We start from the raw sequence: 56,213 nt of genomic DNA on the forward strand, positions 1-56,213 counted from the left end.
CAGCCCACCGTGCACCGCGCCTATGACGAAGCCACCGCGATCCTCGCCGGTGATGCGCTGCAGACGCTCGCCTTCGAGGTGCTGGCACGTGCCTCGCACCCGCGCCTGCCGGCCCTGATGCTGACCCTGGCCCAGGCGGCCGGGCGCGAGGGCATGGTGGGGGGCCAGGCGCTGGACCTGGCCGCCGTCGGCGGCCATCCGGACGTCGAGGCCCTGGCCAACATGCATGCCCACAAGACCGGCGCGCTGATTCGCGCGGCCGTGCGCTTGGGGGCGTTGACGGCCGTGGAGGAGCACGACCCCCGCGTCGCGGCGCTGGACACCTATGCCCGGGCGCTGGGCCTGGCCTTCCAGATCCATGACGACGTGCTCGACGTGATCGGCGACACCCATACCCTTGGCAAGGCCTCCGGCGCCGACGCCGCCCGCGACAAGCCTACCTACCCCGCGCTGCTGGGACTGGATGGTGCGATGGCGCGGGCCCACGAGCTGACCGACGAAGCGCTGGCGGCGCTGGCGCCGCTGGGAGAGGCGGGGTCGCCGCTGGCCGCGCTGGCCCGCTACATGATCGAGCGTGACCACTAGCCACATGGCACACAGCCTGGACGACCGAATCGCACATGAAGCTTTATGACGAAATCCCCGGCCAACGCCCGGTGACGCCGCTGCTCGATACGCTCGATACCCCGGCAGCGCTGCGCGCCATGACCACCGCCCAGCTGCGGCAGGTGGCCGATGAACTGCGCGCCTACCTGCTCTACAGCGTGGGGCGCAGCGGCGGTCATTTCGGCGCCGGCCTGGGCGTGGTGGAACTCACCGTGGCGCTGCACCATGCGCTGGAAACCCCGCATGACCGGCTGGTGTGGGACGTGGGCCACCAGGCCTACCCGCACAAGATCCTCACCGGGCGGCGCGAGACCATGCCCACCATTCGCCAGTATGGCGGCCTGGCCGCCTTCCCGCGCCGCGCCGAATCGGCCTACGACACCTTCGGCGTGGGGCACTCCAGCACCTCGATCTCCGCCGCGCTGGGCATGGCCCTGGCCGCCGCCGCCCGCGGCGAGAAACGCCGTGTGTGCGCGGTGATCGGCGACGGCGCGCTGACCGCCGGCATGGCCTTCGAAGCGCTGGCCCATGCCGGTCACCTGGATGCCAACCTGCTGGTGGTGCTCAACGACAACGAGATGTCGATCTCCGAGAACGTCGGCGGCATTGCCAGCTACCTGGCCAGCATCCTTGCCAGCAAGCCGTACCTCGCCTTCCGCGAGGAGGGCAAGCGGGTGCTGTCGCACCTGCCGGGGGCGCTGGAGCTGGCGCGGCGTACCGAAGAGCACATGAAGGGCATGGTCAGCCCGGCCACGCTGTTCGAGGAGATGGGCTTCAACTACATCGGGCCCCTTGACGGTCACGACCTGCCGGGCCTGATCCAGACCCTGCGCAACATCCGCGACCTGGACGGCCCGCAGTTCCTGCACGTGAAGACCCGCAAGGGGCGCGGCTTTCTGCCCGCCGAGGCCGATCCCATCGGCTACCATGCCATCACCAAGCTGGAAAAGAATGGCGATGCGCCCAGCCGCGCACCGGCGGTGGCGGCAAGCAAGAAACCCAAGTACTGCAACGTCTTCGGCGAGTGGCTGTGCGACATGGCGGCGGTGGACCAGCGCCTGCTCGGCATCACCCCGGCGATGCGCGAGGGCTCCGACCTGATCCGTTTCTCCAAGGCGTATCCCGAGCGCTACTACGACGTCGCCATCGCCGAGCAGCATGCGGTGACGCTGGCCGCCGGGATGGCCTGCGAAGGCATGAAGCCGGTGGTGGCGATCTACTCCACCTTCCTGCAGCGCGGCTACGACCAGCTGATCCACGACGTGGCGGTGCAGGACCTCGATGTCACCTTCGCCATCGACCGCGCCGGCCTGGTGGGCGAGGACGGCCCCACTCACCACGGCAGCATGGACCTCTCCTTCCTGCGCTGCGTCCCCGGCATGGTGATCCTGGCGCCGGCCGACGAGGCCGAATGCCGCGCCATGCTCAGCGCCGCCTACCACCACCCCGGCCCCGCCGCGGTGCGCTATCCGCGCGGCAGTGGCCCCGGTGTGGCGATACCCGCGCACCTCGAGCCGCTGGCAATCGGCCAGGCCGAGCGGCGCCGCAAGAGCGGCGCCGAGCCCGGCAAGCGGGTGGCGCTGCTCGCGTTCGGCAGCCTCAACGGCCCGGCTGGTGCCGTTGCCGAAGCGCTCGACGCCACCCATCTCAACATGCGCTCGGTGAAACCGCTGGATCGCGAGGCGATCCTGGCCGCGGCGGCTGAGCACGACCTGCTGGTCACCCTGGAGGAGAACGTGGTGGCTGGAGGCGCCGGCAGCGGCGTAGGCGAGCTGCTGACCAGCGAGGGCGTGCAGGCGGCACTGCTTCACCTGGGCCTGCCCGACACCTTCGTCGAGCACGGCAAGCCGGCCGAACTGCTGACCGAGTGTGGTCTCGATGCTGCCGGTATCGAAGCGGCGATTCGCGCCAGGCTGGCGTTGGCATAGTGCCCCATCGTTGGGCAAGGCTGTCTGCCAGCAAGGGTGAGGGTGCCCACCGGAAATCACTGCTGAGCAAAGAAAAGCCCCGGCATGTGCCGGGGCAGGTGCGATGAGACGCGATATTCTGGCGAACCTAGAGCCGAACTCACACTAGCCCTACCCACAGTGAACGCAACACACAAGCATCTCTCGCAAGAGAATAGCTCACCCGGGCGGCGGCAAAGCAGCGAACTGCCGTCATTCGGGAGGATAATCCGCGCCTTTGCGTCCTCACCGCAACCGTCGTCCTCGGCGCAAGGCCTCTTGGCTGCCTGGGCCTATGCAGTGAAGTACAAGCCTGGACAAACGCCGTGACGCAAAAAAGCCCGGCCGCTGGGGCCGGGCTTTTCATCGACGCTTCCGTATCTCACCAACCTTGAGCATCCTGCTCAAGCTTCCTTGGGTTGCAGCGTTCCTTCGCTCGGTCTTCCTTGCTGGGCTCTCCGTTGCCCGATGAATGTATGGTGCCACGTCGGGCCGGCGCGTGAATTAACCTAGGTTAGAAAGTCGTGTAAGAGATCTACCACACAAGAGGTATGCCATTGCCCGCCCGGCGTGAGTGCAGGGCGACCGGGGCCGCCCTGGCGGGGTCTGGCTCAGGGCTTGCGTTCAATGTCCACGTCGCCGGCCTGGGTGAAATCGCCCAGGGCCATCATGTGGCCAAGCTTGCCGGCCTTGGTCGAGAGGTAATGCTCGTTGTGCGGATTGAGGCCGGTGGTGAGCGGCACCCGCTCGGCCACGGTGACGCCGGCGCGGGTCAGGGCGTCGACCTTGCGCGGGTTGTTGGTCATCAGGCGCAGGCTGCGCACTCCCAGGTGGTCGAGCATCGGCACGCACAGATCGTAGCGGCGCAGGTCGGCGCCGAAGCCGAGCTGCTCGTTGGCTTCCACCGTGTCGGCGCCCTGATCCTGCAGGTGATAGGCGCGGATCTTGTTGAGCAGGCCGATGCCGCGCCCTTCCTGGCGCAGGTAGAGCAGCACGCCGCGCCCTTCGTCGGCGATGCGCTTGAGCGCTTCCTGCAGCTGATAGCCGCAGTCGCAGCGCATGGAGAACAGTGCATCGCCGGTCAGGCACTCCGAATGCACCCGGCCGAGCACCGGCTCAGCGCTGGCTACGTCGCCGAGCGTGAGGGCGATGTGATCCTTCCCGGTGGCTTCGTCCTCGAAGCCATGCATGGTGAAGGTGGCCCAGGGGGTGGGCAGACGAGAGGCGGCGATAAATCGAATGGTCACGGGGTACCTCGGTAAAGACCACGGCGATGCCGAAGGGAATCCGACATTCTAGCAGGATCCCCGGCCTGGCTCACGGTCGAAGGGTGGCGTGACCTTGGCCTCGGTCAAGCCTCGCGGAAAATGATGCGCTACAATGTGGCGACATTTCCTGGGGATGACCGCCTGCATGGATCTCAAGAACGATCGTTTTCTGCGTGCCCTGATGCGTCAACCGGTGGATCGCACCCCGGTGTGGATGATGCGCCAGGCTGGCCGCTATCTGCCGGAGTATCGCGCCACGCGCGCCGAGGCCGGCGACTTCATGGACCTATGCCGCAACCACGACCTCGCCTGCGAGGTCACGCTGCAGCCGCTCGAGCGCTATCCGCTGGATGCCGCCATCCTGTTCTCCGATATCCTCACCATCCCCGATGCCATGGGGCTGGGGCTCTACTTCGAGACCGGCGAGGGGCCCAAGTTCAAGAAGCCGGTGCGTACCGCTGCCGACGTGGCGGCGCTCTCGGTGCCTGACGCCGAGCGCGACCTGGACTACGTGATGCGGGCGGTGTCGACCATTCGCCGCGAGCTCAACGGTCGGGTGCCGCTGATCGGTTTCTCCGGCAGCCCCTGGACGCTGGCTACCTACATGGTCGAGGGCAGTTCGAGCAAGGACTTCCGCCATGTGAAGACCATGCTCTACGACACGCCCAGCGTGATGCACGACCTGCTCGACACCCTGGCCAGCGCGGTCACCGACTACCTGAACGCCCAGATCCGTGCCGGCGCCCAGGCGGTGCAGATCTTCGACACCTGGGGCGGCACGCTCTCCACCCCGGCCTACCTGGAGTTCTCGCTGCGCTACATGGAGCAGATCGTTGCCGGCCTGATCCGCGAGCACGACGGCAGGCGCGTGCCGGTGATCCTGTTCACCAAGAACGGTGGCCAGTGGCTCGAGGACATCGCTCTGGCCGGGCCGGATGCGCTGGGCATCGACTGGACCACCGAGCTCTCCGACGCGCGCGCGCGGGTGGGCCACAAGGTGGCGCTGCAGGGCAACCTCGACCCCAACGTGCTGTTTGCCCGTCCGGCGGCCATTCGTGCCGAAGTGGGCCGGATCCTCGACAGCTACGGCAATGGCCCGGGCCATGTGTTCAACCTGGGCCACGGCATCAGCCAGTTCACCGATCCCGACAACGTCACCGCCTTCATGGAGGCGCTTCACGAGCTGAGCCCGCGCTATCACCGTGCCATCCAGCACCACAATGCCTGACATTGGCTGGCTCCAGCGCTGGCACGACCGGCACCGCCTGTGGGCGGTGCTGGCCGTTCTGGCTGCCGTATTCATTGCGGTGGGAAGCCTGACCCCGGGCAGCGAGATGCCCAACAACCTGCCCTGGGACAAGTTCAACCACTTCGTCGGCTATGCCGGCCTGGCGGGCCTGGTCGGCCTGGCTGGGTTGCCTTTGCGGCGCACCTTCATCGCCGTGGTGCTGTTCAGCATCTTCATCGAATACCTGCAGATCCCGGTGCCGGACCGCCACGGCGGCGACTGGGCCGATATCCTGGCCAATAGCCTGGGGGCGGCAACCGCCGTGCTGGTGCTGTACCTGGTGCGCCGCTTCCTGCTGCCGCGAACGCGACGAGGCTGATGCCCCGCGCCGAGACGACGAGGCCCCGCCATGACTGGCGGGGCCTCGCTGCGTGTGGGCGTGTCACTTCAGCTCGGCGCGCTCGATGACCACGGGCTCGCGGGGCACGTCCTGGAACGGGCCGCGGTTGCCGGTAGGCACTCGCTTGATGGCGTCGACGACATCCATGCCGTCCACCACGCGGCCGAACACTGCGTAGCCCCAGGCCTGGCCCGAATGGGTGCCCTGATGGTCGAGGAACGCGTTGTCGGACACGTTGATGAAGAACTGGGCGGTGGCCGAGTGGGGATCGCCGGTGCGTGCCATGGCCAGGGTGCCACGCTCGTTCTTCAGCCGGTTGTCGGCCTCGTTGGTGATCGGCGCGCGGGTCGGCTTCTGGCGGAAGTCCTCGTCGAAGCCGCCGCCCTGAATCATGAAGTTGTCGATCACGCGGTGGAAGATCGTGCCGTCGTAGTGGCCTTCCTGCACGTAGGTCAGGAAGTTGTTGACGCTCTCGGGGGCCTGCTCCTGGAACAGCTCGATGGCGATGACGCCGTGGCTGGTGTGCAGCAGCACGTCGGCCTGGTCGGTGTCGGCCGTGGCGGTGAGCGGCAGGCTGCCGGCGACGAGCAGCGTCAGTAGGGTTCGCTTCAGCACGGAGAGCTCCTGTTGTGCACGGGACGAGGCTTCTAGCTTACGTCCAGACGCTGCCGCTGTCAGTCGTAAACGCCCTTCACCGGGGCGTGGCGGGGCTTGGCGCTTTTTTGTTTGACATGGGTCACAACCCCCCGGTGAAAAGAAGTACTGAGTATGGCTTTTATAGCGCATTCGCCGGACCATGCAGACATGTCGGCTGAGGCAGCTTCTCCCTACCCTCCAACGTAGCCAAGCACCTCGGTCATGAACGACTCGCGACCGGCGCCTGGTACTTGATCCGCGCCGGGGAAGGCAGGAGGTGGCAGCCCATGGTGGCGGAACTCGGTAACTTTGCGCTGATCCTGGCGCTATGCCTGGCGCTGGCACAGAGCGTCTTGCCCCTGGTGGGGGCGCAGCAGGGCAACCTTCGCCTGATGCGAACGGCACGTTTCCTGGCCACCGGGCAGTGCGTCTTTCTGGCGCTCTCGCTGGCGGCCCTGACCTGGGCCTTCGTGGTCAGCGACTTCACCGTTCGCTACGTGGCCAGTCACTCCAGCCTCGGTCAGCCGATGATCTACAAGGTCACCGCGGTGTGGGGCGGGCACGAGGGCTCGCTGCTGCTGTGGGTCTTCACCCTGGGAGCGTGGGGCGCCGCTGTGGCCTATTTCAGCCAGTCGCTGCCGCGCGAGATGCTGGCCCGGGTGCTGGCCGTGCTGGGCATGGTCGGCGTGGGATTCATTGCCTTCACCGTGTTCACCTCCAACCCCTTCGAGCGCATCGTGCCGGGCCCCGTGGATGGCCGCGGCATGAACCCGCTGCTGCAGGACCCGGGCATGATCCTGCATCCGCCGCTGCTCTACATGGGCTACGTGGGCACCGCGGTGGTCTTCGCCTTCGCCATGGCGGCATTGCTCGGCGGGCGGCTCGACGCCGCCTGGGCGCGCTGGTCGCGCCCCTGGACCACGGTGGCCTGGGTGTTCCTCACGCTGGGCATCGCGGTGGGCTCCTGGTGGGCCTACTACGAGCTGGGCTGGGGTGGCTGGTGGTTCTGGGACCCGGTCGAAAACGCCTCCTTCCTTCCCTGGCTCACTGCCACCGCGCTGATGCACTCCCTGGCGGTGAGCGAGAAGCGCGGCGGCTTCAAGGTATGGACCCTGATGCTGGCGATCATCACCTTCGCCCTGACCGTGCTTGGCGCCTTCATCGTGCGCTCGGGGGTCATCACCTCGGTGCACGCCTTCGCCACCGACCCGGAGCGCGGCGTATTCATTCTCGGCATGCTCACCCTCACCCTTCTCGGCTCGCTGACCGTCTACGCCTGGCGCGCGCCGCGGGTTGGGCTCGGCGGCGCCTTTGCCTGGTATTCGCGCGAGTCGCTGCTGCTGGCCAATAACGTGCTGCTGGCGGTGGCCTGCACCGCGGTGTTCATCGGCACCCTCTATCCGCTGGCGCTGGATGCCTTCGGCCTGGGCAAGATCTCGGTGGGCCCGCCCTACTTCGACGCGGTGTTCGCCCCGCTGATGCTGCCGCTGCTGCTGCTGATCGGCCTCGGGCCGTCGGTGATGTGGAAGCAGGCCAACCCCGCGCAGACCTTCCGCCAGCTGCGCTGGGTGCTGGCGGTTAGCGTCGTGGCCGGCGGGCTGTGGCCGCTGACCCTGGGCGCCTGGCGACCCATGACCGCGCTGTCGCTGATGCTGGCGGCCTGGATCATCCTCACCGCGCTGCTGGACATGCACAAGCGCATGGGCTCGGCGCGCCAACCTCTGGCCGCGCGGCTGCGTAAGGTCATGCGGCCGAGCTTCCTCGGCATGCACCTGGCCCATGTGGGGCTGGCGCTGATCGTGGTGGCCATCGCCATGGTCAACACCTACGAGGTCGAGCGCGACGTGCGCATGGAGCCGGGCCAGACCGCCTCCGCGGCCGGCTTCGACTTCACCCTGCTGCGCATGGAAACCGTCCAGGGCCCCAACTGGGAGGCCGACCAGGCGGTGGTCGAGGTCACCCGCGACGGCCGGCCGGTGGCCCTGCTGACGCCGCAGCGCCGCTATTACGAGACCCATGCTCATATGCCCATGAACCAGGCCTCGCTGCACCGCGCCGCGACCCGCGACGTCTATGTCTCGCTGGGCGAACGGCTGGTGGGCGATGCCTGGAGCTTCCGCCTCTACTACAAGCCCTACATGTTCTGGATGTGGACGGGTGCCATCCTGCTGGCCCTGGGCGGGCTGCTGGCGGCCGCCGACAAGCGCTATCGCCTGGCCGACCGGCGCGCCACCCGCACCCAGCCTGAGCCCGGCCGCATGGCCGGCCCCGCGCCGGAGGCCGTGTGATGAAACTGCGCCTGCTGCTTCCCCTCGCCGCCACGGTGGCGCTGCTCGGGCTGCTGTTCATTGGGCTTGGCATGAACTCCCGCGACCTGCCGTCGCCGCTGGTGGGCAAACCGGCGCCGGCCTTCGCTCTCGAAGCGCTGGAAGACGCCGAGCGCCTGATCACCGAACAGGACTTCATCGGCGAGGTATCGCTGGTCAACGTCTGGGCCACCTGGTGCAGCACCTGCCGCTCCGAGAAGCCGCTGCTGATGGAGCTGGCTGCCGGCGGCATTCCCATTCACGCCTTCAACTACCGCGACGAGCGCGACGCGGCGCTGCGCTATCTCGGCGTCAGCGGCAACCCCTACCGCACCATTGCCTATGACCCGCGCGGCGATGCTGGCATCGACTGGGGCGTCTATGCCACCCCGGAAACCTACGTGCTGGATGCCGACGGGGTGATTCGCTACAAGCGCATCGGTCCGCTCAGCCGTCAGCTATTGCTCGATGAAGTGCTGCCGCTGGTGGAAAAGCTGCGTGCCGAGCAGCGGCAGCGCGAGGAGAAGAGGATGGCCCAGTCATGACACCTATCCCAGTGAGACGCGCTGGCCTGCTGTTCGCGCTACTGCTGATGCTGCTGCCGGCGGGGCTGGCCATGGCGGTGGCCATCGGCCAGCCGCTCGAATTCGCCAGCGACGCCCAGAAGCGCCAGTACGACACCCTGGTGAGAGAGCTGCGCTGCACGGTGTGCCAGAGCGAGACCATCCACGAGTCCAACGCCGAGCTGGCCGCCGACATGCGCCGCCGCGTCTACGACATGACCCTCGCTGGCCACAGCGCCGACGCCATCGTCGACTTCATGGTCCAGCGCTATGGCGACTACGTGCGCTACCGGCCGCCGCTGCAGGCCAATACCTACCTGCTGTGGGCCAGCCCCTTCCTGCTGCTGCTGGTAGGCGGCCTGGCCTGGTGGCGCATCGTCATCGGCCGGCGCGGCATGGCCCAGCGCCCCGAATTCACCGCCCAGGAGCGCGCCATGCTGGAGCGGCTCCGCCAAGACGGCTGACCTGGAGGTCGTGATGAACGGACTGTTTCTCCTTGCCGCGCTGCTGCTGTGCCTGGCCGCGCTTGGCTTCGTGCTCTACCCGCTGCTGCGCGAGCCGCAGCGCGACGAGGGTGAATCGCGCCGCGAGGTCAACCTGCGGGTGCACCGTGACCGCGTGCGCGAGCTGTCTCAGGATCTGGCCACGGGCACCTTGACCCAGGCCCAGTACGAGATCGCCCTGGCCGACCTCGAACGCGAGCTGCTCGACAGCGGCGCCATCGCCCCCGATCAGCCGCGCCTCGAGAGCACCGGCGCCAGGCGTGTCGCCGGCGCCGCCGCCTTCGTCAGCCTGGCCGTGCTGCCGTTCATGGCGCTGGGGATCTACCTCTCGGTGGGGCATGCCAAGGAGGTCTTCGCCACCCAGCTGCCGCCGGGCGACATGGCGGCGGCCGCCCAGCCGCCGGCAGCCACCGAGGCCCAGCTCCAGCGGGAGTTCGAGCGCCTCTCGCAGCAGCTGCAGGGGCGCCTGGCGCAGCAGCCCGACGATCTCGACAGCTGGGTGCTGCTGGGTCGCACGCTGGTCTTCCTCGATGACCTGGAAGCTGCCGAGCGGGCTTACCAGGAGGCCATGCTGCATGGCGGTGACCGCGACCCCGACCTGCTGACCCGCTACGCCGATGTCATGGCCGAGCGCCTCGGCACCCTGGTCGGCGAGCCCCAGATGCTGATCGAGCAGGCGCTGGCCATCGATCCCGAGCATGTCCAGGGGCTGTGGCTGGCCGGGTCACTGGCCTATGCCCAGGCCGACTTCGCCGGCGCCCGAGCGCACTGGGAGCGCCTGCTGCTCCAGCTGCCGCAAGATTCTCCCGAAGCCGATGTGATCCGCAACAACCTGCTGCAGGTGGGCGTGGATCGTGACGGATGACCCTATATATGACCTGAAGGTGAGGAGGCGGATATGAAATCGCCGTTGAGTCGTGAAGCCCTGCAGGCCGTTCGACAGGTCCCCCTGTTTGCCGGGCTGGAAGACGACACCCTGGCGCTACTGACCAGCGGGGCGCTGGAGCGCAGCTATCGACGCGGCACCCTGCTGTTCTCCGAGGGCGAGCCGGCGGATCGCTTCTACGTGGTGCTGGGCGGTTGGATCAAGCTGTTCCGCGAGAGCCCCGACGGCAACGAATGCATGGTGGGGCTGTTCACCCGCGGCGAATCCTTCGCCGAGGCCGCCATGTTCGACCGGCTGGGGTTTCCGGTGAACGCGGCGGTGGCAGAAGACGCCCGGCTGCTGATCTTCACCGCCGACCACTTCCTCACCACGCTGGAACAGAATCACGGCCTGGCGCTCAACCTGCTGGCCAACCTCTCCGGCATGCTGCGCTACCTGGTCTGCCAGCTCGATCAGCTGATCAATCAGCCCACCTATCAGCGTCTGGCCGCTTTTATCGTCTCGCTGTGCCCCTGCGACGCCGACCAGGCCCTGGTCTGCCTGCCCTGCGACAAGCTGCTGATCGCCGGACGCCTGGGCATGAAGCCGGAGAGCTTTTCGCGGGCCATGGCACGCCTCAAGGAGGTGGGTGTCAGCTGCGAGCGCAACTGCGTTCAGGTCGACGACGTTTCGGCGCTGCGGCGCTTCGCCAATGCCGGCGGCGACCCCGGGCCGCTGCCTACCCCGCTCAACGGCATGGCCAGCCCCGCCGGGGTCGGGATGTTCAGCCCCTGCCGGTAAGGCCGTCGCTGCCTCTCCGCGCCTCCATATCCGCCCGGCCCCAGGCCGGGCCGAGCGCTTCTAAATGCTATCTACGCTCCGCCAACTTTTCTCGAACCCTCTTGTGACATAAGTCAACTCCAGAATACTTCTATTGACAGTGGTCAAGTGAGAGCCGCGGCAAAGGTGCTCTACTAGCCCCAGGTGGGGGGTGGCTGGCCATGGTCCCTTGGCAGCGCAGAAAAAAGATCATGCAGAGGCACCCGCCAGCCATTACCCGAAGGGGAAACCAAGCGAGGCACGTTATGTATAAGAGAGCATTGACCAAGGGGATCTTCGCCCTCAGCTTCCCGCTGGCCGCCATGATGGGTACCGCCCACGCCGCGGCACCCGAAATGTCCGCGGAGGAGCTGGAGCGCGCCGGACAGATCTACTTCTCCCGCTGTGCGGGCTGCCACGGTACCCTGCGCAAGGGCGCCACCGGCCCCAACCTGCTGCCCCAGACCACCCAGGAGCTGGGCCAGCGTCGCCTGGAGAGCATCATCTCGCTGGGTACCGAAGGCGGCATGAACAACTTCGACGGTATCCTCGATCCCGAGGAGATCGAGCTGATCGCCCGTTACATCCAGCAGACCCCGCAAGAGCCGCCCGAGATGTCGCTGTCCGACATCCGCGAGACCTGGCGCATCGTGGTGCCGCAGGAAGAGTGGCCGACCGAGCCCCAGCACGATCGCAACTGGGAAAACTTCATGGTCACCATCCTGCGTGACCGTGGCGCCATGGGCATCATCGACGGCGACACCAAGGAGCTCGTCACCGAGGCCGAGACCGGCTATGCCGTGCACGTGGCCAAGGAGAGCTCCGACGGCCGCTTCTGGTACGTCCAGGGCCGTGACGGCCGTCTGTCCAAGATCGACCTGTGGATGGATCCGCCGCAGGTCACCGCCGAAGTGTTCATCGGCATCGACGCCCGCGACGTGGCGGTGTCCCACTACGGCGAGTGGAAGGACAAGTACGTCATCGGTGGCGCCTACTGGCCGCCGCACTTCGTGATCGCCGATGCCGAGACCATGGAGCCGCTGAAAGTCGTCTCCACCCGCGGCTACGACACCGAAGGCAACTACGTCCACGAGGCTCGCGTGGCGGCGCTGTACAACACGCCCAACGCGCCGAGCTTCCTGGTCAACGTCAAGGAGACCGGTCAGGTCTGGCAGGTCGACTACAGCGACATCGACAACCTGCGCATCGAGCAGATGGAGACCGCCGAGTTCCTGCACGACGGCTTCTTCGATCCGACCGGCCGCTACTTCCAGATTGCTGCCAACTTCAGCAACCTGATGGTGTTCGTCGATACCGAAACCCGCAAGCGCGTCGGCATGCTCAACACCGGGCAGATCCCGCACCCGGGCCCGGGCGCCAACTGGATCGACCCCGAGTGTGGCCCCGTCGCCGGTACCACTCACCTGGGCGAAGGCCGCATGACATTCTGGGGCAACGACCCCGAAGGTCATCCGGACCAGGCGTGGGAGATCTGCGGCAGCGTCGAGACCGACGGTCCTGGCCTGTTCGTGCGCAGCCATCCGGATTCCCCGCACGTCTGGATCGACCAGGCCATGCACCCGGAGGCCGACGTCAACCAGTGGGTCATGGTCATGAACAAGGAGACCCGCGAGCTGACTCCGATTCATGTTGCCGACCGTCCCGTCGAGCATGATGCAGTGGCCGTGCACATGGAATACGACCAGACCGGTACCGAGGTGTGGGTTTCCATCTGGGCTCGTGGCCGCGGCCACCAGGACGATGGCGCCATCGTGGTCTACGACGACAAGACCCTCGAAGTGAAGGCCGTCATCGAGAACCTGAACACGCCGACCGGCAAGTTCAACGTGTTCAACCGCAAGAAGCACATCGGCTGATTTTCGGTCGCACCGCCGAGGCCCTGTTCGCAGGGCCTCGGCCCCTTCTCCAGCCGCTCCACGCCTGGTCAGACGGGGCCTGGAGCGGCTGGGCAAGGGGCCACAGCACAACCATAGCCAAGGCGACATCTCGGATTAGCACAAGGCTCGTGTCATGACATTTTGGGGAGATTGACATCATGGGGGAGCGTCTACGTAACTGGCGCAAGTTAACGATCATGGGGGCCTCGCTAGGTGCCGCCGTGGTCTTTTTCGTTGCCGGCATTCTGTTCTGGGGCGGTTTCAACACCGTGATGGAGGCCACCAACAGCTTCAAGTTCTGCAGCACGGCCTGTCACGAGATGAGCTGGGTGCACGAGGAGTACCTGGACCGGCCCCACTACAAGAATTCCACCGGCGTTGGCGCGACCTGCTCCGACTGCCACGTGCCCGATGCCTGGGGGCCGAAGATGATCCGCAAGATCGAGGCCAGCCGCGAGGTATGGCACTGGATGCTGGGGACCATCAACACCGAGGAGAAGTTCGAGGGCAAGCGTCTCCAACTGGCCGAGAACGTGTGGCGTTCGATGCTGCGTACCGATTCGCGTGAGTGCCGCAACTGCCACGACTGGTCGGCCATGGACCTCGAGCAGCAGGCGCCGCGCGCATCGCGCGAACATGCCCGCGCCTTCGAGCAGGGCCGCACCTGTATCGAGTGTCACCAGGGCATCGCCCACAAGCTGCCCGAGGATTGGGACGAGTCGCCGGTATGGGCCTCGCGCTTCGCGGAAGACGAGACCGAGGAAGTGGCCGGACGCAGCGAGCCCGAGATGCCCCTCGAAGCAGAGGAGCTGGGCGAGGCCGTTACCGCCGAGGGCGATATCGCCTCGTCGCTCGACTGGTCCGACGTGCCGGTCCTCGACATCACCCTGTTCCTGCCCGGCCAGGCCTCCATCGAGTGGATCCAGGACGGCAGCGCCCACGGCGGCGGCCGCGCCTTCAGCGCCGGCGATCGCTGTGTCTGGTGTCACCAGGGCGAGGAAGCGCAGATCGGCGCGCTGGCCACCAGCGCCGAAAAGATCGAGACCTATGACCTGGGCAACAAGCGTGGCCATGTGCCAATGACCGTGCAGGCCTCGTTCGACGACGACTACCTGTTCATGCGCTTCCAGTGGGAGGCCGGCGAGCACGCACCGCTGCCCTTCATCGAAGGCGGGGTGATGGACCCCAACAACCCCATGAAGCTCACCGTCAGCTTCGCCGACGAGCGCGTCGACATGGCCGACCGTGGCGGCTGCTGGGCCAGCTGTCACCACGACTCCGCCTACATGCCGGATGCGCCCGACGCGGAAGCGCTGGCTGCCAGTGAACTGGCCGCGCGACTCGACTTCATGAGCAGCAACGGGGTGACCAAGTACCTGAGCGAAAGCCGCAGCGAGATCGAGATTCGCGGACGCCGCGGCGCCGCCCGCGGCGGCTGGGACAAGCTGAAGGACGAGGCGGAGATCGCCGAGCTGCTGGGCGCCGGCGTCTACCTGGACGTGGCTCGCTTCAACAGTGGCGATGGCTCCACCGAGTCCGGCTATATTCTCGACGAGCGTCACTTCGCCGACAGCCAGGCGATCGTGTTCAGCGCCGAGGAAGTCGACGGGGTGTGGACCGCCTACCTGACCCGTGCACTGCGCACCGGCCAGGAAGGTGACAAGCCGCTCTCCACCGACAGCAAGTACAGCTTCAACGTGGCGCTGCACGACGACCACGCCGACTCTCGCTTCCATCATGTCTCCTGGCAGTTCGGCCTCGCCTTCGATGCGACCCTGCCCGGCGACTTCGATGAGGATCGAGTGGAAATCAATGCCACGCGCGTCACTCGGTGACGCGCCAGGCACCAGAGGAGTAAGAAGAGATGCAAACGCATAGACGGCTTCTGACTACCCTTGGTACCAGCCTGCTGGCCACCCTGCTGCTGAGCGGGGTGGCCCAGGCCGGCAGCGAGAACGACCAGGACAAGGCGGCGACAGAGGGCAAGGTGGTCGAGATCGAGATGGTCAACAACCGCTTCCAGCCCGACGAGCTGGAGGTGCCCGTCGGCACCACGGTGCGCTGGGTCAACGCCGAGCGTCGCTCCAACCACGACATCTATTTCCCCGACGAGGAGATCGCATCCGGGCGACTCTTCCCCGAGGAGAGCTGGGAGCGTACCTTCGATGAGGAGGGCACTTTCGACTACTACTGTCAGCCCCATCAGAACCGCGGGATGGTGGGCGTGATCCGTGTCGTGGGTGCTGAGGAAGACAACTGAAAGCCTGGGCCCGAGTGGCCCAAGAGGAGTACGCATGGCGATGACCTTTCAACCCGCAGCGCTGTTTGGCGGGCTGCTGACGGCGCTGGCGCTGGCTGTGGCCGGTCCCGCGGCGGCGGCGGAAACCATGACCGGCTATCGCAGCGCCGATTTCGGCATGACCTCCGAGGCGGTCATGGCCCGCCTCGAGGAGGACGGTGTGGTCAACGTCTCGGTGGTGGAAACCGATGAAGGCGACCTTATCATCGACGGCGAGCTGCAGGCCGCCGACGAACCGGAGACCGACCTGCGCTACGTGTTCCCGTCAGGGCGGGATCGCCTGGCGCTGGTCGTGGCCTTCTACCCCGAGGTCGAGGATTTCGACCGAGTGAAGGCGCAGCTCGAGGCCCGCTACGGCCAGCCGTGGGAGACGGAGATGGCCGACTGGTGGTTCGAGCAGCTCAAGGAGGACATGCCGCAGCCCCCGCTCAGCCTCACCATGTGGGGCGGTGAAGGCAGTGAACTGCAGCAGCGCGGTCGTTTCGTGCGGCTGTGGGCGTTCGAGGACTACCTCTCGGTGGAGTATCTCGATACTCAGCTGCTGCGCTGAGCATCGCAATGACGTTGTCCGGCCGCCCTTTCACGAGGGCGGCCTTTCTTGTGAGGAGACACTATGAAGATCAAGGCAGTCACGGTGCTGCTGGCGGCCTCGCTGCTGAGCCTGGCCGCGCATGGCGAGCCGTCGCACTCGGCCCACGGCCACGGCCATGGACACGATCAGGCGCATGGTCATGCCGCCATGGCGAACGAGGGCACAGGCCCGCACCCGGTGCGCGGTATCTTCCTCGGCTACGAGCCGGACCACGAGCGTGTCACCATCGCCCACGAGGCGATTCCCGAGGTGATGATGGCCATGCGCATGCACCTGCGCCTGCCCGAGGGTGAGCCCGCTCCCACCTTCGCGCCGGGCGACAAGGTTGCCTTCCAGATGTTCAGCCGCATCGAGGCCGGGCGCGTGTGGTACGCCCGCGAGCTGGCGCCGCTCGACGCCGACGTCGAGCTCGACCTCCCGCCCCAGCTGCGCGAGGCCATTGGCCACTGAGCCAACCCCTGCTGACGGTCCCGCCGCCCGATGCGGCGGGCCGAGCGCACCCGTCATAGCCAACGTCACCCACCCTCGCTTGGGCCCGCCGAAAGACGCCGGCTACCGCCTGGCGGCGGTGTTTCCTGACAGGTGTCAGCGAGTGACAGGTCAACGCATGACAGGTCAACGCATGGCAGGACTAGTGAATGGCATGCTTCTTCATGCGATAGAGCAGGGTATCGCGGGTTAGGCCGAGCAGCCGCGCCGCTCGGCTGCGGTTGCCCTCGGTCTGGGCCAGCGCCTGGCGAATCAGCTGTCCCTCCAGCGTCTCTAGGCACACCCCTTCTGCGGGCAGCTGCCAGGCGGCCCGCGCACGCAGCTGCGCAGGCGAGGCCTGGCCGAGCCAGCCGGCGGGCAGGTCGCCCGGCGCCAGCCGCTGCCCGTGCAGCAGCACCACGCAGCGCTCGACAAGGTTGCGCAGTTCGCGGACATTGCCCGGCCAGGCGTATTCGCCGAGCTGGCGCAGCAGCGGCGCGGTGAAATCGGGAGCCGGCACGCCGTGGCGGGCGGCGAGCTCGTGGCGGAAGCGCTCGACCAGCGCGGCCACGTCCTCGCGTCGCTCGCGCAGCGGCGGCAGCTCCAGCGGAATCACGTGCAGGCGGTAGAACAGATCGGCGCGAAAGGCGCCGGCCTCGACCTGGGCGTGCAGGTCGCGGTGGGTGGCCGCCAGCACGCGCACGTCGACCTGCTCTACCCGGTCGGCGCCCAGCGCCTGGCACTCGCCATTCTCCAGAAAGCGCAGCAGCTTGGCCTGTGCCGCCAGCGGCAGCTCGGCGACCTCGTCGAGGAACAGGGTGCCGCCGTCGGCCTGCTGGATGCGGCCGCGCTTGTCGGCATGGGCGCCGGTGAAGGCGCCGCGGCGGTGCCCGAACAGTTCGGACTCCACCAGGTCGAGCGGGATGGCAGCGCAGTTGAGCGTGACCCAAGGGCGCGCCGCCCGGCGGCTGTGGCGGTGCACCAGGCGAGCCAGCAGCTCCTTGCCGGTACCGCTCTCGCCCAGTATCAGCACGGTGGCGTCGGTCGCGGCCACCAGCCGTGCCGCGCGCAGCGTCGCCTGGAAGGCTGCGGCCTCGCCGACCATGGCGTCGGCGTCGGCGGTCGCGTCGGCTTGCCTCATGCCACACCTCCCTGAGTGATCCAAACCGGCACCGGGGCCAGGGCAACGATCATCAGCCCGGCCGCCCGCCGCACATAGGGGCGGCGCAGCGCGGCGGCTACGCGGCTGGCCATCACCCCGACGGTGAACAGCATGGGCAGGGTGCCGAGGCCGAAGAACAGCATGAACAGCCCGCCGCGCCAGGCCGACTCGGTGGTCAGCGAGTAGAGCAGCGCGGAGTAGACCAGCCCGCAGGGCAGCCAGCCCCAGATCAGGCCGAACAGCCAGGCCTGGGGCAGGCGCTGCACCGGCAGCAGCCGCCGTCCGTGCGGCTCCAGCCGCCGCCACAGCGGGCGGCCGAGCGACTCGATGCGTGAGAAGCGTGGGAACCAGCCGGCGATATGCAGCCCCACCGCGACCAGGAACAGCGCCCCCAGCGTGCTCATCACCAGCCGGTTGGGCGTGCCCACCCAGCCCCCCAGCCAGCCGGTGCCGGCTGCCACCAGCGCGCCGGCCACGGCGTAGCTGGTGATGCGACCGCTGTTGTAGGCCAGGTTGTAGGCCATCAGGCGTGGCGCGCGCTGGCGGATCTTCGTGCTCAGGCCGAAGGTCAGCGCACCGGCGATCCCGCCGCACATACCCAGGCAGTGGGTGCTGCTCAAGAGCCCAAGCAGGAAGGCAACGGTCCATTCCGCCGGCATCGGCCCGATCTCTCCCTCGCAAGCGTATCGGCACGGGGCCGGCCGGCCCCGTGCGCTGAGTGTGGAAGTGTAACGTGAACCGCCGCGCACGGAGCCGCCCGGGGGGCGGCATAGCGACGCAGCCATGAGCTGGATCAAGGGCTTGGCTCAGGATTCCCGGGCCTTGCCCGGCTGGCACGCAAGCTGCAAGCAAAGGTAACCGTTGCGTTCCTTCGAGGCCCTGCCGGGCCTCTTCTTTTTGGTCGCGCCTTCGCTGCGCCTGCCGAGCCGCGTTCCGCCGCGCCCGGGCCGCGCCTGGCACTGTGGCAAATGCCGCACCGGCTGTGTGGGATCCCCCAGGCGGCGGTGGTCGGCTAGGGTCGGCGACGGTCTGCTGCGGCGGGTGAAGGGCGGGCAGCCCGCCCCCGCCGTGGCTTGCCGGACGCAAGGCGGCCCCAGGTGCGCTGCTGGCCTCGTTCTTGCTTTGTCGGTGCGGGGAACCTCCCCGGATCATGACAACTGGGAACCAAGCACAATGACTCATCGCGTTTCGTTTTGCCGCACCGGCCTGGCCGTTGCCGCCTCGCTGGCCGCCGCGCCGGTGGCGCTGGCGGAAACCTCGGCGCCGCTCGCCTCGCCGGCCCTGTCGACCATGGTAATCACCGCGCCGGCCATGAGCGACCCCTATACCGTCACTACCGATTCCCGCACGCCGCGGCTGCCGCTGCCGGCCCAGGACGGCGGCGCCTTCCTCAAGTCGATTCCCGGTTTTACCGTAAGCCGCAAGGGCGGCACCAGCGGCGACCCCGAGCTGCGCGGCCTGGGCGGCTCGCGGCTGGGCATCCAGGCGGATGGCAGCCAGGTGCTGGGCGGCTGCGGCGGGCGCATGGACCCGCCCACGGCCTATATCTTCCCCCAGGCCTACGACCGTGTGGAGATCGTCAAGGGCCCGCAGAGCGTGCGCTACGGTGCGGCTCCGGCCGGGGTGGTGCGCTTCGAGCGCGACAAGCCGAGCCTCACCGAGCCCGGCGTGGCGGGGTTCGCCAGCACCACGCTGGGCAGCCACGACCGCTTCGACCTGGTCACCGACCTGACCGCCGGCAGCCAGGCGGGCTATGTACGCCTGATCGGCACCCTCTCCGACCAGGACGACTACCGCGACGGCGACGGCAGCACGGTGCGCTCCGAGTACCACCGCTGGAGCGGCACCGCCATCGCCGGCTGGACTCCTGATGCGGACACCCGCATCGAGCTGGCCTACGACCGCAGCGACGCCGAGGCGGCCTACGACGACGGGCGTCCGCTCGACGGTACCCGGTTCGACCGCACCGGCTACACCCTGAGCGCCAGCCGCCGCCACCTCACCCCGTGGCTGAGCGAGGTGGAGGCGCAGCTCTTCTATAGCTATATCGATCACGTGATGGACAACTTCACTCTCAAGGCGCCGCCGACCAATCCCCAGGGGCAGCCGCTGCTGCGGCTGGGCAACCCGGACCGCCGAACCTTGGGCGGGCGCCTGGCCGCCGAGCTTGAGCTGGCGCCGACCACCCAGGTGGCGGTGGGCATGGACTACGCCGAGAACCGCCACAGCAACCGCGGCGGCGTCGACTACCGCGAGCGGGAGCGCAGCCGCAACGCCGAATTCACCGATCTGGGAGTCTTCACCGAGGTGGAACAGGAGCTGACCGAGCGCAGCTGGGTTACCGTTGGCCTGCGCGTCGACCGGGCCGAGGTCGAGTCGCTGACGGGAACCGACGCCGCCCCTGGGTTCTACGCCGATGCCGGCCTTGGAGAGCGGTCGCGCGCCACCCTGTGGAGCGGCTTCGCCCGCTACGAGCATGCGCTGGAACCGCAGCCGCTCAGCCTGTTCGCCGGGGTCGGGCGCGCTGAGCGGGCGGGCGATCACTGGGAGCGGCGCTGGGTCTTCGACATCGACCCCGAGACCCTGACCCAGCTCGACAGCGGGGCCAGCTGGAACGGCGAGCGGCTGAGCGCCAACCTCTCGCTGTTCTACGGCTGGTACGACGATTACATCCTGATCGACGAAAGGCCGGGGCAGGGCAGGGTGCGCAACGTGGACGCCACCACCTATGGCATGGAAGCCGACATGCGCCTGCGCCTGAACGATAGCTGGCACCTCACTTCCAGCCTGGCCTGGGTGCGCAGCGACAACGACACCGACGCCCGGCCGCTGGCACAGACGCCGCCGCTGGAGGCGACCCTGGGGCTCGACTATGCGCAGAACGCCTATTTCAGCGGGGTGCTGCTGCGCGGTGTGATGCGTCAGGACCGCATCGCCGAGGGGCAGGGCACCATCTACAGCCTGGATATCGGGGAAACGCCCGGGTTCGCCACCGCCTCGGCCTACGCGGGGCGCCAGCTGTTCGGCACCACCACCCTGACCCTGGGCGTCGACAACCTGTTCGATCGCACCTATGCCGAGCATATCCAGCGCGGCACCACGGAGATGCTGGCCACCGAGCGCGTCAACGAGCCAGGCCGCATGGTCTGGGCCAACCTCACCACCCGCTTCTGAGCCGCCTCGCCGGGGCAGGCGTGGCCCGCCCCGGCGAAGGTGAGGCTATCAGGACGGGCCGCTAAAGCCCTCGATCAGCCCAAGGAAGGGCAGCAGGGTCAGCGCCAGGACGGCGAGCACCGCCAGCGCCACCAGCAGCAGTTGGATCGGGTGGTGGCGCAGCCGCCGCCACAGCGTGGGTGCCTCGCCGCGCTCGACCCGGCCGGCGTGCTCGCGCTGGATGCGTTCGCGCCGCTCGGCCTGGTAGCGGTCGAGCACCGCGCGGGCCGCCTCCTGCTGCGAGGCGTCGCGCAGCCAGATGGCATCCACCCCCAGGCGCCAGAAGCCGGCGTGGGTCTCGTAGGTGTCGAAGCCGTGCTCGTCGAGCAGCCGGCGCACCTCCCAGGCCTCCTCCTCCGAGACCTGGGTCAGCCGGAACAGCAGCACCGCCATCAGCGCGCCGCCTCGCACAGCCGCTCGGCGCGGGCGATGGCCGCACCGGCGCCCGCCAGGTCGAAGCTCATGAACCAGTAGTCCTCATCGCCGCGATCGAAGCGCAGTCGCAGGGTCTCGCCGTTGCGCATCTCGTCAATCAGCAGGGGCTGGGTGTCGAGGTAGAAGTTGACGTAGAAGCCGTTGTCGCCGCGCTGGGTGATGAACTCGGCCGCGCCGCTGTGGATGGTGGCGTAGTCGACGCGCAGGTCCCCCGGCACCAGGTTGGCCACGCGGCTCTCGGGCTGGTGCTCGGCCAGCTCGACGCGCACCTCAAGCCACGGCAGGTCGCACACGCCCGCGGTGTAGTTGAGGCTGAGGATGGAGTCGCTGTAGCTGTGCTGCTCAAGGGCGCGGAAGTGGCGTTCGTCGCCGAGCGACAGGACCAGCGAATGCCAGCGCCCATGGGCTTCGACTTCGCTGATGTTGTAGTTGGTGGCCTGCGCGGGGCTGGCCGCCAGCAGGGCTGTCAGCAGCCCTGCGGCGACGCTGCGGCGGACGGCGCCGCACAGCGGGCGGGAAGGCGGAAGGGGGTGGGTCATGGCCGGTTTCCTGGTCGACAGGCTACGGATGGTAGCACCCGTATCGCCCGGCGCCGACCCCGCCGCGACGGTCAGTCGTTTGCCGCGGGGGCGGGGTTCGTCGACGGCCAGCCGCGTGGCGACAGGCCGGCATAGTAAGCGGCAAGATGAGCGATATCCTGATCGCTCAGCCCGCGGGTCATGCTCGCCATCAGGTGGCCACTCTCGCCGGCCTGGAAGGCCTTGAGACGCTCTACGATATGCGCTTCATCGAGCCCGGCGATGGAGGGGTAGCGCGAGGTCACGCTGCGCCCCTGGTGGCCGTGGCAGCTGGTGCACAGCTTGGCCATGGCCTCGCCTTGCTGGGGGTCGCCGCGCAGCGCCGCGGGCGACGCTGCGGTGTTGGACCCGGTTGCCTCGGCGTGGGCCGCATGGCCCGTCAGGCTCAGCAGCAGGACGAAGGTCAGGATGAAGGGCGTGGGCATGGCAGCCTCCTGTGTCGCTGGGTCAGTGGCCGTGCATGCCGCCGCCGTGCATGCCGTTGCCGGTGCCGGGCTGCATGCTGGCGTCGGCGCGGGCCAGGTCGGTCAGCAGGGCCAGGTCGATGTCGCCAAAGGCCAGCACCTCGCCGCCATGGGTGTCGCGGAAGGCGTCCGCATGGTGGCGCTCGCGGAACGAGGCCAGGGTGTGGCCCATGGCGCCGCGCTGGTCGTGGCCCACCACGTACCAGGCCTCGCTGGCCAGGATATAGGCGTCGTCGGCCGGGCGGCTCCAGGGCGTGACGGCGACGTCATGCACCCAGGCGTGGCTCAGGCGATTCTCGTTCTCCGGCTGCAGCAGGAAGGCAAACATGTCGGTGGTGGAGCAGAACTTGCGCACCGCCTCGTCGCGGGTCAGGTAGACCTGGCCCTTGGGGCCGGGCAGGTCCGCGATCAGCATGCCGCATACGTGGCAGCTGTCGCCGTCGGTGATCGGCTGGGCCGGCGCCAGCGGGCGGTCCGCGTCGCCGTCGCCGCAGCCGGCCAGCAGCAGGGCCAGGGCGAAGGCAAGCGGGCGGGCAGGAGGCGTGCGAATCATCGTGAATCTCCGGTTGGCGAGCCCGATCAGGCCGAATGATGGCGGAAGCGCAGCACGGCCAGCCCCAGCGGGGCGACGATCCAGCCGACCAGCACCAGCATCAGCCAGCCGGCGTGGAAAGAGGCGTTGCTGGCGATGGCGGTCACGCCGGTGTAGGCCTGGGCGGACTCGAAGCCGACCATGTTGATCAGGCGGAAACCGTCGGCGGGGTTGAGCAGCAGCAGCCACGGCAGCCAGTCGCCGCCGCTCTGCACGCTGACCAGTAGCGCCAGCAGGCCGAGGTCGAAGACGATCACGAACAGGAACCATACGCCCAGCGCCAGCCCGGCGGCGCGCGCCTTTTCGCTGACCCACACGCTGATCAGGTAGGCGAAGGCGATGAACACCCAGCCCAGCAGCACGCTGCTGAGGATCAGCAAGCCGAGGCTGGCGACCAGGTCGCCGATTACCACGCCATCGGCGGCGAAGGCGATCACCACCCCGGCGATGCCGAAGCCGAGCGCCGTGGCGGCGCCGAGGATCAGGCCGTGGCCGAGGAACTTGCCCAGCAGCAGCGCGGTGCGGCTGAGCGGGTAGGTGAGCAGCAGCAGCAGGGTGCCTGCCTCCTGTTCGCCGACCACCGCGTCGTAGGCCAGCAGCAGGGCGATCAGCGGAATCAGGAACACCGCCAGGGTCGACAGGCTGACCACCGTGGTGGCCAGCGAGGTGAAGCCCATGCCGCCGCTGGCGGCGGCGCCGAACCAGGCGATGCCCACCGCGAGGGCGGCCAGCACCAGCGCGATGGCCAGCACCCAGCGGTTGCGCAGGCCGTCCTGGAACTCCTTGCGGGCGACGATCAGGGTAGCGTTCATGAGCGGTCTCGCGTCTCAGAGGTGGAGGCGGCGGCCACGGGCGCCGAGAAGTGAGCGTAGAGATGCTCCAGGGTCGGTGGCAGCACGTCGATGTCCTCGACGCCGGGAGTGCCGGTCAGCCGGCGCAGGGCGCTCATCTTCGCCGACGGATGCACGCCGAGCTCCAGCGCGCAGCCGTTGAGGTGGCGCGGTGCGATGTGGCTGTCGTCGTCCCAGCCCCGGGTCCAGTCGATGCCCTGCCACTGCCCCTTGGCACGGATGGTCAGCGGCAGCGCCGCCTCGCGGCGCAGCTCGTCGAGGCTGCCGAGCGCCAGGCGGCGGCCGGCGCCGAGGATCAGCGCGCGGTCGATGTAGGGCTCCACCCCGGGCAGCACGTGGGAGGAGAGCAGCACGGTGCAGCCGCGCTCGCGCAGCTCGCGCACGGTCTCGTAGAAGTCGCGGGTGGCGGCGGGATCGAGGCCGGTGGTGGGCTCGTCGAGCAGCAGCAGGCGCGGCTCGCCGAGCAGCGCCTGGGCCAGGCCGAGGCGCTGGCGCATGCCCTTGGAGTAGGTCTTGACCCGGCGCTTGGCGGCGTGGCCCAGGCCGACCCGTTCGAGCAGGGTGTCGACCTGTTGCCGGTCGACCCGCTTCAGGCGGGCGAAGTAGGCGAGCACCTCGCGCCCGCTGAGCTGCTCGTAGAAGCTGACGTTCTCGGGCAGGTACCCCAGGTGGCGGCGCAGGGTCTCGGCATGGGGGCCGTCGGGGGCGCCGCCGAGCACCGAGAGCGTGCCTGCGCTGGGTGAGATCAGGCCCAGGATCAGCTTCATGGTGGTGGTCTTGCCGGCGCCGTTGTGGCCCAGCAGGGCCAACACCTCGCCCTCCTGTACGGTCAGGTCGAGGGCGTCGAGGCGGGTGAGCTCGCCATGGCGCTTGGTCAGCCCATGGCATTCGATGACCGGCTTCATGAGTGGGCCTCTGCAAGGTCGGGGGTGCGCATCAGGGGGGCGCTGTCCTGCACGCCCTGGGCACGGAAGATGGGGAACTGGCGCTGCACCCAGCGCAGTGCGACCACCGCGGGGCTGTGCATCAGCAGCTTGGCTTCGGGGAAGCGCCACAGCAGCCGGTCCACGGCGTCGTTGGGCTCGTAGGGAGTGTCGCCGACGCCGTCGCCGTCGAGATCCCAGCCGAGGTAGTCGCTCCAGTAGTTGCCGCGCCCCGCGTGGGACCACTCCTGGGTGCGCGTGGCCACGTACATGACCTGCTGGCGGTTGTTGATGAAGGCGTTGCCGTAGAGGCGGTTGTGTTCGGAGCCGGCGGTCAGGTGGATGCCGAGCTCGCTGTCGGCCAGGCGGTTGCCGACGATCTCGTTGCTCTGCGAGTTGTAGATGAACAGCGCCTTGCCGTCGGCGCCCAGCGTCACGCCGTGCTCGCTGCCCGCGGGGCCGTGCCAGGCGGTGATGCCGCTGATGTGGTTGCCGGCGATGGTGCTGTAGTTCACGTAGTTCATCAGGATGCCGTAGTTCATGTCGTTCTCGGAGCGGTTGCCCACCACCTCGAGGTCGCGCGACATCATCAGGGCATAGCCGGCGCGTGTGCCGCTGGTGTGATTGCCCACGATCTTGCCGCCGTGGGTGAACATGTAGTGGATGCCGAAGCGCGAGTCGCGCAGGCGGTTATTGCGAAACACCAGGTCGCGGCTGGTATCGACGTAGATGGCGTCGCGGGCGTCGCGTACGTCGTTGTCGGCCACCAGGCCGCCGCTGATGTTGTACAGGCGGATGGCGTCGCCGCGGTCCTGCGAGCGCACGGCGGTGTTGCCGGAGAACTGGTTGCCGATCAGCGTCGGTTCGTCGAGATGCCACGCCCAGACGCCGAAGGCGACGTTTTCCATGCGGGTGGCTTCGAGGTGCAGGCGATGTGCGCCGCGTTCGGCATGGACGCCGGCATTCATGTCGGTCAGGTTGAAGCCGGAGTTGCGCAGAGTCAGGCCTTCGATGCGCACGTCCGCAGCGGTTACCCGGATCACGTCGCCATGGCCCTCGGCGTCGAGGATGGCACCGGGTTCGCCGCGCAGGGTCAAGGACTTGTCGATCAGGATGCCGCCGGTGTGCGTGCCTTCGGCGAGGATCAGCTCGCTGCCGGGCGAGGCGGCATCGATATGAGACTGGAGAGGACCGTCGTTGGGGGCGATGCGCAGCTCGGCAAAGGCGAAGGTCGCCGTCAACAGCAGGCTGCAGCCACCCAGGAGAGAAAGAACAGTACGTGTCACCACGGTCACCTCGGGGCATTACGGTGGCCGGCCCCGCAGGGCCGGCCAGGTTACATCAGGCTTCTACCAGCATTCTGCCAGACATTTCCATGTGCAGCGCGTGGCAGAACCAGCTGCAGTAGTACCAGTGGACGCCGGGCTTGTCGGCGACGAAGGTCACGGAAGAGGTCTGCTGCGGGTGGATCTCGAAGTTGATGCCATGGTTGACCAGGGCGAAGCCGTGGCTGACGTCCTCGATGGTATCCATGTTGGTGACCACGATGGTGACTTCGTCGCCCTTCTTCACGCGGAACTCGGTGGTGCCGAAGTTCGGTGCCACGGAGGTCATGTAGACGCGCACCTTGTTGCCGTCGCGGATGACCTTGTTGTCGGTCTCCAGCGTGACGCCATCGGCACGGGCCATGGCCACGGTCTCGGCGAAGTAGGGGTCGTCGCGGGTATAGACCTGCGCCGGGTTGAGCTGGTCGGCGCGGATCATCAGCGCGTCGTGCGGCTCGGCGTAGGTCGGGCCGTCGTGGATCAGCTTCATCTGCTCGCCGGTGATGTCGATCAGCTGATCGTTCTCGGCGTGCATCGGGCCGACCGGCAGGAAGCGGTCCTTGGAGAACTTGCACAGTGCGGTGAGGTACTTGCCGTCGACGTCACGGCTACAGGCCAGCGAGGCCTTGAGGTGGCCGATGTTGTAGTGCACGTCGATGCGGTCGCGGATGTAGTTCACTTCCTCGCCGTTGTAGGCGCGGATGGCATCCTCGATGTTCCACTTCACCACCTGGCTGTCGAGGAACAGCGAGGTGTAGGCGTTGCCGCGGTTGTCGAAGGTGGTGTGCAGCGGCCCCAGGCCCACTTCCGGCTCGGCCACCACGGTGTCGCGCGGGTCGGACAGGCCGCCGTCGAACCACTCGCCGACGCGCGCCCACTCGATCACGGTACAGGTCGGCGACAGCTTGCCGCTGACCACGCAGTACTTGCCTTCCGGCGGCGCGGTGTTGACGCCGTGCGGGCTGCGCGGGGTCGGGATATAGAGCGCGAAGGGGTTGCGGCCTTCGTGGGCCTGCTCGCGGGCGTCGACCACCGGCACGGCGGAGTCGCCGATGGTGGTGTGGCGGCCTTCGGCAACGGCCTTGTCGATGGCCGGCACGTCGAAGATCACCGTCCAGTCGCGCTCGGGGCCCATCATTTCCGGCAGGGTCATGCCGCGGCTGGAGTTGTAGCAGGAGGCGGCGACGAAGCGGCCGGTGTAGTCGGTGTCGCAGTTGTCGAGGTTGCCGTCGACGATCGCCTGCCACTTGATCTCCATGGTGGCGGCGTCGAGCTTGGTGATCATGGTCCAGTACTGGCTCGGGTCGTCCAGGTGCTGGCCGTTGTTGGGCAGCGGGATGATCATCTCGCCCACGGCGAAGACGTCACGCGTCTCCGGCACGCGCTGCAGGGTCAGGCCGTGGATGGCCTGCACGTTGGGAATGGTGACGATCTTGTCGGCGCGCATGATGTCCAGGCGGATACGTGCGACGCGGGTGTTCAGCTTGTCGTTGATGAAGCACCAGCGGCCGTCGTAGCGGGCGTCGGTGTAGCTCACCTTGGGGTGGTGGGTGTCGCCGTTGAGCGGCGCATTCGGCCCCAGCACGCGCTTGGACTCGTTGGTGATGCCCCAGCCGGTGGCGCTGTCGACGTTGAATACCGGAATGCGCAGCAGTTCGCGCATGGAGGGCACGCCGAGGATGCGCACCTCACCGGAGTGACCGCCGCTCCAGAAGCCGTAGTATTCGTCGAGCTCGCCCGGGGCGACCTCGTGACCGTTGCCGGCAGCGGCCTCGGCGGGGCGGCTGCGGACCAGGGCGCCGGCGCCGAAACCGCCCGCCAGGCTGGCCCCGGCCACGCCGGTCACTGCGCTGTTGCGCAGGAAATTCCGGCGGCTGAGGTCCTTGATGTGGTCGTTCTTGTCGCTCATGGTTCACTCCTCCTGAAGAGTGGGAATGCGCTGCAGTTTGGCCTGGCTGCCCTGCGCAGCGTCGGCCGGGAAGGTACCCACGGCACCGCCCGAAGAGGAGGCGCGGGCGGCCTTCTCGTAGCGCTTGCGGCGCTTGACCATCGGCGGGCAGCGGCGGTCGTCGTGATAGGTCACCTGGCAATCCAGGCAGTAGTGGCACTCGTTGGCGTTGATGCGGCCGTCCGGATGGATGGCGGCGACCTCGCACTCGTTGGCGCAGATCTGGCAGGGCGTACCGCAGTTGCCGCGGTGGCGCTTGAGCCAGTCGAACAGGCGCAGGCGGGCGGGAATCGCGAGCCCCGCGCCCAGCGGGCAGATATAGCGGCAGTAGGCCTTGTGGGTGAACGCCGAGATGGCGAGCAGGCCGAGTGCGTAGAGCAGGAAGCCCCACTCGCGCTGGAAGCGCATGGTCACGGCGGTCTTGAACGGCTCGACCTCGGCGTAGCGCTCGGCCTGCCCCAGCGAGTGCAGCGACACGGCGAACAGCGCCAGCAGGATGATGTATTTCAGCGCCCACAGCCGTTCGTGCACGGCGAACGGCAGCTCGAACTGCGGCACGCGCAGCTTGCGCGCGGCCTTGTTGATCAGCTCCTGCATGGCGCCGAAGGGGCACAGCCAGCCGCAGAACACGCCGCGGCCCCATAGCAGCAAGGTCACCGCGACGAACGACCAGAGGATGAACATCATCGGGTCGATCAGGAACGAGGCCCAGCTGAAGCCGCCCATCAGCGAATGCACGAAGGTGAGGATGTTGACCACCGAGAGCTGGGCCAGGGCGTACCAGCCGATGAATACCACGGTGTAGACCAGAAAGCCGGTGCGCAGCGGGGCGAAGACACGCGGATAGCGCACCAGTACGTCCTGGAACAGCATGACCGCGGTGAGTACGGCGAGCCCTGCGCCCAGCACCACGATCTGGAAGGTCTTGTCGCGCCACACCTGGACCCACAGCGCCTCCTCCACCGGGGGCTCCGCGCGCTCGATGAAGCGCTCGGGAATGCTGTAGTGGGCGTTGAAGCGCACGAACTCGGTTTCCAACGGCCCGGCGGCGCGGCGCACCAACAGACCCAGCTCCCAGGGCTCGCCCGGGTCGAATTCGGCCTCGTTGCGGATGATGAAGATATCGCGCTCGGTGAGCCGCGGGGCGCCGTCGATGGCCAGGCGAACGATACGGCGGTGGTCGCGGTCCTGGAAGGCGATGTTGGTGGTGCCCTGGGCCGCCTCGACGCGGTCGAAGATGCCGCCGCGCACATAGCCGGAGCCCTTGAACGAGTAGTCGCCGCTGGCCATCACGCCGATGGCGTGCTCGCCCTCTTCCAGGCGCTCCATCAGCTGCTCGTAGACGATGTCGCCCAGCAGGTTGCGCCCGGCGGTGGGGGCGTTGAGGTAGGTGACGTAGAGGTCGATGAAGGTGCTGTCGGCCGCTGCGCCGCTGGCGTAGCCCTCGGCCAGGGTGCCGACGAAGGCGGCGTCGATCTCGCCGTGGGTCAGGTGCAGGCGGCGAATGGTGCCGTCGCCCACCAGGGTTTCCCAGTCGGCCGGCTCGAACACGTCGTGGCGTACCTCGGCCGGTGGGGTGGCCAGCGGGTCGGGAATCAGCCCGCGCTCGGCGGCGACGCGCCGCGCCGAGCGCATGATCGTCTCGGTGAGCACGATCACGGTGACGGTAGCGCCGGAGATGGCGTCGAGGTTCTCGCCGACGCGCAGCTTCTCGTTGACATGGTGCGGCACGTGGGCGTCGGCGTAGTCGGTCAGCCGCTGCTCTGGGATGCCCACCAGCATGATCGGCTCCTCGTGGCCGAGGATGGTGGCCTGGGTGAGCTGCGCCTGCAGGTCGATGCCCACCAGCATGCTGATCGGCTTGCCAGAGTAGGCCGGGATCGGTGCGACGTCGTCCGTCTCGAAGACGTAGCCCAGCAGGGTGTCGCCGGCGTAGACCGCCTGGGCGGGATAGTCGCCTTCGGCCTGGGCCAGGCGGGTGGCGTCGGGGAAGCCGGGGCGCACCTGCTCCAGTTCGATGGCTGCCACGGCGGGCGCGAGACACAGAAGCAGCGCTGTCAGCCAGAAGTATGCCAAGGGGATGAATGCGTTGCGCCGGATGGACATGGGCGGTCCTTATTTTTACCTGGCGTGCGTCGAGTTCGAGGCGGGAACGTCACAACAGGTATCTGAAATGAATCTTTTGGCCTTTAAAGACGCCCGGCACATCTGGCCAGGCGGCTAAACGCATGATGCCGGAAGCCCTTGGCAGTCGAATTGACATGGGTCATGACCTCTGTGGCTTTTCGCCGCAGGACACCATGTCGCAGGCCACGAAGCCCGTCGTGGCGCGGCCTGAGGCAGGTTGTCGCAGTGCCGGTCGAGACCCGGAATTTCTTGATCGAGGTCAGACTCCGCATTTTTTTCGGCTCTAAGCTTGGGCCGAACAGGAATGTAACAAGCTTGTTTTCCCTTGAAGAAAAGTGACCCGTGGCGCCTTCGCGCCGCTGCTGGCCCGTGCCTGTTTTTTACCGGCGGCCGGCGGGGTCGCGCCGATTCCTGCCGCGCTGTGCGAAGTGGCCCAGTGCGAAGACACATGATGCGGAGACTTATCCATGCGGTTCCTACGAACCTGGCTGCTGCTTGTTGCAATGGGACTTGGGCTGCTGCCGGTGGCGGCACAGGCCGACGACTGGCTGGCGACGCTCTTTCCCGAGGCCGACGCCCTGGGCGAGACCCATGTCGCGCCGCCGGTGACGGCGCTGCTGCGTGATGGCGAGCTCGTCGGCTACGCCTTCGAGACCAACGACATCGCGCCGATCCCGGCCTACTCGGGGCATCCGGTCAACATGCGCGTCGGGATGGATCTGCAGGGCCGGATCACCGGGGTCGAGGTGCTCGATCACTCGGAGCCGATCATGCTGGTGGGCATCCCCGAGACGGTGCTGGATGACTTCGTCGAGCAGTACGTCGGCAAGTCGGTGCGCCAGAAGGTGCGGGTCGGGCTGTCGAGCCAGCGGCGCGAAGGCTATGAGCTGGTCGATGCGGTGTCCGGCGCCACCGTCACCGTGGTGGTGATGGGGGAAGGCATCATGCGCTCGGCGCGGCAGGTGGCGCGTGAGCTTGGCATCCTCGAAGGCGGCGGTGGTAGCGGGCTCGCCCGGGTGCGCCAAGATCATTATGAGGAGACCGGCTGGGAAGCGCTGCGCGAGGATGGGGCGATCGGCCACCTGCGCCTGAGTCGCGGCCAGGTCGATGCCGCCTTCGTCGGCACCGCCGCCGAGGGCATCGACGCCGCCCCGGCCGGGCGCGAGGACGAGACCTTCATCGACCTCTACGTCGCCTATCTCAATGTGCCTACCATCGGCCGCAACCTGCTCGGCGAGGCGCAGTACGCCCAGCTGATGGAGACGCTGGCGGAGGGCGAGCACGCGCTGGCGATCATGGCCGACGGGCGCTACTCGTTCAAAGGCTCGGGCTTCGTGCGCGGCGGCATCTTCGACCGCATCCTGATCCACCACGGCGGGCGCTCCGACCAGTTCCGCGACACTGACTACCTCAGGCTGTGGAACCTGCAGATCGACGGCGCCCCGCGGCTGCCTGAGCGCGACATTTTCATCCTGCGCGAGGAGGCCGGCTTCAACCCCGGCCTCGCTTGGGAGCTGGAGCTGCTGGTGCGGCGCCAGGTGGGCGCGCTGGACACCGAGTTTGCCGGGTTCTCGGTGGAAGTGCAGGTACCCGAACGGTTCCTCGCGCTGCCCGAACCGAGCCTCGGCATGCTCGAGGACGAGGCCGCCTCGCGCCCACTGTGGGTCTCGGTGTGGGAAGACCGGGTCATGCATATCGTGGTGCTGGGCCTGGGCCTGGCCGTGCTGACCCTCATCCTGCTGTTCCAGGACTGGCTGGTGCGGCGCCCGCGGCTCACCCACGTGCTGCGTACCGGCTTCCTGCTCTACACCGTGGTGTTCATCGGCTGGTACGCGCTGGCCCAGCTCTCGGTGGTCAATATCCTGACCTTCACCAACGCCCTGTTCACCGACTTCCGCTGGTCCACCTTCCTGATGGACCCGATGATGTTCCTCCTCTGGTCGTTCGTCGCGGTGACCCTGCTGCTGTGGGGCCGCGGCGTCTACTGCGGCTGGCTGTGCCCCTTCGGTGCCATGCAGGAGCTGATCAACACCGCGGCGCGCAAGCTGCGCGTACCCCAGTTCGAGCTGCCCTTCGCCGTGCACGAGCGGCTGTGGGCACTGAAGTACCTCATCCTGCTGGGCCTGTTCGCGCTGTCCCTGCAGTCGGTGGGGCAGGCCGAGGTCTTCGCCGAGGTCGAGCCGTTCAAGACCGCCGTGCTGCTCAAGTTCCAGCGCGAGTGGGGCTTCGTGCTCTATGCCGTGCTGCTGCTGGCCATCAGCGCCTTCAATCAGAAGTTCTACTGCCGCTACGTCTGCCCGCTGGGCGCCGGACTCGCCATTCCCGCCCGCCTGCGCCTGTTCGACTGGCTCAAGCGTCACCGCGGCAGCTGCGGTACGCCCTGCCAGATCTGCGCCAACGAATGTCACGTGGCCGCCATCCATCCGGACGGCCGCATCAATGTCAACGAATGCCACTACTGCCTGGACTGCCAGCTGACCTACCACGACGACCAGCGCTGTCCGCCGATGGTCAAGCGGCGCAAGCGCTTCGAGAAGGCGACGCAGCTGAGCCGCAAGGGGGAGGACACCCGGCGTATTCCCGCCATGGAGGTCGGCAGCGAGGCATGAGCGGGCCGCGCCTTCCGGCGCCGGCCCACGAGCAAGGGCGAGGCCGTGCCCCGCGGCACGACCTCGCCGGAGCAGCAGGAGCGCCAAGGCAGCTGCGGCGCTGAGCCCTATCAGAAAAAAAACGAACGAAACGAACGGAACGGAGGAAGTGTCATGAGCGGGAATCAGAGGGATGATCAGGACCTGGCCAATACCCCGTTGCTGGCGCCGGTGGATGAGGGGCGGCGCCGCTTCCTCGCCGGCAGCGCCATGCTGGGTGCGGCGGGCATGGCCGGGGCCGCCGGGGTGGCCGGCGTCGGTGCCCTGACGCGTAGCCCGGCGGCGCAGGCGGCGGCCGGCGATGCGGCCAACATTCACGTCAATCCGGGCGAGCTGGACAGCTACTACGGCTTCTGGAGCAGCGGCCAGAGCGGCGAGGTGCGCGTGCTGGGCGTGCCCTCGATGCGCGAACTGGCGCGCATCCCGGTGTTCAACCGCTGTTCGGCCACCGGCTGGGGGCAGACCAACGAGAGCCTGGCGGTGCTGGGCGACAGCGCCCGCTTCCAGAACGGCGACCTGCACCACGTGCACATGAGCTGCACCGACGGCAAGTACGACGGCCGCTACCTGTATGCCAACGACAAGCTGAACACCCGCGTCGCGCGTATCCGCCTGGATATCATGCGCTGCGACAAGATCGTCACCGTGCCCAACGCGCACTCCATCCACGGCCTGCGCGTGCAGAAGGCGCCCAAGACCGGCTACGTCTTCGCCAACGGCGAGATGATCGTGCCGATGCCCAACGACGGCCGCCACCTGGACGATCCCGACCAGTACTGGTCGGTGTTCACCGGCATCGACGGCGAGAGCATGGAGATCAAGTGGCAGGTGTGGGTCGACGGCAACCTCGACAACTGCAACGCCGACTACTCGGGCCGCTTCGCCGCGGCGACCTGCTACAACGCCGAGCGCGGCGTGACCCTGCAGGACAAGATGCGCTTCGAGCGCGACTGGGTGGTGGTGTTCGACATCCATGCCATCGAGCGCGCGGTGGCCAACGGTGACTTCCTCAACATCGAGGGCTGCGAAGTCCCGGTGGTGGACGGTCGCGGTGACAACAACCCGTTCACCCGCTATATCCCGGTACCCAAGAACCCCCACGGCATCAACGCGACGCCGGACGGCAAGTACCTGATCGCCAACGGCAAGCTGTCGCCGACCTGCACCGTGATCGACACCCACAGGCTGCCCGACCTGTTCGACAACAAGATCGAGCTGCGCGACACCGTGGTCGCCGAGCCGGAGCTGGGCCTGGGGCCGCTGCACACCACCTATGACGGGCGCGGCAACGCCTATACCACGCTGTTCATCGACAGCCAGGTGGTGAAGTGGAACATCGAGGATGCCATTCGCCACTACGCCGGCGAAGAGGTGAGCTACATCCGCCAGAAGCTCGACGTGCACTACCAGCCGGGCCACCTCAACGCCACCCTGGCTGAAACCGCCGAGGCGGACGGGCAGTGGCTGGTGGTGCTGAGCAAGTTCTCCAAGGACCGCTTCCTGCCGGTGGGCCCGCTGCACCCCGAGAACGATCAGCTGATCGACATCTCTGGTGACGAGATGAAGCTGGTGCACGACGGCCCGGCCTTCGCCGAGCCCCACGACTGCATCATGTGCCGCCCCGACCAGGTACGGCCCACGGCGATCTTCAACCGCGACGACCCGTTCTGGGCCCAGGCGCGACAGTGGGCCGAGGAAGACGGCGTCAACCTCGAGACCGACAGCAAGGTGGTGCGCAACGGCAACAAGGTGCGCGTCTACCTGACGGCGGTGGCCCCGCAGTACGGCCTGAACGAGTTCCGCGTCAAGCAGGGCGACGAGGTGACCGTGATCGTGACCAACCTCGACCGGATCGAGGATCTGTCCCACGGCTTCGCCATCATCAACTACGGCGTGTCGATGGAGGTCAACCCGCAGCAGACCTCGTCGGTGACCTTCACCGCCGATCGAGCAGGCGTCTACTGGTTCTTCTGTACTTGGTTCTGCCATGCGCTGCACATGGAGATGGCCGGGCGCATGCTGGTCGAACCCGCCTGATGCCATTGGAGCCGGTGCGCTGCGCCGGCTCCCCCTTTCGCTCTGAGGACATGCGTATGCGTTTGACAGTGACGCTCCTGGCGGCGCTGCTGAGCCTGCCGGGGCTGGCCTGGGCCGTCGAATGGCGCGTGGTGCCTGGCGAGCAGCCGCTGCAGGCGGTGCTCGATGCCGCTGCCGACGGGGATCTGGTACGAGTCAGCGGCGAGCACGCCGGCAATTTCGTGGTCAGGCGCTCCATCGTGCTGGTGGGCGAGCCGGACGCCGTACTCGACGGCCAAGGCCATGGCCGGGTGCTGACCCTGGCGGCCCCGCGCATCGAGGTGCGCGACCTGCACCTGCGCAACGACGGTGCCGACATGACCGCCATGGATGCGGCGCTCTTCGTCGACCGCAAGGCGACCGGCAGCGTGATCGAGAACAACCGCATCGAGGCCCGCGGCTTCGGCATCTGGATGGACAGCGTGGCCGACCTGCGGGTGGCCGGCAACCGCATCAGCGGCGACACCTCGCTGCGTTCCCAGGACCGTGGCAACGGCCTGCATCTCTATGACGTTACGGGCTCCGAGATCATCGGCAACGAAGTGTGGGAGACCCGCGACGGCATCTACATCGACATCAGCAACCACAATCGGCTGATCGACAACTACCTGCATGGCCAGCGCTATGGCATCCACTACATGTTCTCCCAGCACAACGAAGTGCGCGGCAACCTGACCCGCGACAACCGGTTGGGCTATGCGCTGATGCAGTCGCGCTATCTCACGGTGGTGGGCAACCGCTCCGTGGAGGACCAGAACTATGGCTTTTTGCTCAATTTCATCGTCGATTCGGAGCTGGCCGAGAACGTCGCCCTGGACACCCAGCGCGGCGAGCAGCCGGGCGTGCCCGACGGCCACGCCATCTCCGGGGCCGAAGGCAAGGCGCTGTTCATCTACAACTCGCTGTTCAACGACATCCGCGACAACCTCTTCGCCCGCACCGAGATCGGCATCCACATGACCGCTGGCTCCGAGGACAACCGCTTCCACGGCAACGCCTTCGTCGGCAACCAGACCCAGGTGAAGTACGTGGCCATACGCCAGCAGGAGTGGTCCCACGCGGGGCGCGGCAACTACTGGAGCGACTACCTGGGCTGGGATCTCGGCAATGACGGCATCGGCGACACCCCCTACGAGCCCAACGATTCGATGGACCGGCTGATCTGGACCTACCCGATGGCCAAGATCCTGCTCAACAGCCCCGCCGTGCTGGTGCTGCGCTGGGTGCAGCGGGAGTTCCCGATCCTGCGTCCCCCCGGGGTGCGCGACAGTCACCCCTTGATGTCCCTACCGGAATGGATGGCGGAGATAGTGCAATGACTCAGCCCGTGATCGAGATGCGCTCGGTCGGCAAGTGCTACGGCCCGCTGACCGCCCTGGACGATATCAGTCTGACCCTGCAGGAGGGCGAGGTGCTGGGCCTGATGGGGCACAACGGCGCCGGCAAGTCGACCACCATGAAGCTGATCCTGGGGCTGATACGCCCGACCCGGGGGTCGCTTGCGGTATTCGGCCACGACCCCGGCGGGGTGGTGGCCAACGAGCTGCGCCGCCGCCTGGGCTACCTGCCCGAGAACGTGCAGTTCTACGAGCAGCTCAGCGGCCGCGAGGTGCTCGACTATTTCGCCCGGCTCAAGCGGGTGGCGAGTGGGCAGGTCGGCGAGCTGCTCGAGCGGGTGGGGCTGGCCCATGCCATGGATCGCCGGGTCAAGACCTACTCCAAGGGCATGCGCCAGCGCCTCGGCCTGGCCCAGGCGCTGCTCGGTGAGCCGCGCCTGCTGCTGCTCGACGAGCCCACCACCGGCCTCGATCCCATGGCCACCAAGGACTTCTACGGGATGGTCGACGAGCTGAGCCGGCGCGGCGTCAGCGTCATCCTGTGTTCGCACGTGCTGCCCGGCGTGGAGCGTCACATCGACCGGGCGGTGATCTTCGGGCGGGGCCGGATGCTGGCCGCCGGCAGCATCGACGAGCTGCGCGAGTCGGCCGCGCTGCCGCTGGTCATGCGGCTGCGCTCGCGGGGGGATACCGCGGTGCTGGTCGAACGCCTGAGCGGGCTGGGCAGCGACGCCACCCCGCTGGCGGATGGGCGCCTCGAGATATCGCTGCCGGCCCGCGCCAAGGCGGGCGTGCTGCATCTGCTGGCCGCCCAGGGCGCGCTCGACGAACTGGAGCTGGAGCCGCCGACCCTGGAGTCGCTTTACGTTCACTTTGATGGCGCCATGCGCCTGCAGGGAGACGCCGCATGAACAACGTCCTGATCGTGGCCGGCAAGGAGTTCCGCGACGGCCTGCGCAACCGTTGGGTGCTGGCCATCACCCTGGTGTTCGGCGTGCTGGCGGTGGGCCTGGCCTACTTCGGCGCGGCGGCTTCGGGCCAGGTCGGCTTCACCCGCGTCTCCACCACCATTGTCAGCCTGTCGAGCCTGGCGGTGTTCCTGATTCCGCTGATCGCGCTGATGCTGGCCTACGACAGCATCGTCGGCGAGGACGAAGCCGGCACGCTGCTGCTGCTGCTGACCTATCCGATGAGCCGGGTCGAGCTGCTGGCCGGCAAGTTTGTCGGCCACGCGGCGACCCTGGGGGCCGCCACCCTGGTGGGCTTCGGCCTGGCCGGGCTGGTCATCACCCTGCTGGGGCACAGCGAGAACCTTGGCGAGACGCTCGCCGCCCTGGGTCTGTTCATCGTTTCGGCGATGCTGCTGGGCTGGGCGTTCATTGGCCTGGCCTATCTGGTCAGCGTCAGCGTGACCGAGAAGTCGCGGGCGGCAGGGGTGGCGCTGATCGTGTGGTTCCTGTTCGTGATTGTCTACGACCTGGGGCTGCTGGCGCTGCTGGTGGGCACCGGGGGGCAGGTGAGCGAGAGCCTGTTTCACTACCTGCTGTTGCTCAACCCCACCGATATCTTCCGCATCGTCAACCTGACCTTCTTCGAAGCGGCCCGCACCCAGTCGGGGTTGGCCTCCATCGGTGCCGATGCCGCCTTCCCCCCGGCCCTGCTGCTGGCAGCGCTGCTGGCCTGGGTGGCGGCGCCGTTGGGGCTGGCGCTGTGGCGCTTCCGCCATCGTGAGGTCTGAATCCACCGCTCGGCTCAGAGGAGGCATTCTATGCTGACCCGCAGAAAATTCATCATCGTGATGGGAGGCGTAACCCTCGCCGGCCTGGCCGGCTGCGGGCAAGAGGCGCCGCAGGCGCTCGTCTGCACGCCGCAGCCCATCGAGCCCGGCGACGAGTGCGCCGTGTGCGGCATGTTCATCCGCGAGTACCCCGGGCCCAAGGCGCAGGTGTGCACGCGCAGCGGCCAGGTGCTGAAGTTCTGCTCCACCTCGGACCTGTTCGTCTGGCTGCTGCAGCCGGACTCCGCGCCCCAGCGGCTCAAGGCCTACGTGCACGACATGGGCATCACCGACTGGGATTCTCCGTCCGACGATGCCTTCATGGAGGCCGAGCTGGCCTTCTACGTCACCGACCATCCGGTCATGGGCGCCATGGGGCCGACGCTGGCCACCTTCGGCAGCGAGGCCGAGGCCAGGGCCTTCATGGTCGAGCACCAGGGCCAGTTGCTCGCTTATGACGAGATCGACGTGGCGGTGATCAACGACCTGGCGCGGGCCCATATCCGCCGTACCCTGTAGCGAGGCCCAGCTCTCCACAAAAGCGCCCCGGCAGCCAGGCTGCCGGGGCGCTTCGTCTGACAAGGCAATGTTGCTTGCTTAGAGCACCGGTTCGAGCATGTAGTCCACGGCGGCCTTCACTTCCTCGTCGGTCAGGTTCATGTGGCCACCCTTGGGGGGCATGGCCTGGAAGCCGTTGATGGAGTGATCGTAGAGGGTCTCCATGTCCTGCTCGAGGCGCGGGGCCCAGGCAGCGGCATCGCCCATGATCGGGGCGCCGGCGGCACCAGTCATGTGGCAGGCCATGCAGGCCCGGTTGTAGATCGCTTCGCCGTCGGGCTCGGCCTGGGCGGTTGCCGTGAAGGCCAGTGCAGCGGCGCCAGCCAGCACAGCCATAGACAGTTTCTTCATGGTTCTCTCCTGTAGTGCGTCACGGTGAAGCCAGTCGCTGTCGTTGTTACGCGCAAGACTGACCTCGATGGTAAGCCAAAATCGAGTTTGGCAGAACGGACCCCGAGCGAACAGTGTGCTAGGTCACCTCGGACGGGATTTGCAGCAAGCGGGCCAGCTGAGACTGCCGCGGGCCCAGCATATCGGCCAGGGTGTAGCGGTCCAGTACCGCCAGGAAGGCCGCCATGGCTTCGTTGAGAATCGGCTTGAGCCGGCACGCGGGGGTGATGATGCATTCGTTGTGGTCGCGGAAGCATTCAACCAGCCCCAGCTCGTGTTCGGTGTCGCGCACCAGGCCACCCATGGTGATGCTCTCGGGCTCGCGATTGAGCAGGATGCCGCCATTCTTGCCGCGGATGGTGGTGATGTAGCCGCGATGGCTGAGGTCTTGCACCACCTTCATCAAATGGTTGCGGGAGACGCCGAAGCTCTCTGCGATCTCGTGGATCGTGGCGCGCTCTTCGCCCTTGACGGCGAGATAGATCAGAACGCGCAGCGCATAGTCGGTGTAGCGGGTCAGATGCATGCGAGCCTCGGGCAGTGGCGGCCTGGCAGCACCAGGCAAGATTCGTCGAAAAATCAGTCTATTCTAACACCTGTCGTGGGCTGGCTGGGGTGGCGTCGGGGCGGGTCAGGATGAAGGTGGCCACGCAGGTGAACAGGGCGGCCGTCATGCCCAGCACCCACCCGGGGGCGCCTCCGGCCCACAGCACCGCCCAGCTCAGCGCCAGCAGCCCCAGCGCCAGGCGTTTGGCCGGGCGCGGTATGGCGCGTTGACGCTGCCAGGCGTGCAGGGTCGGGCCGATGCGCGGGTGTCGCTCCAGCCACCGCGCCAGGCGGGGCGAGCCCTTGGGGGCCGCCCAGGCCGCCACCAGCAGGAACGGCGTAGTGGGCAGCAGCGGCACGACCAGCCCGGCGGTGCCCAGGCCGATGCAGGTGTAGGCCAGCGAGCACCAGGCCAGGCGGGCGAGCGATAGCGGTGACAGTCGTGGCATCCCGGCATACCCCGCGGATTGGCAGTCAGCATACTAAGTAGTATTTTATATACATGTTTAATCTCGATGCAAAGGCTTCGCGCCGCCCCGGCCCTGCGGCCGCGGACTCGCCCTCTCGGCGGCTGCCGGCCTGGCGCTGGCTGTTCCCCCTGGCAACGCTGCACGCGGCGGTGATGGTTCCGCTGTCGCTGCTGGCGCTCTATCACGGTGGGCGGCTGGTCGGCCACCTGGGCTCGCCGGCGGCGCATGCGCGGGAAATGCTGTTCGGCTTCGCCCTGGCGGTGATCGCCGGCTATCTGCTCGGGCCGCAGCCGCAGCGCCGGCTCGTCTGGCTCGTGGGGCTGTGGCTGGTGGGCCGGCTGGGAGTGTTCGAGCTGCCGGGCAGCGCCCTGGCCAGCCTGGCGGATGCCGCGTTCGCCCTGGGGGTGGCGGCGCTGCTGGTGCCTCGCTTCATTGCCGCCAAGAAATGGCGCAATCGGGTGCTGGCGCCGCTGCTGGGGCTGATCTGCCTGCTGGCGGTGGTCACTCTGACCTGGCGCTATCTCGACGGCATGCCGACCACCACCCCGCTGATGCACCAGAGCGTGCTGTGGCTGGTGCTGCTGATGGTGTTCATGGGCGGGCGCATCGTGGCTCCCGCCGTGAACGGTCACTTCCTGCACCGCTACCGCCGGGCCGGTGCCGGCGTGCAGCCACGTCTCGAAGCTGCGCTTATCGTGCTGCTCGGGCTGGCGCCCTTCGTGATGCTATGGCCTGCCTTTCGGCCCCTGGCGGCTCTGATGGTGGCGGCGGCCGGTGTGCTGGTGCTGCTGCGCATAACTCGCTGGGAGCCGCTGCGCTGCGCCGGGCGCCCCGACCTGCAGGTGCTGATGCTGGGCTACGCCTGGCTGGGCATCGGACTGCTGCTGCTGGCCCGCTACTGGTGGCTGCCGGCACATGCCAGCGCCACGCTGCATATCTTCACTATCGCTGCCCTTGGCACGCTTTCCAGCACGATCATGGTGCGCCACGTCATCCTGCGCGCCAAGCAGCGGCCGGAAAGCGAGCCGCTGCTGCTGCCGCTGGCCGGGCTGTTTGCCACGGCCGCGCTGCTGCGGCTGTGGGCGCTCGACATGGGCGACTACTGGCAGGTGGTGCTGTGGAGCTCGGCGCTGTGCTGGTCGCTGGCCTGGTGCCTGGTGTGCTGGCGGCTGTGTGTCTGGATACGCCGCCTGCCGCGGCGCGAGCCGGGCAAACTTGACCCCGGGCAATAGAGCCGCGCGCTGTCGAGACGGCGGCTGGCGGCAATGTCATACTGGGCAGCATGCGGCGATGGCGTGCGCCATGCCCCCCTATCAAGAGGCTGTTCCCGATCATGCAAGACGATCTGCTGTTCAACCGCCCCCTGGTGGAAAAATACGACCGCCCGGGGCCGCGCTACACCTCCTATCCGACCGCACCGCAGTTCCATGCCGCGTTCGCCGAGGATGATTACCGCGCCGCCGCCGAGCGCAGCAATCGTGTGGCCGCGCCCAAGCCGCTGTCGGTCTACGTGCACATCCCGTTCTGCAAGAGCCTCTGCTACTACTGCGCCTGCAACAAGATCATCACCCACAACACCGAGCGGGCGGCGGAGTATCTGGACTGGCTGAAGCAGGAGATCGGCGTGCAGGGCGCGCTGTTCGACGAGACGCGGCGCATGACCCAGCTGCACCTGGGCGGCGGCACGCCCACCTACCTGAGCAACGCCCAGCTCGGCGAGCTGATGGCCGCGCTCGACGAGGCCTTCCACTTCGCCCCGGCCGAGCGGCGCGAATTCTCTCTCGAGGTCGATCCGCGCACGGTCACCCCCGAGCAGATCCACGAGCTGCACGCGCTCGGCTTCAACCGCCTGAGCTTCGGCGTGCAGGATTTCGACGCGGACGTGCAGAAGGCGGTCAACCGCGTGCAGAGCGAGGAGCAGGTGGTCGAGCTGGTGGCCGCCGCCCGCAAGGCCGGCTTCCAGTCGGTCAGCGTCGACCTGATCTACGGCCTGCCGCTGCAGACGGTGGCGAGCTTCGATGCCACCCTCGATAAGATCATCGCCCTGCGCCCCGACCGCATCGCCAGCTACAGCTACGCCCACCTGCCCGAGCTGTTCAAGGCCCAGCGCCTGATCCGCCCCGAGGACATGCCGCCGCCGGAGCGCAAGCTGGAGCTGCTGGAGCTGACCATTCGCCGCCTCACCGCGGCCGGCTACGTCTACATCGGCATGGACCACTTCGCCCTGCCCGACGACGAGCTCTCCCTGGCCAAGGAGAACGGCACCCTGCAGCGCAACTTCCAGGGTTACTCCACCCACGCCGACTGCGACATGATCGGCTTGGGCATCACCTCCATCGGCAAGGTCGGCGACAGCTACAGCCAGAACGTCAAGGAGACTGCCCAGTACCAGGCACGGCTCGAGGCGGGGCGGCTGCCGGTGATGCGCGGCTACCGGCTCAACGACGACGACCGCCTGCGCCGCGACGTGATCAACGCCCTGATGTGCCACGGGCGGATTGACTTCGCCGCCATCGAGGCGCGCCATGACATCGCCTTTCGCGACTACTTTGCCGATGCGCTGGCACAGCTCGGGGAGATGCAGGCCGACGGCTTGCTGGCCATTGGCGACGAGGCCATTGAAGTGCTGCCCGCCGGGCGCCTGATGATGCGCAACATGGCGATGGCCTTCGATGCCTATCTGAAGCCCAACGAGGGACGCTTCTCGCGCACGGTGTAACGGTTTCTCGGAAGGTAAAACGGCGCCCCGCGGGGCGCCGTTTTAGCATCGAAGCGCGTTACATGGCGCGTTCGAACAGCAGGTTGTTCTCCAGATGGATGTGCTCCATCAGGTCTTCGCGGAACTCGCGCAGCCCGGTGTACAGGGCACGCCAGGTGGTGCAGGCGCCCTTGGGCGGGGTGATGTCGTTGGTCAGCGCCATCACATGTTCCAGGTTTTCGCCATGGTCGTCGTGCTCGTGGCGCATCACCGCGATCGGCCCCTGGGCCTGGGCGCCCATGCCGGCCCGCAGCATGGGGAACAGGATCTGCTCCTCCTTCTGCATGTGGCTCTCCATCTCCTGGTAGATCCCGGTGAGCAGGTCGGCCAGCCCGTTGGGGCAGCTCTCGCGATCGCCGTGGACCAGCTCGACCCGGCGCGCCATGCGGATCAGTTCGGGCAGCTGCTGGCGGTGCACGTCGTGGTAGCGCGTCAGGATATAGTCGATCAGCTCGTCGTTGCTGGCTTCACGCCAGTCGCGCTCGGAGACGCTGCCGGCCGGCAGCGCCTCGAGCTCGGAGACCAGCTTGTCGGCCAGCAGGCCGGCGCGCTCGGCGGCCTCGCGCAGGCTGATGCGACCCCCGCAGCAGAAATCGATGTTGTAGGCGTGGAACACGCGGGTGGCGCCAGGCAGGGAAAGGGCGATGCGGCCGACGGTTTGCTCGAGAAGGGTCATGAGAACTCCTGGGTAGCGGTCTAAGTCATCTTTCTTGTAGCAAGGCCCATGCCAAGAATTTTTTGCAAATAAATCAATGAGTCGTATTTTTATGGTTTTTTTCACCCAGTGCAGCTAGGGTCGAATAAACCTTGCAAGGTAATTTTCACCATGTTGGATGACTCTCTGATCGCCGATCTCACGGCGGACCTGCCCAGTGCGGTACGTCTGCAGCGCCTGGTGCGCACCCTGCGTGAGGGCTTTTCCTGCGGTGCGGTGTGCCTGCTGCGGCTGCAGGAGGACGTGCTGGCGCCGGTGGCCGTCGAAGGGCTGGTGCGCGAGGCGCTGGGACGGCGCTTCGAGGTGGCCCGTCATCCGCGTCTGGCCGCGATCCTCACCAGCCGTCGCTCGACCCTGTTCCCCCCCGATTCGGCGCTGCCCGACCCCTACGACGGCTTGATCGAGCAGCATCCGGGGGAGCCGCTGCACGTGCACGACTGCATGGGCATCAGCCTGCATGTGGAGGGCGAACCCTGGGGCGTGCTGACCCTGGATGCGCTGGTGGCGGGCACCTTCGACGAGGCGGCGCGACGGGCACTGGAGCGCTATGCGCTGCTGGTGGAAGCGGCGGTGCGGGTGACCCGGCTTGAGCAGGATATCCGTGCGCTGCGCATGGCCCGCCATGACAGCGTTGCCCAGGTGGTGCGCGGCGAGAGCGGCGAGATCCTCGGCCATAGCGCCGTGCTGCAGCGCCTGCTGCGCGAGCTCGACGTGGTGGCCGAGGCCGATCTGCCGGTGCTGTTGTTGGGCGAGACCGGGGTGGGCAAGGAGCTGTTTGCGCGGCGCCTGCACCAGCGCTCGCCGCGTCGCGACCAGCCGCTGGTGCAGGTCAACTGCGCGGCGCTGCCGGACACCCTGGCCGAGAGCGAACTGTTCGGCCACGTGAAGGGCGCCTTCTCCGGCGCCACGGCGGATCGGGCCGGGCGCTTCGAGGCCGCCGACGGTGGCACCCTGTTCCTCGACGAGGTGGGCGAGCTGCCGTTGGCGATCCAGGCCAAGCTCTTGCGTGCGCTGCAGAACGGCGAGGTACAGCGGCTGGGCGAGGACACTCCGCGGCGGGTCGACGTACGCATCGTGGCGGCCACCAACCGCCACCTGGCCGACGGCGTGCGCGACGGCCATTTCCGCGCCGACCTCTACCACCGGCTGTCGGTCTACCCGGTGGCGATCCCGCCGCTGCGCGAGCGCGACAGCGATGTGCTGGTGCTGGCCGGGCACTTCCTCGAGATCAACCGCGCGCGGCTTGGCGTGCGCAGCCTGCGCCTTGCGCCTGCCGCCGAAGCGGCGCTGCTGGCCTATTCCTGGCCCGGCAACGTGCGTGAACTCGAGCACGTCATCAGCCGTGCGGCGATCAAGGCCCTGGGCCATGGTTCGCAGCGCGACGACATCGTGACCCTGCAGCCGGCGTGGCTCGATCTGCCCCAGCTGATGTATCCCCGAGTCCAGGCGGAAGCAGGTCGCCTTGACCCGCATACCACCGCCCAGGCCAGCCTGCGCCAGCAGGTCGATACGGCCCAGCGCCAGGCCATCCGCGAGGCCCTGGCGGCGTGCGATGGCCACTGGGCGAACGCCGCCCGACGACTTGCCGTCGACCCCAGTAACCTGCACAAACTGGCACGTCGCTTGGGGATCAAATAGTTATCGAATTGCAACCCCTTGGACGTAAAAAAATCCAGATATGGTCGCTTGATCGTCCTGGTTGAACTATATATGGTACGCAGACCCCGGCAGGGGCGTTAGCAGGAGCTTGACGCATATCAGTGCAGACAGGCCGCGTCGAGCTTAGGATGATCGGTCCGCCGGCCGCACAGGCCGCCATCGATTCCATCGGTTCGACCCCTCGGAGAGTTGCGATGTTTCCGTTGTCCCTGTCTCGCTTGCCGCGCCCGCCTGCCCCGACTCGCCTGATCCGCGCCATCGACCCCCGCGTGCCGCTCACGCTGAAGCGCCAGGTGATCGAGCCGCTGCTCAACCGCACCTTTGCCGAGCCCCTGCTCGAAGGGGAGTTCGACGCCCTCGAAGACCGCCGCATCAGCCTCCATGTCGAAGACCTGGGGGTCGTGCTGACGCTGACGCTGGTGGACCAGCGCTTTGCGCTGACCCGCGAGGCGGGCGAAGCGACTATTCGTGGCGGCTGGCGCGAGTTCCTATGCCTGGCGACCCGGCGCGAGGACCCCGACGCCCTGTTCTTCCAGCGCCGGTTGGTGATCGAGGGCGATACCGAGCTCGGCCTGACGGTCAAGAACCTGTTGGACAGCCGCGAAGAGGGGCTGGCTCAGGGATGGCTGGGTGAATGGCTGGTGCGCTTCGAGCGCATGGCGCGTCAGGATCGCTGACTACTGAAACTTTTTGACCCTTCTGGAGATCCCCTGAAATGAGTGCTTCCACCAAGGCCGTCAAGACGTCCCTAGAGGTGCCGATGCAAACGCCTTCCCGCGATATCTGGGATGCCAAGTATCGCCTTAAGGACCGTCACGGGCGGCCCGTCGACAAGGACGTGGCGGCGACCTGGGAGCGCGTGGCGCGGGCCCTGGCGACGGTGGAAGGCGACAAGGCCGCCGAGTGGCTGCCCAAGTTCCGCTGGGCGCTGGAGAACGGCGCTATTCCGGCCGGGCGGATCATGTCCAACGCCGGCGCCGAGGACTACAAGCCCGCCGTCAGCCTGATCAACTGCACCGTCTCGCGCACCATCCGCGACTCCATGCACGATATCCTCTCCTCGGTGGTGGATGCCGGCATGACCCTCAAGGCGGGCTGCGGCATCGGCTACGAATTCTCCACCCTGCGCCACAAGGGCGCCTTCGTGTTCGGCGCCGGTGCCGGCACCAACGGCCCGCTGGCGTTCATGGATATCTACGACAAGATGTGCTTCACGGTGGCCTCGGCGGGCGGTCGCCGCGGCGCCCAGATGGGCACCTTCGACGTCGGCCACCCCGACGTGCGCGCCTTCATCGAGGCCAAGCGCGAAGCCGGTCGGCTGCGCCAGTTCAATCTCTCGCTGCTGATCACCGACGAGTTCATGGAGGCGGTGAAGAACGACGCCGACTGGCCGCTGGCCTTCCCGCTGCACGCCGGCGAGAAGGATGACGTCAAGCCCGAGGACCTGATCTACCGCGACTGGCCGGTGGTCGAGGAGGGCTACACGGTGGACGCCGAAGGCCGCGTGGCCTGCCGCATCGTCGAGGTGATCAAGGCCCGCGAGCTGTGGGACACCATCATGCGCTCCACCTACGACTTCGCCGAGCCGGGCTTCATCCTGATCGACCAGGTCAACCGCATGAACAACAACTGGTTCTGCGAGGAGATCCGCGCCACCAACCCCTGTGGCGAGCAGCCGCTGCCGCCGGAAGGCGCCTGCCTGCTGGGCTCGGTCAACCTGACCCGCTTCGTCATCGACCCCTTCGGCAAGAAGCCACGCTTCGACTGGGAGCGCTACCGCCAGGTGGTGGCGATCTTCACCCGCATGCTCGATAACGTGGTCGAGATCAGCGGCCTGCCGCTGCCCGGCCAGCGCCGCGAGATCGAGGCCAAGCGCCGTCACGGCATGGGCTTCCTCGGCCTCGGCTCGACCCTGACCATGCTCAAGATCCCCTACGGCTCGGCCGAATCGCTGGCCTTCACCGAAGAGGTGAGCCGCAACCTGGCCATCGAGGGCTGGAAGCAGGCGCTGGAACTCTCCCGCGAGAAGGGCATGGCGCCGATACTCGCCGAGGACTTCGAGATCACGCCGAAGATGATGCGCGAGCGTCCGGAGCTGGCGCAGGACGGCTACGAGATCGGCGACAAGGTGCCGGGGCGCATCCTGCACGCGCGCTACAGCCGCTACATGCAGAAGGTCGCCGAGGTGGAGCCGGAGCTGGTTGCAGCGCTGGCCGAGCACGGTGCGCGCTTCACCCACCACAGCTCCATCGCGCCGACCGGCACCATTTCGCTGTCGCTGGGCAACAACGCCTCCAACGGCATCGAGCCGTCGTTCTCGCACCGCTACTTCCGCAACGTCATCCAGTCGGGCAAGAAGACCAAGGAGCAGGTGGAGGTGGTCTCCTTCGAGCTGGCGGCCTACCGCCACTTCATCGCCAGCGACGCAGTGGAGAGCGACCTGCCCGACTATTTCATTACCGCCGACGCGGTGACCCCGCCGCAGCACGTGGCGGTGCAGGCGGCGGCCCAGGCGTGGGTCGACTCGGCGATCTCCAAGACGGTCAACGTGCCCACCGAGTTCCCCTTCGAGCAGTTCAAGGATCTCTACCTGGACGCCTACCAGAGCAAGCTCAAGGGCTGCACCACCTTCCGCTTCAACCCGGAAGCGTTCCAGGGTGTGCTGGTGCGCGAGGACGACCTCAAGAACACCACCTACGTGTTCGAGCTGGAGAACGGCGAGACCATCGAGCTTTCCGGCGACGAGAAGGTGGTTTACGACGGCGAGGAGCACAACGCAGCGAACCTGTACGACGCGCTGAAGGAAGGCACCTATGGCAAGTGGTAGAGAGGGTTCGCTCGTGACGGTCGTGAGCGGCCGTTACCCAAGCGTCAACGCACAACTTTCCGCAGGAGCCCCGTGATGGCCGTCGAAATTAAGTCCAAGATCGTTTCCTACAGCGTCAAGAAGGCGGTGCAAGAGGCGCCGCTGGCCGACGAGAATCCGCTCACGGTACGCATTCCCTCGCGCCCGGAAGGAACGCTGGAGGCCGTCTCCGAGAAGATCTCCTACGTCGGCGCCGAAGGCCGCAAGAAGGTCTACCTGCTGGTCTCCTTCATGCCGGTGGAAGGCGTGCTCGACGGCAAGCGGGTAGTGATCGAGCGCCCGGTGGAGTTCTTCTTCCCCTCCGGCCAGCTCTCCAGCGAGCACCAGTGGATCACTGCCACCATGCGCAGCCTGTCGCTGGCCGCCCGCGGCGGGTACGTCACCCAGGCGGTGGCCGACCTGCGCAAGGTGGCCTGGGACAAGGGCCTGGTACGCTGCGGCATGAACCGCTGGGGCAAGCCGATGTTCCACGACTCCGAAGTGGCCGCCATCGCCTGGTCGATCCAGCAGATCCTCTACCGTCGCGGCTTCCTCGACCAGGACGGCAACCAGGTGCCGGTGGAGGAGCTGGTGCGCCGCTACGCCCACCGCCTCACCCACGGCCACCCCTGGCAGCCGCCTAGCCCCGAGGAAGAATCCCGTACGGCACCGCCTGTCCAGGGTGTAGAAAAGGGTGACGGCCCTACCGTGGTGGGCCACTGCCCGGAGTGTCGCGGCGAGCTGATCATGATGGATGGCTGCCCGACCTGCTACGCCGGCTGCGGCTGGTCGAAGTGCGGCTGAGTCGCTGACGTCGACGGGCGCCTGCTAGGGAGAGGCCGCTATGCGAAGCATAGCGGCCTCTTGGTTTTCAGGCGGGCTGCCGGGCAATCGAAAGGCTGTTGGTCAGTGCGCGTGGCCACTGCTGTTACCGGCAATGACGTTATGCACGTCCTCCAGGTAGTGCACGTAATGGACATAGTGTTCGACGAACTCCCGGCCCCGCTCGGGATCGTCGCCCGCTTGTTGTTTGGCGGCCAGCGTGGCCTCGAAGGCGGCGCGGGCATTCCGTTCGAATTTTTCCACGATGCGCGCCAGGAACGCATCGATTTCGCCTTCTTCCAGGGCCTTGTCAGCCAGCTGAACCGCCGGGTCGATCTCTCCGGCCGGCTTGATGCCGGTAAAAGGCGCCCCTTCATAGGCGCGGTGGATTTCGACCAGCGTGGCAAAGAACTGCTGATCGGCCAGTTCCTGAGCGTTATCACCGAGCGCACGCACGTCTAGGGTCTTGGCGAACATGGCCTCGAGTTCTGCCTCATCCTCGGCGGGAACCCACTTGAGCACCGGGGTGATATCCCCAGAGTTCAATGCAGTTCGTGCTTCGTTGATGACGGGCCCGTCGAGGGCATCGCAATGGGCCATGGCAGTACCGGAAAACGACAGAGCCAGCGCCGTGGTGGTAATGGCAAGCTCCTTGCGCAAGGGAAGGCGGCGGATAATCATGAGGCAAGCTCCTGTGGTCATGTGGGCAGCCGGTCTTGTACGTTGGCTGTGGTGACATGCTACAGGCTTGCCGGGGCCTGCCTCGTTCGTTCTTCGGCACTTGAACGTTTCAAAAAATGATTTTTTAACAATGAGTTAATGGTTCGTTTGAGCGAAAGCCCAGAGTCTAACCTCACGAAGCCTTCGAAGCCTTCGAAGCCTTCGAAGCCTTCGAAGGCTCGACAGCCTCAGCCACTGCCTGCGGCGGCCGGGCACGAAACTCGCTCGGCGTCATGCCCGTCGTACGCTTGAAGGCCGTATTGAACACGGATTTCGAATTGAAGCCTGAGTCGTACATCACCTGCAGGATGGTCTGATCGGTATCGGCAAGGAGCCGCCTGCGCGCTTCAGCGATACGGTAGGCGCTGATGAACTCGAAGAAATTCTTGCCGCGTCCCTGATTGATTGCCCGTGAAAGCTCCCGCGCCGGTATGCCTAGCTGGCGGGCGAGCTGGCTGACGGTCAGGTTGGCGTCGAGGTGGGGCTTGGCCTGCTGCATATGGCACTCCAACCGTGCCAGCAGCTCGGCATCGGCCGGAGCCTCCATAGACGCTTCCTCGCGACTGGCAAGCAGGCGGGATTCCTCCGCGCTGAGCCCGGAAAACACGATGGGCTGACGGAGCGCATGGATCAACAGGTAATTGATGAACAAAAAGCCCGTCACACCCCCGGCTGCCGACACCCATTGAACGCTGGCATCGCTTTTCCATACATGGGCCGTCAGGCAGTAGACGAGGCTCACGCTCCATACCACGGCATAGCCCAGCAGCAGGGCGCGTAGCCAATTCAGCTGCTTGTAGTCGATATTGGAGAAGATTTGCCGCACATTCACGCCGAACGTCTTGATCGCACCGATGGTCGCGACCAGATAGCCGAGAAAGACCAGGTGAATGGCGGCAGCCATGAGTGGCGAGGTCAGCACGCCGGGGTGATCCCTTTCCAGCAGGATCTGGCGCTTCAGCTCGTCGGGTTGCAAATAATACTCAACGACAAAGATGGCCCCAACGACCCAGAAAAGCAGCGTATGGGCCAGATGCTGTCTGCGCAGCTTGAACTCCTGGAACATCAGCGATTGGGCGTAGAGATAGAGCAGGCCAGCCTGCAGCAGGCCAACCAGGGTGCCCAGGTAGGCTAGCTTGAGGAAGCGCTGGGCTAACCCGGTGCTATAGAGAAAGACCTCGGCGAGTCCTGCCGCGAAGGCCAGCACCGTGGCGAGCAGCAGGCGGTTGCTGATCAGACGGAAGTTGGCCGGTATCAGCAGGAAGACCGCCAGCGCGAGCGATTGCAGGATGCTGGTCAGCAGCAGGATATCCGCCAGGTTCAGATACATCGTGACACTCCGGTTCTGTCACTCGCGCAGTTCGATGCGCGCGAAGTGCGGTGCCAGGCGCTTGACCAGCCCGGCGAGCATCGCCCGTGGCGGGGCGTTCTCCACCGGCTGGCAGTAGGCCGGGTCGAGGCACTGGCGGGTACGCGCAACCTGCACCGCATAGTGACGTACGCCGCAGTCGGCCAGGGTCAGTGCCAGCCGCTCTACCTCGGCCAGGTTGAAGTCGCGCCAGTGCACGGTGGTACGGCATTCGAAGGGCACGCCGCTGTCGAGCAGCGCCATCAGGCTCTGGCTGTTGCGTTGCCAGATGCCGGGTCGCCCGCAGATACGGTCGAAGTCGCTGCCGCGCCCCTTCACGTCGAGCCCCACCCAATCGAGCCGTGGCAGCAGTCGGGTCAGCCGCGCCGGGTAGGGGCCGGCGGTGTGCAAGCCGACCTTGAAGCCCATCGCCTTCACCTCGCGCACCGCCGCCGGCAGGGCGTTGTGCAGCGTCGGCTCGCCGCCGCTGAATACCACCGCCTCGAGTAGCCCGCGGCGGCTCTCCAGGAACTCCCGCACCGCCTGCCACTCGCTCTCGTCGCCCCGGCGCGGCGCCATCATGTGGCCGTTGTGGCAGTAGCCGCAGCGCAGCGGACAGCCCTGCAGAAACACCACGCAGGCCAGGTGGTCGGGATAGTCCAGCGTGGTCAGCTGGGTCAGCCCGGCCACCGGCAGGCGAATGCCGTCGAGCGGCGCGAGGGCGGGCGGGTCGAGGTCGGTGGCGATCATCATGCGCTCCAGTGCCGGGCGCAGGGCCCGGCAGCTCAGGTCGGTCGAAAGCTTGTCAGGAGGTCAGGGCGGCGGCGCGCTCGCTGAAGTGGCGGCGCTCGCGGTGTTCGGCGCGCTTGCCGACGTTGAACTGGCTGACCGGGCGATGGTAGCCCATCACGCGGGTCCAGACCTCGCAGCGCTGGCGGTGTTCGGTGGGCAGGGTGTCGCGGTTCGTCATCGCATGATTCCTTCAGGGTGGGTGAGTGGAGCACTTCAGGCCGGCATGGCTGCGGCGCGTCTTGCCAGCAGTGCCTCGTCGCACTTGGGGCAGAACTCGTGTTCGCCGGCCAGGTAGCCGTGCACCGGGCAGATCGAGAAGGTCGGCGTCACGGTGATGTAGGGCAGGCGGAAGCGCGACAGCGCGGTGTGCACCAGCTTGCGGCAGGCGGTGGCGCTGGAGAGCCGCTCGCGCATGTAGAGGTGCAGCACGGTGCCGCCGGTGTAGCGGGTCTGCAGCGGGTCCTGGTGGATCAGCGCCTCGAAGGGGTCGTCGGTATGCCCCACCGGCAGCTGGCTCGAGTTGGTGTAATAGGGCGCCTCCGGCGTGCCCGCCTGCAGAATGCCCGGGTAGCGCTCGGCGTCGGCGCGGGCGAAGCGATAGGTGGTGCCCTCCGCCGGGGTCGCTTCCAGGTTGTAGAGGTGGCCGGTCTCGGCCTGGAACTCTTGCATCCTGGCGCGCACGTGGTCGAGCACCTCCAGGGCGAGCTGGCGTCCTTCGGGGACGGTGATGTCGTAGCGGTCGTCGCAGAAGTTGCGCACCATCTCGTTGAGTCCGTTCACGCCCAGGGTGGAGAAGTGGTTGCGCAGGGTGCCGAGATACCTCTGGGTGAAGGGGTAGAGCCCTTCGTCCATCCACTGCTGGATGCGCTCGCGCTTGAGCTCCAGGCTGTCGCGGCCCAGCGCCAGCAGGCGGTCAAGTTCGTGAAACAGACCCGCCCGATCGCCGGCGAAGCGGTAGCCGAGCCGTGCGCAGTTGAGCGTCACCACGCCCAGCGAGCCGGTCTGCTCGGCGCTGCCGAACAGGCCGTTGCCGCGCTTGAGCAGCTCGGAGAGGTCGAGCTGCAGGCGGCAGCACATGGAGCGCACCATGTGCGGCTCCAGGTCGGAGTTGAGGAAGTTCTGGAAGTAGGGCAGGCCGTACTTGGCGGTCAGTGCGAACAGCCGCTCGGCGTTGTCGCTTTCCCAGTCGAAATCGGGGGTGATGTTGTAGGTGGGGATGGGGAAGGTGAACACCCGGCCCTGGCGGTCGCCGGCCTCCATCACCTCCAGGTAGGCGCGGTTGAGCAGGTCCATCTCCGCCTGCAGCTCGCCGTAGGTGAAGGGCTGCTCCTCGCCGCCGACGATCGGCACCTGGTCGCGCAGGTCCACCGGGCACACCCAGTCGAAGGTGAGGTTGGTGAAGGGCGTCTGGCTGCCCCAGCGCGACGGCACGTTGAGGTTGTAGATGAACTCCTGGATCGCCTGCTTCACCGCGGCAAAGTCGAGGCCGTCCTTGCGCACGTAGGGGGCGAGATAGGTATCGAAGGAGCTGAAGGCCTGGGCGCCGGCCCACTCGTTCTGCAGCGTGCCGAGGAAGTTGACCATCTGCCCCAGCGCGCTGGAGAGGTGGCGCGGCGGGCCGCTCTCGGCGCGCCCGGGCACGCCGTTGAAGCCCTCGATCAGCAGCTGGCGCAGCGACCAGCCGGCGCAGTAGCCGCACAGCATGTCGAGATCGTGGATGTGCAGGTCGCCCTCGCGGTGGGCGGCGCCGACCTCGGCCGGGTAGACCTCGTCGAGCCAGTAGTTGGCGATTAGCTTGCCCGAGACGTTGAGGATCAGCCCGCCCAGGGAGTAGCCCTGGTTGGCGTTGGCGTGCACGCGCCAGTCGGCGCGTTCGAGGTACTCGTTGACGGTCGAGGCGACGTCGATGCGGCGCGGGCCGGCCTGGCTTGTGGGGGCGTTCACCGTAATCTCCCTATATGTGCTGCCGTTTTATTTTCCAAACACAACATATGGTGGTGAAGGCTAGAGGGTGTCAGGTCCAGAGGGAATGACCTGGATCAGGAAAAGGCCAGATGGCGCTCGACCAACGACAAACCCCGCCGGGTGGCGGGGTTTGCAAGGCGGCTTGCAACGGAGTTGGGCGAGGGGGGTAAAAATAGCGTCAGCCGGCGGGCAGGCGTGTATTGTCCATGCCCGGGCGGCCGTGCCAGTAGCCGTCGCACACCTCGGCCTCGACCAGGGCCAGCGGGTCGGCGGCGGGCAGCTCGCCGCGGCGGGCGGCGTCGAAGGCGGCGACCACCTCGGCCATGCCCTCGGCACGGGGGCTCAGGCGCGCCACGCCTACGCCCATGGCGACCATGTCGCTGACCTCGTGGCGCAGGTCCTGGCAGGCGCCGGAGAGGGTCTGGATACCGTTCAGGGTGAACACTTCCTTGGATTCCTGGGAGCGCAGTGCCAGGCCCTCGGGGTACTTCTGGCACACGAACATGCAGCGGTCCTTGGGCTTCTGGTGGCGCCGTGCGGTGAAGCAGCGCGACGACCAGGCCAGCGGCAGGTGACCGTAGGCGAACACCTCGCAGGGCGCATCGAGCCCCTCGGCGGTGCAGTCGGCCAGCAGCCGGGCGAGATCGTCACGCGACATCTCCACCGGCGCCTGCCAGCGCTGCATGCCGGCCCGCGCCATCACGCCGATGGAAGCCGGGTTGTAGAGGTTCAGCGCCGCCCCGGCAACGAAGGGCAGGCCGGCGGCGGCTAGGCGTTGCAGGGCGCTCTGGTCGTTGGCCTCGACCGTGAACTCGCCGTTGTCGCACAGCTTGCGCAGGTCGCGCAGGTCGGCCTCGGACTCGATCAGGGTCTGGCTCGCCAGCACCACCTGCTTGCCGCTCTGGGCCAGCTCGCGGCCGATGCCGAGCCAGTCGTCGAGCTTCATGTCGCGGCGGCGCGAGCAGACGGATTCGCCCAGGGTGACGATCTCCACCGGCCAGTCGGCGGCCTCGCGGTAGAAGTCGGCGTAGCGCTCGCGGGTCCAGTAGAACAGCACCGGGCCCAGGGCGAGCTGCAGGGAATCGGATGACATGAAACCTCCTATTTCCAGCGGCGTTCGTAGGCGCCCAGGGTGGTGGTGGCGCCCTCGGAGACCTCGCCGAGGCCGGCCATCCAGGCGGGGTCGGGGTGGAAGCGCTCCGGCGCGCGCTCCAGGCGGTCCAGCGCCTGGCGCCAGATGCCGGCGACCTTCGACACGTAGGCGGGGCTGCGCTGGCGGCCCTCGATCTTCACCGCGCTGATGCCCAGCTCGCGCAGCTCCGGCAGCAGCTCCAGGGTGTTGAGGCTGGTGGGCTCCTCGATGGCGTGGTAGGTCTCGCCGCCCACTTCGAAGCGCCCCTTGCACAGGGTGGGGTAGCCGGCCCGCTCGCCCTCGCCGTAGCGGTCGATCAGCACGCCGTTGAGGCGCGACTCCAGGCCTTGCGGGGTTTCCTCCCAGCGCACGTGGGCCGCCGGCGAGCAGACGCCGCGGGTGTTGGGCGATTCGCCGGTGAGATAGGACGACAGGTAGCAGCGGCCCTCGGCCATGATGCACAGGCTGCCGAAGGCGAACACCTCGAGCTCCACCGGGCTCTGCTTGGCGAGGTCGCGCACCTGGGTGATGGAGAGCACCCGCGGCAGCACGGCGCGCTTGATGCCGAACTGGTCGTGGTAGAAGCGCAGCGCCTCGTGGCTGGTGGCGGAGCCCTGCACCGAGAGGTGGCGGGGGAGCTCCGGATAGCGCCGGGCGGCATAGTCGAGCAGGCCCATGTCGGCCATGATCAGGGCATCGACGCCGAGCTCGGCGGCCTGGTCCACGGCGCGGGTCCACTGGTGCCAGCCGTCGGGCTGCGGGTAGGTATTGATGGCGCAAAACACCCGCTTGCCGCGAGCATGGGCGTAGTCGATCCCTTCGCGGGCGCGCTTGTCGGTGAAGTTCAGCCCGGAAAACTGACGGGCGTTGGTGGCATTCTGGAAGCCGAAATAGACGGCATCGGCGCCTTCATCCACCGCCCGCTTCAGGGCCGGCAGGTTGCCGGCCGGGCAGACGAGCTCCATGTCGCTCTCCTCGCAGTCTGGATAAACCCGACCATGCTAGTCGACTACCCGTGCAGGGCTTTTGATGCGGGTCATGGCGAGGCGGAATTGTCGTCCCTGCCCACAGTGATACTCGACCTCCTTGTACCTGGAGCCGCATATGGCCGGGTGGAGATCGTCGATATCGATGGTGTCGATATCGACTGCTTCGGCGTATCGGCGGCAGTGAAGGAAAGCTCCTTGTTAGTGTCCTTCGGTGATGGGAACGCGGTCATCGACGGAGCGCCGGCCTTCGATGGGCAGCGTGGCCTGTCGTGTCTCGGGACGATACTTGCGCATGATATAGCGCAGCCGCTTCATCACATCCAGGTTGGCCGACTCCATGCGTGAGAGTGCGTCCATGGCCTCGTCCATCTGACCGGCTCGGAAGTGGGTTACGGCCTCGATGGCGCAGCGGTGGACCTGGCGGTGGGGCATTTCCAAGGCCTGGAAGTCCTGGTCGCTGTAGAACTGCTGGCTGCCAGTGCCCTCGTAGTACCAGCGCCCCAGGGCACACTGGGTTTCATCGGGAAGGTCGGTGACCCCTTTGGCCGATAGCCCCATGAAAATGCGATAGACCTCAAGCTTGATCTCCAGCTCCTCAAGGTTGGCCAACTCGACTTCGCTTAGCATGGCCGAGAAGGCCAGCGCCTGACT

General features: G+C 67.3%; 52 protein-coding genes (2 of these 52 only partly in view). 27 read left to right on the plus strand and 25 right to left on the minus strand.

Annotation, left to right across the window (positions count from 1 at the left end; translation table 11 throughout):
- Window positions 1-585, plus strand: the 3' portion of a protein-coding gene (gene ispA / locus ACT7B3_RS00515; RefSeq protein ID WP_445156508.1) for a (2E,6E)-farnesyl diphosphate synthase. It extends 300 nt beyond the left edge of the window; only the last 585 of its 885 coding nucleotides appear in the window; the start codon falls outside the window, past its left edge; its stop codon occupies window positions 583-585.
- A 35-nt stretch (window positions 586-620) separates the two neighbouring features.
- Window positions 621-2,534, plus strand: coding sequence for a 1-deoxy-D-xylulose-5-phosphate synthase (dxs, locus tag ACT7B3_RS00520; RefSeq protein WP_445156509.1), 1,914 nt, complete (start codon window positions 621-623; stop codon window positions 2,532-2,534).
- Window positions 2,535-3,163: 629 nt separating this feature from the next.
- Here dxs and ribA read toward each other — a convergent pair.
- On the minus strand, window positions 3,164-3,799 hold the full coding sequence (ribA, locus tag ACT7B3_RS00525) for a GTP cyclohydrolase II (RefSeq protein ID WP_445156510.1): 636 nt from the start codon (window positions 3,797-3,799) through the stop codon (window positions 3,164-3,166).
- 166 nt (window positions 3,800-3,965) lie between these two features.
- Here ribA and hemE point away from each other — a divergent pair, with 166 nt between their 5' ends.
- Both hemE and ACT7B3_RS00535 read left to right on the plus strand, forming a co-directional pair.
- Window positions 3,966-5,048, plus strand: a complete 1,083-nt coding sequence (gene hemE / locus ACT7B3_RS00530; protein WP_444679412.1) for a uroporphyrinogen decarboxylase — start codon at window positions 3,966-3,968, stop codon at window positions 5,046-5,048.
- Window positions 5,041-5,427, plus strand: coding sequence for a VanZ family protein (locus ACT7B3_RS00535; RefSeq protein ID WP_444678788.1), 387 nt, complete (start codon window positions 5,041-5,043; stop codon window positions 5,425-5,427). The genes hemE and ACT7B3_RS00535 overlap by 8 nt, the downstream gene beginning before the upstream one ends.
- 63 nt (window positions 5,428-5,490) lie before the next feature.
- Here ACT7B3_RS00535 and ACT7B3_RS00540 read toward each other — a convergent pair whose 3' ends face one another.
- The gene (locus ACT7B3_RS00540; RefSeq protein WP_445158818.1) at window positions 5,491-6,021 is read right to left on the minus strand and encodes a peptidylprolyl isomerase; all 531 of its coding nucleotides are present in this window, start codon (window positions 6,019-6,021) and stop codon (window positions 5,491-5,493) included.
- A gap of 350 nt (window positions 6,022-6,371) precedes the next feature.
- On the opposite strand from ACT7B3_RS00540, the gene ACT7B3_RS00545 reads away from it, so the two are divergent.
- The 10 genes from ACT7B3_RS00545 to ACT7B3_RS00590 all read left to right on the plus strand — a co-directional run bounded on the left by ACT7B3_RS00545 (window position 6,372) and on the right by ACT7B3_RS00590 (window position 16,379).
- Window positions 6,372-8,372, plus strand: coding sequence for a heme lyase CcmF/NrfE family subunit (locus ACT7B3_RS00545; RefSeq protein WP_445156511.1), 2,001 nt, complete (start codon window positions 6,372-6,374; stop codon window positions 8,370-8,372).
- A complete protein-coding gene (locus tag ACT7B3_RS00550; RefSeq protein WP_445156512.1) occupies window positions 8,372-8,935 on the plus strand; it encodes a DsbE family thiol:disulfide interchange protein in 564 nt (187 codons plus the stop codon). Before ACT7B3_RS00545 ends, ACT7B3_RS00550 begins: the two co-directional genes overlap by 1 nt.
- A complete protein-coding gene (locus tag ACT7B3_RS00555; protein ID WP_444678786.1) occupies window positions 8,932-9,417 on the plus strand; it encodes a cytochrome c-type biogenesis protein in 486 nt (161 codons plus the stop codon). Before ACT7B3_RS00550 ends, ACT7B3_RS00555 begins: the two co-directional genes overlap by 4 nt.
- A 13-nt stretch (window positions 9,418-9,430) precedes the next feature.
- Window positions 9,431-10,321, plus strand: coding sequence for a c-type cytochrome biogenesis protein CcmI (ccmI, locus tag ACT7B3_RS00560; protein ID WP_445156513.1), 891 nt, complete (start codon window positions 9,431-9,433; stop codon window positions 10,319-10,321).
- 33 nt (window positions 10,322-10,354) lie between these two features.
- On the plus strand, window positions 10,355-11,122 hold the full coding sequence (locus tag ACT7B3_RS00565) for a Crp/Fnr family transcriptional regulator (RefSeq protein WP_444678783.1): 768 nt from the start codon (window positions 10,355-10,357) through the stop codon (window positions 11,120-11,122).
- Window positions 11,123-11,406: 284 nt separating this feature from the next.
- Window positions 11,407-13,017, plus strand: coding sequence for a cytochrome D1 domain-containing protein (locus tag ACT7B3_RS00570; protein WP_444678782.1), 1,611 nt, complete (start codon window positions 11,407-11,409; stop codon window positions 13,015-13,017).
- A 179-nt stretch (window positions 13,018-13,196) separates the two neighbouring features.
- Window positions 13,197-14,873 (plus strand): NapC/NirT family cytochrome c, encoded by a 1,677-nt coding sequence (locus tag ACT7B3_RS00575; protein WP_444678781.1) that lies wholly within the window; start codon window positions 13,197-13,199, stop codon window positions 14,871-14,873.
- A 29-nt stretch (window positions 14,874-14,902) separates the two neighbouring features.
- Entirely contained in the window at window positions 14,903-15,298 is a 396-nt protein-coding gene (locus tag ACT7B3_RS00580) for a cupredoxin domain-containing protein (RefSeq protein WP_445156514.1), read from the plus strand.
- A 34-nt stretch (window positions 15,299-15,332) separates the two neighbouring features.
- A complete protein-coding gene (locus tag ACT7B3_RS00585) occupies window positions 15,333-15,887 on the plus strand; it encodes a hypothetical protein (protein ID WP_444678779.1) in 555 nt (184 codons plus the stop codon).
- Between the two features lie 63 nt (window positions 15,888-15,950).
- Window positions 15,951-16,379: a copper-binding protein gene (locus ACT7B3_RS00590; RefSeq protein ID WP_444678778.1), complete on the plus strand. Its 429-nt coding sequence runs from the start codon at window positions 15,951-15,953 to the stop codon at window positions 16,377-16,379.
- Window positions 16,380-16,560: 181 nt separating this feature from the next.
- Here ACT7B3_RS00590 and ACT7B3_RS00595 read toward each other — a convergent pair whose 3' ends face one another.
- Together ACT7B3_RS00595 and ACT7B3_RS00600 are read right to left on the minus strand one after the other, a co-directional pair.
- A complete protein-coding gene (locus tag ACT7B3_RS00595; protein ID WP_444678777.1) occupies window positions 16,561-17,538 on the minus strand; it encodes a sigma-54 interaction domain-containing protein in 978 nt (325 codons plus the stop codon).
- Window positions 17,535-18,218, minus strand: coding sequence for a sulfite exporter TauE/SafE family protein (locus tag ACT7B3_RS00600; protein WP_445156515.1), 684 nt, complete (start codon window positions 18,216-18,218; stop codon window positions 17,535-17,537). Before ACT7B3_RS00600 ends, ACT7B3_RS00595 begins: the two co-directional genes overlap by 4 nt.
- Window positions 18,219-18,732: 514 nt before the next feature.
- Here ACT7B3_RS00600 and ACT7B3_RS00605 point away from each other — a divergent pair.
- Window positions 18,733-20,733, plus strand: a complete 2,001-nt coding sequence (locus ACT7B3_RS00605) for a TonB-dependent copper receptor (RefSeq protein ID WP_445156516.1) — start codon at window positions 18,733-18,735, stop codon at window positions 20,731-20,733.
- Between the two features lie 48 nt (window positions 20,734-20,781).
- On the opposite strand, the gene ACT7B3_RS00610 is transcribed toward ACT7B3_RS00605, so the two are convergent.
- From ACT7B3_RS00610 to nosR (ACT7B3_RS00650), 9 genes are all read right to left on the minus strand, one after another.
- Window positions 20,782-21,165, minus strand: coding sequence for a DUF6164 family protein (locus tag ACT7B3_RS00610; RefSeq protein ID WP_444678773.1), 384 nt, complete (start codon window positions 21,163-21,165; stop codon window positions 20,782-20,784).
- Window positions 21,165-21,746, minus strand: a complete 582-nt coding sequence (locus ACT7B3_RS00615) for a hypothetical protein (protein ID WP_444678772.1) — start codon at window positions 21,744-21,746, stop codon at window positions 21,165-21,167. The genes ACT7B3_RS00610 and ACT7B3_RS00615 overlap by 1 nt, the downstream gene beginning before the upstream one ends.
- 71 nt (window positions 21,747-21,817) lie before the next feature.
- Window positions 21,818-22,210, minus strand: a complete 393-nt coding sequence (locus tag ACT7B3_RS00620; RefSeq protein WP_444678771.1) for a c-type cytochrome — start codon at window positions 22,208-22,210, stop codon at window positions 21,818-21,820.
- Between the two features lie 22 nt (window positions 22,211-22,232).
- A complete protein-coding gene (locus ACT7B3_RS00625) occupies window positions 22,233-22,802 on the minus strand; it encodes a nitrous oxide reductase accessory protein NosL (RefSeq protein WP_445156517.1) in 570 nt (189 codons plus the stop codon).
- A 26-nt stretch (window positions 22,803-22,828) separates the two neighbouring features.
- Complete coding sequence (locus ACT7B3_RS00630; RefSeq protein ID WP_444678769.1) at window positions 22,829-23,653, minus strand: ABC transporter permease; 825 nt, start codon at window positions 23,651-23,653, stop codon at window positions 22,829-22,831.
- Window positions 23,650-24,597 carry an ABC transporter ATP-binding protein gene (locus ACT7B3_RS00635; protein WP_444678768.1) on the minus strand — a complete coding sequence of 316 codons (948 nt, stop codon included), beginning with the start codon at window positions 24,595-24,597 and terminating at the stop codon, window positions 23,650-23,652. Before ACT7B3_RS00635 ends, ACT7B3_RS00630 begins: the two co-directional genes overlap by 4 nt.
- Complete coding sequence (locus ACT7B3_RS00640) at window positions 24,594-25,901, minus strand: nitrous oxide reductase family maturation protein NosD (protein ID WP_445156518.1); 1,308 nt, start codon at window positions 25,899-25,901, stop codon at window positions 24,594-24,596. The genes ACT7B3_RS00635 and ACT7B3_RS00640 overlap by 4 nt, the downstream gene beginning before the upstream one ends.
- A gap of 55 nt (window positions 25,902-25,956) precedes the next feature.
- Complete coding sequence (gene nosZ, locus ACT7B3_RS00645) at window positions 25,957-27,849, minus strand: TAT-dependent nitrous-oxide reductase (protein ID WP_445156519.1); 1,893 nt, start codon at window positions 27,847-27,849, stop codon at window positions 25,957-25,959.
- A 3-nt stretch (window positions 27,850-27,852) separates the two neighbouring features.
- Complete coding sequence (gene nosR / locus ACT7B3_RS00650) at window positions 27,853-29,994, minus strand: transcriptional regulator NosR (protein WP_445156520.1); 2,142 nt, start codon at window positions 29,992-29,994, stop codon at window positions 27,853-27,855.
- 488 nt (window positions 29,995-30,482) lie between these two features.
- Here nosR (ACT7B3_RS00650) and nosR (ACT7B3_RS00655) point away from each other — a divergent pair, with 488 nt between their 5' ends.
- The 6 genes from nosR (ACT7B3_RS00655) (at window position 30,483) to ACT7B3_RS00680 (ending at window position 38,372) form a co-directional block, all read left to right on the plus strand.
- Window positions 30,483-32,624, plus strand: coding sequence for a transcriptional regulator NosR (nosR, locus tag ACT7B3_RS00655; protein WP_445156521.1), 2,142 nt, complete (start codon window positions 30,483-30,485; stop codon window positions 32,622-32,624).
- 153 nt (window positions 32,625-32,777) lie between these two features.
- Window positions 32,778-34,700, plus strand: coding sequence for a TAT-dependent nitrous-oxide reductase (gene nosZ / locus ACT7B3_RS00660; RefSeq protein ID WP_445156522.1), 1,923 nt, complete (start codon window positions 32,778-32,780; stop codon window positions 34,698-34,700).
- A gap of 56 nt (window positions 34,701-34,756) precedes the next feature.
- Entirely contained in the window at window positions 34,757-36,058 is a 1,302-nt protein-coding gene (locus ACT7B3_RS00665) for a nitrous oxide reductase family maturation protein NosD (RefSeq protein WP_445156523.1), read from the plus strand.
- The gene (locus ACT7B3_RS00670) at window positions 36,055-36,987 is read left to right on the plus strand and encodes an ABC transporter ATP-binding protein (protein ID WP_445156524.1); all 933 of its coding nucleotides are present in this window, start codon (window positions 36,055-36,057) and stop codon (window positions 36,985-36,987) included. The genes ACT7B3_RS00665 and ACT7B3_RS00670 overlap by 4 nt, the downstream gene beginning before the upstream one ends.
- Window positions 36,984-37,814 (plus strand): ABC transporter permease, encoded by an 831-nt coding sequence (locus ACT7B3_RS00675; RefSeq protein WP_445156525.1) that lies wholly within the window; start codon window positions 36,984-36,986, stop codon window positions 37,812-37,814. Before ACT7B3_RS00670 ends, ACT7B3_RS00675 begins: the two co-directional genes overlap by 4 nt.
- Window positions 37,815-37,844: 30 nt before the next feature.
- Entirely contained in the window at window positions 37,845-38,372 is a 528-nt protein-coding gene (locus tag ACT7B3_RS00680) for a nitrous oxide reductase accessory protein NosL (protein ID WP_445156526.1), read from the plus strand.
- A 78-nt stretch (window positions 38,373-38,450) separates the two neighbouring features.
- Here the strand turns inward: ACT7B3_RS00680 and ACT7B3_RS00685 are convergent, their stop codons facing one another.
- The 3 genes from ACT7B3_RS00685 to ACT7B3_RS00695 form a co-directional block, all read right to left on the minus strand.
- Window positions 38,451-38,762, minus strand: a complete 312-nt coding sequence (locus ACT7B3_RS00685) for a c-type cytochrome (RefSeq protein ID WP_445156527.1) — start codon at window positions 38,760-38,762, stop codon at window positions 38,451-38,453.
- A 118-nt stretch (window positions 38,763-38,880) separates the two neighbouring features.
- A complete protein-coding gene (locus tag ACT7B3_RS00690) occupies window positions 38,881-39,327 on the minus strand; it encodes an Rrf2 family transcriptional regulator (protein WP_444678758.1) in 447 nt (148 codons plus the stop codon).
- 58 nt (window positions 39,328-39,385) lie between these two features.
- Window positions 39,386-39,796 carry a YbaN family protein gene (locus tag ACT7B3_RS00695; protein WP_445156528.1) on the minus strand — a complete coding sequence of 137 codons (411 nt, stop codon included), beginning with the start codon at window positions 39,794-39,796 and terminating at the stop codon, window positions 39,386-39,388.
- 53 nt (window positions 39,797-39,849) lie between these two features.
- Between ACT7B3_RS00695 and ACT7B3_RS00700 the strand changes: the two genes are divergently transcribed.
- Both ACT7B3_RS00700 and hemN read left to right on the plus strand, forming a co-directional pair.
- Window positions 39,850-41,049: an NnrS family protein gene (locus tag ACT7B3_RS00700; protein WP_445156529.1), complete on the plus strand. Its 1,200-nt coding sequence runs from the start codon at window positions 39,850-39,852 to the stop codon at window positions 41,047-41,049.
- A 101-nt stretch (window positions 41,050-41,150) separates the two neighbouring features.
- Entirely contained in the window at window positions 41,151-42,536 is a 1,386-nt protein-coding gene (hemN, locus tag ACT7B3_RS00705; protein ID WP_445156530.1) for an oxygen-independent coproporphyrinogen III oxidase, read from the plus strand.
- Window positions 42,537-42,594: 58 nt separating this feature from the next.
- Here hemN and ytfE read toward each other — a convergent pair whose 3' ends face one another.
- Window positions 42,595-43,251: an iron-sulfur cluster repair protein YtfE gene (ytfE, locus tag ACT7B3_RS00710; RefSeq protein ID WP_444678757.1), complete on the minus strand. Its 657-nt coding sequence runs from the start codon at window positions 43,249-43,251 to the stop codon at window positions 42,595-42,597.
- A gap of 150 nt (window positions 43,252-43,401) precedes the next feature.
- Between ytfE and norR the strand changes: the two genes are divergently transcribed.
- The 4 genes from norR to ACT7B3_RS00730 all read left to right on the plus strand — a co-directional run bounded on the left by norR (window position 43,402) and on the right by ACT7B3_RS00730 (window position 48,598).
- Window positions 43,402-44,928 (plus strand): nitric oxide reductase transcriptional regulator NorR, encoded by a 1,527-nt coding sequence (gene norR / locus ACT7B3_RS00715; RefSeq protein ID WP_445156531.1) that lies wholly within the window; start codon window positions 43,402-43,404, stop codon window positions 44,926-44,928.
- Window positions 44,929-45,143: 215 nt separating this feature from the next.
- Complete coding sequence (gene ubiT, locus ACT7B3_RS00720) at window positions 45,144-45,626, plus strand: ubiquinone anaerobic biosynthesis accessory factor UbiT (RefSeq protein WP_444678755.1); 483 nt, start codon at window positions 45,144-45,146, stop codon at window positions 45,624-45,626.
- Between the two features lie 38 nt (window positions 45,627-45,664).
- Window positions 45,665-47,776 (plus strand): adenosylcobalamin-dependent ribonucleoside-diphosphate reductase, encoded by a 2,112-nt coding sequence (locus ACT7B3_RS00725; RefSeq protein ID WP_445156532.1) that lies wholly within the window; start codon window positions 45,665-45,667, stop codon window positions 47,774-47,776.
- Between the two features lie 75 nt (window positions 47,777-47,851).
- A complete protein-coding gene (locus ACT7B3_RS00730; protein WP_444678753.1) occupies window positions 47,852-48,598 on the plus strand; it encodes a ribonucleoside-diphosphate reductase in 747 nt (248 codons plus the stop codon).
- A 102-nt stretch (window positions 48,599-48,700) separates the two neighbouring features.
- On the opposite strand, the gene ACT7B3_RS00735 is transcribed toward ACT7B3_RS00730, so the two are convergent.
- From ACT7B3_RS00735 to ACT7B3_RS00770, 8 genes are all read right to left on the minus strand, one after another.
- Window positions 48,701-49,297, minus strand: coding sequence for a DUF6448 family protein (locus tag ACT7B3_RS00735; protein ID WP_445156533.1), 597 nt, complete (start codon window positions 49,295-49,297; stop codon window positions 48,701-48,703).
- A 172-nt stretch (window positions 49,298-49,469) separates the two neighbouring features.
- Complete coding sequence (locus ACT7B3_RS00740; protein ID WP_445156534.1) at window positions 49,470-50,666, minus strand: helix-turn-helix domain-containing protein; 1,197 nt, start codon at window positions 50,664-50,666, stop codon at window positions 49,470-49,472.
- Window positions 50,667-50,684: 18 nt separating this feature from the next.
- The gene (locus ACT7B3_RS00745) at window positions 50,685-51,434 is read right to left on the minus strand and encodes an anaerobic ribonucleoside-triphosphate reductase activating protein (protein ID WP_444678751.1); all 750 of its coding nucleotides are present in this window, start codon (window positions 51,432-51,434) and stop codon (window positions 50,685-50,687) included.
- Between the two features lie 55 nt (window positions 51,435-51,489).
- Window positions 51,490-51,654 (minus strand): anaerobic ribonucleoside-triphosphate reductase, encoded by a 165-nt coding sequence (nrdD, locus tag ACT7B3_RS00750; RefSeq protein WP_444678750.1) that lies wholly within the window; start codon window positions 51,652-51,654, stop codon window positions 51,490-51,492.
- Between the two features lie 35 nt (window positions 51,655-51,689).
- A complete protein-coding gene (locus tag ACT7B3_RS00755) occupies window positions 51,690-53,420 on the minus strand; it encodes a ribonucleoside triphosphate reductase (protein ID WP_445156535.1) in 1,731 nt (576 codons plus the stop codon).
- Between the two features lie 199 nt (window positions 53,421-53,619).
- On the minus strand, window positions 53,620-54,534 hold the full coding sequence (locus ACT7B3_RS00760) for a U32 family peptidase (RefSeq protein ID WP_445156536.1): 915 nt from the start codon (window positions 54,532-54,534) through the stop codon (window positions 53,620-53,622).
- An 8-nt stretch (window positions 54,535-54,542) separates the two neighbouring features.
- Window positions 54,543-55,538 carry a ubiquinone anaerobic biosynthesis protein UbiU gene (ubiU, locus tag ACT7B3_RS00765; protein WP_445156537.1) on the minus strand — a complete coding sequence of 332 codons (996 nt, stop codon included), beginning with the start codon at window positions 55,536-55,538 and terminating at the stop codon, window positions 54,543-54,545.
- 222 nt (window positions 55,539-55,760) lie between these two features.
- Window positions 55,761-56,213: the 3' end of a methyl-accepting chemotaxis protein gene (locus ACT7B3_RS00770; RefSeq protein ID WP_445156538.1), read on the minus strand. It continues 699 nt past the right edge of the window; the window shows 453 of its 1,152 coding nt (coding positions 700-1,152); its start codon lies off the right edge, out of view; its stop codon occupies window positions 55,761-55,763.

Source organism: Halomonas sp. E14 (assembly GCF_052568415.1).

Bases quoted from the DNA above. Each gene is read 5' to 3' on its own strand.
- dxs (WP_445156509.1), top strand. From the start codon at position 621: ATGAAGCTTTATGACGAAATCCCCGGCCAACGCCCGGTGACGCCGCTG.
- hemE (WP_444679412.1), top strand. From the start codon at position 3,966: ATGGATCTCAAGAACGATCGTTTTCTGCGTGCCCTGATGCGTCAACCG.
- ACT7B3_RS00535 (WP_444678788.1), top strand. From the start codon at position 5,041: ATGCCTGACATTGGCTGGCTCCAGCGCTGGCACGACCGGCACCGCCTG.
- ACT7B3_RS00545 (WP_445156511.1), top strand. From the start codon at position 6,372: ATGGTGGCGGAACTCGGTAACTTTGCGCTGATCCTGGCGCTATGCCTG.
- ACT7B3_RS00550 (WP_445156512.1), top strand. From the start codon at position 8,372: ATGAAACTGCGCCTGCTGCTTCCCCTCGCCGCCACGGTGGCGCTGCTC.
- ACT7B3_RS00555 (WP_444678786.1), top strand. From the start codon at position 8,932: ATGACACCTATCCCAGTGAGACGCGCTGGCCTGCTGTTCGCGCTACTG.
- ccmI (WP_445156513.1), top strand. From the start codon at position 9,431: ATGAACGGACTGTTTCTCCTTGCCGCGCTGCTGCTGTGCCTGGCCGCG.
- ACT7B3_RS00565 (WP_444678783.1), top strand. From the start codon at position 10,355: ATGAAATCGCCGTTGAGTCGTGAAGCCCTGCAGGCCGTTCGACAGGTC.
- ACT7B3_RS00570 (WP_444678782.1), top strand. From the start codon at position 11,407: ATGTATAAGAGAGCATTGACCAAGGGGATCTTCGCCCTCAGCTTCCCG.
- ACT7B3_RS00575 (WP_444678781.1), top strand. From the start codon at position 13,197: ATGGGGGAGCGTCTACGTAACTGGCGCAAGTTAACGATCATGGGGGCC.
- ACT7B3_RS00580 (WP_445156514.1), top strand. From the start codon at position 14,903: ATGCAAACGCATAGACGGCTTCTGACTACCCTTGGTACCAGCCTGCTG.
- ACT7B3_RS00585 (WP_444678779.1), top strand. From the start codon at position 15,333: ATGGCGATGACCTTTCAACCCGCAGCGCTGTTTGGCGGGCTGCTGACG.
- ACT7B3_RS00590 (WP_444678778.1), top strand. From the start codon at position 15,951: ATGAAGATCAAGGCAGTCACGGTGCTGCTGGCGGCCTCGCTGCTGAGC.
- ACT7B3_RS00595 (WP_444678777.1), bottom strand. From the start codon at position 17,538: ATGAGGCAAGCCGACGCGACCGCCGACGCCGACGCCATGGTCGGCGAG.
- ACT7B3_RS00600 (WP_445156515.1), bottom strand. From the start codon at position 18,218: ATGCCGGCGGAATGGACCGTTGCCTTCCTGCTTGGGCTCTTGAGCAGC.
- ACT7B3_RS00605 (WP_445156516.1), top strand. From the start codon at position 18,733: ATGACTCATCGCGTTTCGTTTTGCCGCACCGGCCTGGCCGTTGCCGCC.
- ACT7B3_RS00610 (WP_444678773.1), bottom strand. From the start codon at position 21,165: ATGGCGGTGCTGCTGTTCCGGCTGACCCAGGTCTCGGAGGAGGAGGCC.
- ACT7B3_RS00615 (WP_444678772.1), bottom strand. From the start codon at position 21,746: ATGACCCACCCCCTTCCGCCTTCCCGCCCGCTGTGCGGCGCCGTCCGC.
- ACT7B3_RS00620 (WP_444678771.1), bottom strand. From the start codon at position 22,210: ATGCCCACGCCCTTCATCCTGACCTTCGTCCTGCTGCTGAGCCTGACG.
- ACT7B3_RS00625 (WP_445156517.1), bottom strand. From the start codon at position 22,802: ATGATTCGCACGCCTCCTGCCCGCCCGCTTGCCTTCGCCCTGGCCCTG.
- ACT7B3_RS00630 (WP_444678769.1), bottom strand. From the start codon at position 23,653: ATGAACGCTACCCTGATCGTCGCCCGCAAGGAGTTCCAGGACGGCCTG.
- ACT7B3_RS00635 (WP_444678768.1), bottom strand. From the start codon at position 24,597: ATGAAGCCGGTCATCGAATGCCATGGGCTGACCAAGCGCCATGGCGAG.
- nosZ (WP_445156519.1), bottom strand. From the start codon at position 27,849: ATGAGCGACAAGAACGACCACATCAAGGACCTCAGCCGCCGGAATTTC.
- nosR (WP_445156520.1), bottom strand. From the start codon at position 29,994: ATGTCCATCCGGCGCAACGCATTCATCCCCTTGGCATACTTCTGGCTG.
- nosR (WP_445156521.1), top strand. From the start codon at position 30,483: ATGCGGTTCCTACGAACCTGGCTGCTGCTTGTTGCAATGGGACTTGGG.
- nosZ (WP_445156522.1), top strand. From the start codon at position 32,778: ATGAGCGGGAATCAGAGGGATGATCAGGACCTGGCCAATACCCCGTTG.
- ACT7B3_RS00665 (WP_445156523.1), top strand. From the start codon at position 34,757: ATGCGTTTGACAGTGACGCTCCTGGCGGCGCTGCTGAGCCTGCCGGGG.
- ACT7B3_RS00670 (WP_445156524.1), top strand. From the start codon at position 36,055: ATGACTCAGCCCGTGATCGAGATGCGCTCGGTCGGCAAGTGCTACGGC.
- ACT7B3_RS00675 (WP_445156525.1), top strand. From the start codon at position 36,984: ATGAACAACGTCCTGATCGTGGCCGGCAAGGAGTTCCGCGACGGCCTG.
- ACT7B3_RS00680 (WP_445156526.1), top strand. From the start codon at position 37,845: ATGCTGACCCGCAGAAAATTCATCATCGTGATGGGAGGCGTAACCCTC.
- ACT7B3_RS00685 (WP_445156527.1), bottom strand. From the start codon at position 38,762: ATGAAGAAACTGTCTATGGCTGTGCTGGCTGGCGCCGCTGCACTGGCC.
- ACT7B3_RS00690 (WP_444678758.1), bottom strand. From the start codon at position 39,327: ATGCATCTGACCCGCTACACCGACTATGCGCTGCGCGTTCTGATCTAT.
- ACT7B3_RS00695 (WP_445156528.1), bottom strand. From the start codon at position 39,796: ATGCCACGACTGTCACCGCTATCGCTCGCCCGCCTGGCCTGGTGCTCG.
- ACT7B3_RS00700 (WP_445156529.1), top strand. From the start codon at position 39,850: ATGTTTAATCTCGATGCAAAGGCTTCGCGCCGCCCCGGCCCTGCGGCC.
- hemN (WP_445156530.1), top strand. From the start codon at position 41,151: ATGCAAGACGATCTGCTGTTCAACCGCCCCCTGGTGGAAAAATACGAC.
- ytfE (WP_444678757.1), bottom strand. From the start codon at position 43,251: ATGACCCTTCTCGAGCAAACCGTCGGCCGCATCGCCCTTTCCCTGCCT.
- norR (WP_445156531.1), top strand. From the start codon at position 43,402: ATGTTGGATGACTCTCTGATCGCCGATCTCACGGCGGACCTGCCCAGT.
- ubiT (WP_444678755.1), top strand. From the start codon at position 45,144: ATGTTTCCGTTGTCCCTGTCTCGCTTGCCGCGCCCGCCTGCCCCGACT.
- ACT7B3_RS00725 (WP_445156532.1), top strand. From the start codon at position 45,665: ATGAGTGCTTCCACCAAGGCCGTCAAGACGTCCCTAGAGGTGCCGATG.
- ACT7B3_RS00730 (WP_444678753.1), top strand. From the start codon at position 47,852: ATGGCCGTCGAAATTAAGTCCAAGATCGTTTCCTACAGCGTCAAGAAG.
- ACT7B3_RS00735 (WP_445156533.1), bottom strand. From the start codon at position 49,297: ATGATTATCCGCCGCCTTCCCTTGCGCAAGGAGCTTGCCATTACCACC.
- ACT7B3_RS00740 (WP_445156534.1), bottom strand. From the start codon at position 50,666: ATGTATCTGAACCTGGCGGATATCCTGCTGCTGACCAGCATCCTGCAA.
- ACT7B3_RS00745 (WP_444678751.1), bottom strand. From the start codon at position 51,434: ATGATCGCCACCGACCTCGACCCGCCCGCCCTCGCGCCGCTCGACGGC.
- nrdD (WP_444678750.1), bottom strand. From the start codon at position 51,654: ATGACGAACCGCGACACCCTGCCCACCGAACACCGCCAGCGCTGCGAG.
- ACT7B3_RS00760 (WP_445156536.1), bottom strand. From the start codon at position 54,534: ATGTCATCCGATTCCCTGCAGCTCGCCCTGGGCCCGGTGCTGTTCTAC.
- ubiU (WP_445156537.1), bottom strand. From the start codon at position 55,538: ATGGAGCTCGTCTGCCCGGCCGGCAACCTGCCGGCCCTGAAGCGGGCG.